Raw genomic sequence first — 57,671 nt, forward strand, 5'->3', positions numbered from 1 at the left:
TCAATATCTTTTTTGCCCTGCTTTAAATCTCAACTTCCATTCCTAAACGATTTTTAACCATGATCCTAATGCCTTATTCCTAAACACCAGAATCATCCCTCGCTCAAGTCCGCGGCAAACTACTTGAACCGGAGAAGCTTGTCAACAAGAAAAGATGGCCAGCGAAAATAAGTATTGAGTTCTTTCCCAATAGTCTATTATGTACGGCAACTCATTTGAAATGCAAGTCAACTACTAATATTCTTTCAAGTATCTATAAAATCAATCATCCTATAGAAAACCAACAACGATATGGAAATTGATAAAAACAGGTTACTTAGGTCCCTTCCGAAGGTCGATGAGTGCATAGGTCTTTTAATCAATAATCCTGATATTACAGGTCCTCCAAATGTGATTAAAGCAGTCGTCCAGGAGGCAATTGATGTCGAAAGAGAAGCGATACTGGCTGGACAGATTAGTGGTGGTATACGGGGTTGGCCTGAATGGCTCGATGTCTTTAAATTTAAAATTGCCCAAAGAATGCGGCCCAAATTGCGAAGGGTTATCAATGGCACTGGTGTGGTAATTCACACCAATCTTGGTCGCTCTATTCTGACGCAGCATGCCACAGATAGCCTTGCCCAGGCCGGTGGGTACTATTCAAACCTTGAGTTTGACCTTGAGACAGGCAAACGTGGAAGCCGTTATAGCTTGGTAGAAGAATTGCTTTGCTATTTGACCGGTGCAGAATCGGCACTGGTTGTCAACAATAACGCCGCTGCAGTCCTCATTGCCCTTGATACCTTGACGAAAAATAAGGAAGCTATTGTTTCCCGAGGGCAACTTGTTGAAATCGGAGGTTCTTTCCGAATCCCCGATATCATGGTCAAGAGCGGTGCCCGGCTTGTCGAGGTTGGCGCCACAAACAGAACCCATCTCTACGATTATGAGAGGGCTATTTCCGAAGAAACTGCGTTACTGCTTCGAGTACATACCTCAAATTTCCGCATCATTGGCTTTACCTCAGAGGTATCTGCAGAAGATATGGTGGCCCTCGCCAGGAAGAACAACCTGACCACCATGGAAGATCTAGGGAGCGGCAGTTTGGTGGATTTTTCCCGGTTTGGTTTTCCCAAGGAACCCACAGTTCAACAGATTGTTCATGCGGGCGTCGATGTTGTAACCTTCAGTGGCGACAAACTTCTCGGCGGGCCGCAGGCTGGAATCATTGTTGGGAAAAGGGATGTCATTGACCGCATAAAGAAAAATCCGCTCAATCGGGCTCTGCGTATCGATAAGTTTACCTTAGCCGCCTTAGAAAGCATCCTCCGAGAATACCTTGACCTTGATAAGGCCCTGAAAAACGTGCCAACACTGGCGATGCTCACCGCCTCTGCCGCCGAGTTGAAAAAACGGGCGCAGCGAGTCGCTCGCCGGTTAACGAAAAAACTTGGGGAGAAGTGCCGGGTAGCTACCATTCCGACAGTGTCCCGAGTCGGCGGCGGGGCCTTGCCGGAATTTAGTATCGGCAGCTGGGCAATCGCTTTGGAGCCGGCAGCGATGACCCTCAATACCTTTGAGGCAATGCTTCGAAGGCTGACCATCCCGATTATTGGGCGTATTGAAAATGATCGATTTCTTCTTGATGTTCGAACTATTCAGGAGCGGGAGATTGGCGATCTGGTGACCTTACTTGATGAATTATTTAACACTGAGGCAAGCGGTGACTGATTCCTTTCCTATTCTGGCCAATTATCGGGGCTTGATAGCCGAGGATTTTTCTCGGTTTTCGCAAAGCTTTGCGGAGATTCTGAAGAAACGGCTCCCTACGGCCAAAACCATTTATTTTGCTGATGTCGATGATCTTCGAACCGAGCATGCAACGGCTACTTCTTCTCCAGATGGGAATGGCGACATTTTCGAGGCACTTAAAAATGGAGGGAAATTCTTTGCTATCCACGAGCAGAATCTGCTGCTGTCCTTTCCACTCAGGGACGGCCGGCAGTTTATCGCCACTGTACGTGGGGCTGATCCCTTATTCTTAGGGAAGGTGAGGGAAGATTGGCTGGAAGAAACAAGGTCGGCTGTTGAACGGGAGTTTATTCTTTTAAAAGAAGCCCGAGTGGATGTCCATACCGGTCTCCTCAACCTGTGGAACCTGTGTTCTCTTCTGGAGGGTGTCGGGCAAGCGAAAGGTCTGCATCTTGTTCTCATTGAACTTCCCCCTAAAAGGACGTCTTTTCAGTATGTTGTCAGATATGCTCAAAAGTGTGCGACCTCGATTCGCAACTTTATCCAGGGCGACTCCGTCCTGCATGCCATTGGGCAGTCGACATTTGCCCTAGTTTTGCCCTGCAAGGAAGGTGTAGAAAAGTCGGAAGTGGAGAGTGCTCTGGTCTCTTATTTAAAACGCGAGGGTTGTCATAAAGTCCATGTTGGATCGAGTTGTTCGATCTTTCAGGCAGGTGAGAACGAAAACGTGCCGGCGCAAAATCTTCTCGATGAGGCTTGGACTGCCCTCGGCCATGCACAAAAACGCGGACCCTTCAGTTTTTGTGATTATAACCGTCTGACCCATCCGGAGCAGCATGCCTTGGTTGCGCCGGATCCCAATCTCGTCCGTCGGTTAGGGAGATTGGTCCGGCATTGCCAGTCTTTTAGTGTCGTCCATCTTCGGGATCTTTCCGGAGTGGGGGAAGCGAAGGACGTCGTACTGCCTTTTATTGATCAAGGGGTAGTCCTGGTATCGAACAGCGATGTTCTGGTATTTTTTGAAGGCGCTGAAGCTGTCACGACCTTGACCTGGGCAAAGAGAATTCTTGACCAAGCCAGAGCTGCAGCCCAGGGGAATAGGGTTTCTGCCGGATTGGCGTATTATCCCTGCAGCGATTTTAAGAAATCCGAGACACTTCTCAATTGTCAAAAAGCCCTCCTGCATGCCTCATTTTTCGGTGAGCCGACTGCCGTGGTCTTTGATTCGGTGAGTCTGAATATCAGTGGTGACAGCTATTTTGGCGATGGCGATTTGGCGAGGGCTGTTCGGGAGTATAAAAGAGGGCTGAAATTTGATTGGCAAAATGTCAATCTGCATAACAGCTTAGGGGTTGCTTTGGTGATGATGGACAAGTTTGTCCCAGCTATGCAGAGCTTTGAAAATGCTTTAGCCATCGACAGCCGCAATTTCATGGCCCTTTATAATTTAGGCCTTGCGGAACAAGGGAAGGGGCGTAAGAAAGAGGCGTATCAATATCTTGAAAAGGCTGTGCAACACTACGACGCCGAAGACGCCGAAGTTAGCATGCTCGACGATTTGAAGTTGCAGCTGGGAGGACTTGCCTGCGATCTGGGTGAACATCGCCAGGCCCTCGAATATCTGCTGCCTTGGCAGGAAAAAAACCAAAGGACGGCAAGAGCGGGGAGGGTACATTTTTTCATCGGTAAAGCCTGTCATGGTTTAGGTGATAATCGCCGGGCCATGGTCGAACTGCAGCGGGCGCTACAATTTAATGAATTCGATGACCGGGCCATGGATCTTCTTGGCAAGGTATATTTTCAGGAAGGCGAGGGTGATGAGATTGCCCTTGCCTTGTGCCAGAAGAGCGTCGAACTGGAGCCTGGCAATCTCCTCTATAGATGCAATCTTGCCGAGGTGCAACTCCGCTGCGGTAAGGTAAGGCAGGCACGAGAAAATCTCTACCGGTGTTTGAAAAGTAAAAAAAGCAGGATGAAGGCCCAACTTTTACTTGGTAGGAGCTTTGCGCAAGAGGGTCTACATAACAGGGCAGGAAACTGGTTTGAAAAGGCCCTGAGACAGGACGATGGCCAGCCGGAAATGTATGCTGAAGCAAAACGAGGCTTACGTGAAAAGTAACCGCCAGCCGGTTGCCAGGAAAACCCAGGAATAAGTTAATTTCCCCTTGAATTTTCAGGAAATATTTGTCAGAAACTAGGTGGTAAACCGATTGTCACAAGGCTGGTGGGTTGCAGGCGGCTTTTGCCGGCTTTCTGAGGAGGTTTAGAGAAAAATCCTTTTTAAGGTGGAAGTCATTCTGTCCTCGTCGGCACCTTGTCCGGGTGGAGATTTTTAGCCTGGACTTGTTGTCTTGATCCAAGATACACTGCTGGCAGATGGCCTTCACATGGTCGATGCTTGCACCGGCGGTCGTTTGGCTTCCTATTGAAAGGAAAAGTTCGGCGCCGCACTGGAATTATCGATGGTTTAATTGAAATTCGGAGAATGATATGGCTCAGATAGATGGTTTTTTTAAGCTGATGAATGACGAAGGGGCCTCCGATCTGCATATGGTATCAGGGCAGCAACCACTTCTCCGGATTCGCGGGGATATGGAGCGGGTCAAGTTTAAGAAAATGGGCAACGATGAGCTTCGCGCCATGTTGTATGAGATCTGTCCGGAAGAAAAAATCAAACTCTTTGAAGAAACCGGGGATATCGATTTTGGTTATGAGATTCCCGGTCTTGCCCGTTATCGCTGCAATTACTTTCAGCAAAAATACGGTATTGGCGCAGTCTTTCGGGAAATCCCCAGCGAGATCATGACGGTTGAGCAGCTTGGTCTGCCGCCAGTCATTGCCCGTCTCGGCCATTTACCGAAGGGAATGGTACTGGTCACCGGACCTACCGGTTCCGGTAAATCGACGACCCTTGCGGCCATTGTCGATGAATGCAACAAGAACCGTAAAGACCATATCCTGACCATCGAAGACCCGATCGAATTTGTTCATAAAAGTCAGAAATGTATCATAAATCACCGTGAGGTTGGGTCCCACACCAAGAGTTTTGCCGCGGCACTTCGCGGGGCGTTGCGTGAAGACCCGGATATCATCATGGTCGGCGAGATGCGCGATCTGGAAACGATCTCTCTAGCCATGGAGGCGGCCATGACCGGCCATCTGGTGTTCGGGACCCTGCATACCATCAACGCTATGAAAACGGTGGATCGTATCATTGAGATCTTTCCGGCAAACCAGCAGGGGCAGGTGCGTTCGACCCTGGCCGACGCCCTGAAGGCAGTCGTATCACAAACGCTCTTTAAAAGGATCGATGTCAAAGGTCGCTGCGCCGCCCTGGAGATCCTCATTGCCACACCGGCCGTGCGCAATCTTATTCGTGAAGGCAAGACTTATCAAATCCTGTCTACCATGCAGACCGGCAAGAAATACGGCATGCAAACCCTCGACGATGCGATCATGTATCTCCTTGAAAAGAAAATGATCGATCCAAATGATGCCTACTCGAACTCTGTCGAGAAGGCGAAGTTCTTGAAATACCTGAAGAGAGCGCCGTCCGATTTCACAGAGGTCTAAGCTTCGTCTGCCAAGAAGAATTGCGGGGCGGGAGTGGTTTCCCGCTCCGACAGGTTTCTGTCTCCTCCATCTTAAATCACCGATTTAGCGTTTTTCACGTATTATAACCGGTTCATAGGGGTTAATGGGGTTGTCCTGCCTTTTGGCGTAGCCAAGGATCCGTGGGCCTCCGCTGCCAAGCTGTGTTTCCAGAGTGCCCCGTTGTGAGGTTGTCAGGAGGGAAATTCCTTTTTCGCGGCAATCATCTTGCAGGTGGCTGTGGGGAAAGTGGCCTTGACTGTTTGCTCCGGCAGATACCAATAGATGACTTGGCGCCACGGCCGCAAGAAACTCCGGCGAGTTAGAGGTAATCGATCCGTGGTGCGGGGCTTGGAGGATGTCGGCTTTCAGGTTATACCCCTGATCGATCAGGGAACGTTCTTCGGCCCGTCCGATGTCGCCGGGAAAAAGCGCGCAATATTGTCCAGAACAGGCTTTGATAATAAGACCTGTATTACCCTCGCCACGAGATTTTTTGGGAGCTGCGGTTGTATCGGCAATTGAAAGATTGGCAACGCATTCGACCCGTTCGGTAAAAGGGCCATTTCCCAGCAATGCACCATCTCCAGGGATGACGACAGGTATTTCCAGCTCCTCCGCCAGGGCGATCAGGTTTCTGAAATTGTCATCATGACCGTGTTTGTCCCTGACCCAGAGTTGCCCTGGTGAAAAGTGTTTGAGGATGAAATCGATGCCGTTGTAATGATCGGCGTCGGGGTGGGTGACAATCACCGCAGCAAGGTGTTGAATACCTCTGCGCCACAAGTAGGGAGCGATTATGCGTTCACCGACGCTGCGGGTCGCCATGGAAGATCCTCCACCATCAATGAGAATCTTCATTCCCGATGGAAATTCGACGAGGCTGGCACTGCCCTGGCCGACATCGAGAAGGCTTACCCGTAAAGAGTCGCTGACCTTGTTCCGCAACAAGGCATGGGGGTAGAGCATCAAGGCCAAACAAGCAGATGTTAGTAGGGCTGAAAACCACGACCACCGCCTGTTCATGTTTCCCGGAAGCAAACAGAACAGCAGTCCTGCGTAGTATCCGGCCATCAGCCAGATGGGCGGTGACGGCAGCCACAGGGTCGACAAGGGGAGGTCGGCGAAAAAGGTCGTTCCCTGCACCGCGGCACGCAATCCCAGAGCACCGACCTGCAGCAACCAGGCGCTTACCTCCGCGTGGAAATACATGAAGGGCAGAGCGAGAAAGCCGCAGGGCAGGCTCCATAGGCAGATCAGCGGCTCGACAAAGGGATTGGCGACAATGCCAATGGGGGAAAAGCGGTTAAAAGCGTACAGGGTGATGGGGGCGGTTGCCAGTGTCGCGGCAACGGAGATCAGCAGGCCGGCGATCAGCCAATTCCATGTGCGCTGTTTGAAGGTTTTGGGAGGTGAGGCCGGTTCGTTAGGGAAGAGGAGCTTTTTCAACACCGGGAAGAGAAAAAGAATGGCCATGGTCGCGACAAAGGACAGCTGAAAAGAGGCACCGAACAGGGCCAGTGGATCAACTGCGAGAATAATCAAGGCCGCAAAGGCCAGAAGGGCGGACGGGGATTTCGGTCGGTCGGTGCAGATGGCGACAATAACTATGCAACTCATTATAACTGCGCGGAAAACCGGGGCGTTCAGGCCGGCAAGCAGGCCATAGCCGAGCAATACCGGCAGGCAGAGAAAAGCCGCCCATTTGCGGACGGGATAGCAAAAGAGAAGCCGCTCCGAACGGCTGAGGAGCCAGTACAGGGCGGCGTAGAGAAGGGTACCGATGATGGTCATGTGCAGGCCGGAAATACTCAGGATATGAAAGGTCCCGCTGCCCTTGAACGCTTCGAGGGTGGTCTCGTCGATCCGCGATGCGTCACCGATCAGGATGGCCCGGTATATCCCGCTTAATTCGGGCGGTACGGCCTTATCAATATGTTCGCCGATGCGGCTGCGCACTCGCTCCGGCAGATAGTACAGGGTATGGAGGAGGCCGTGTTCTTCGTCGAGGGTCTCGACAAAGAAGGGGGAGCGGACAAAACCGCTTATCCAGATATCGTTACGAGCCAGGTGCTGAGCATAGTCAAAGGCCCCCGGTGTCTTAAAGCTGTCAGGGCGTTTGAGGTCGGTGCGGACCACCAGGGAGTCTCCCGGCATCAGGGGCTTGGGAATAGGCCCTGGAAAATTCAGGATGATTTTTCCGGCGGTGGGCTGGAGCTCGGGCGACTCGCGAAAGCGGATATATTCGGCATCAAGGAGCATCTGGCTGGTTTTTCCATCGAATTCAATCAGGCCGGCCAGGGTTCCGGTCACTACCGCCTCGGTCTTTTCGGTTATGCGGTGGTATATATGGGTGTCTTCTCGGGGAAGTTGCAGGGCGGTCTGGGCGTGGAGAAAACCGAGGGCGGCAAGCAACAGCGGCAGGGAACAGAGGACAGTTTGCTGTTTGTGGAAATAATGCAGCACAGCGAGCAATACCAGAAAACAAAACAGACCGGCAGCCAGGAAGGAAATGGCCCCAGCCGTCATACTGAAGTGTGCGGCCACGGCAATGCCTGAGATGAAGGCCAGGGTCAGGTACACCAGGAGATGGTCAGAAATATGCGAGGCCGGATGTCTCAAAGAATTTTCTTAATCAGTTCAATGTGTTTGTCGATTATATCGTGATTAGAGACGATGCAATCTTGCGCGGCCCTGCCCATGCGGATACGAAGCTCCTGATCGGCGAGGATTTCTCCGAGACACTTCTGCAAGTTTTTTTCATCGCGGATCTCCCTGGCTCCGCCGGTCTGTATCAGCGAGGCGGCGATTTCGCAGAAGTCCTCCATATACGGCCCGAAAAGCACCGGAATGGCCATGGATGCCGGTTCGACCGGGTTGTGGCCGCCCTTTGCCACCAGGCTGCCGCCGACAAAGGCAAGATCGGCAAGGGCGTAGAACTCGATGAGTTCGCCGATGCTGTCGAGGATAAACATGTCGGACGGGCGGAAATGATCCGTGGATCGCAGAGATACCTGCAGTCCGTGATTTGCTGCCAGGCCGGCAATCTCCACAGCCCGGTTGGGATCGCGCGGAGCGATTATCAGGAAAAGCTTGGGATAAGTGGCGCGCAGCCTTACATAGCAGCGGATGAGGATTTCCTCTTCTCCCAGGTGGGTGGAGCCCGCGAGAAACAGGATACGGTTATCCGGCATGAGGTGGCGGTGTTCACCGGGCATCGCCCCGGGTTTTTCCTCCGGCCGGGTGGCGTACTTCAGATTGCCGAGTATCGGTAGTTTTTCCGGGGCAAGACCGAGTTGCTGCATTTTCTCCCGGTCACGCTGCGTTTGCATGCCGAGGAAGGCAAAGCAGCGAAACATCGGGGCAAAAAAGAAATGCAGCCGCTGATAGCGAGCCATGGATTTCGCCGACATCCGGCCGTTGACAAGAATGCAGGGGGTTCCACGGTCGTGCAGGCAGGCGAGGATGTTCGGCCAGAAGTCGGTTTCGACGAGGATGAAGAGATCGGGGCGGATATGCCGGATAAAGAGGTGCACCACCGGCAGCAGGTCGAGGGGGCTGTCGAGGATGTAATCGGCGAGCTGGCCGAGCAGGTTGTCGGCAACCTGCTTGCCGGTACGGGTGGTTGCTGTCACGACAATGCGATGATCAGGATACGTGGCACGAAGACCACGAATCAAGGGCACCGCCGAGGTTACCTCGCCCACCGACAGGGCGTGCACCCAGATTGTCCTGCCCCCGCCCTGACCACGTGTGAGTTTTTTGCCAAGTCCGGCACCGAGCCGGGCCGGAACGCGATCGCGGTATTTGTTGCTGCACAGGACAAAGAGGATGAGAAGTGGTGAAAAAACCAGTAGAAAGGCGAACTGGACAATATTATAGAGTAGGAACATAGGAAAAAGGCCTCAAGGTTGATTGGCTTTTCACCTTAAAGGAATTCCTCCTGCAAATGCAAGAAATTCAACCGGTAATAGCAAAAAATGGGAATCCTGCAAAGTTGGGGTAGGCAATGAATATAATTCTGGCTGAGGCGGCGGAGGTGGAGGGCGATCTGCTGACCCTCGCTGATGGCCGCGCTGAACATATCGTTAAGGTATTACGCTCGGAGGTCGGTGACAGACTGCGGGTCGGTGTCATCAATGGCCTGAAGGGCTACGGTACCTTGCTTGCCCTGGAGAAAAAATTTCCCTTCCAGGCGACCCTGCGCCTCGAATTGAACGAACCCCCAGGACAACTGCCGCCCCTTGACCTCATCCTCGCCCTGCCCCGGCCGATCATGTTGAAACGGGTGCTCAGCCAGGTCACCGCCCTGGGTGTTGGAAGCATTCACCTGGTCAATGCCAATCGGGTGGAAAAAAGTTTCTGGGAGGCGGGCCTGCTGGCTCCGGAGGAATATCGGCCCCATCTCCTGCATGGCCTGGAACAGGCGGTCGATACTCGCCTGCCGGAAATTCGCCTGCACCCGAAATTCAAGCCATTTATCGAGGATTTCTGCCCGGCCCTGACTGGGAATTATGGTGATCGCCTTGTTGCCGACCCAGGCGGTGAACACCGGCTGGTCGATATGGCCGGCAGGCATTCAGGACGGGTTCTCCTGGCCGTTGGTCCGGAGGGCGGCTGGGTCGATTTCGAGATAGGCAAGTTTCGCGAGCAGGGCTTTTCCTGCTGTACCCTCGGCGAGAGGATTCTCAAGGTGGATACGGCAATCATTGCCCTGCATGCCAGCATTACCGCGGTGCGGGAAAGCCGCAGGCTAGACACCGCCGGGTGCTAGCGATAGGCGGCGATCCCGGTGACTTTCTCGCCGATGATCAGGGTATGCATATCATGGGTGCCCTCGTATGTATACACCGATTCGAGGTTGTTCATATGCCGCATGATCGGATATTCGCCCATGATGCCGTTGGCGCCGAGCATGGTCCTGGCGGTCCTGGCAATCTCCATGGCGATCTGCACATTGTTCATCTTGGCCATGGACACCTGGGCCGGGCTGTAGGTACCGGCATCCTTTAACCTTCCGAGCTGCAGAGCCAGCAGTTGACCCTTGGTCAGCTCCGTCACCATCTCCGCCAGTTTCTTCTGCTGCAACTGAAAGCCGGCAATAGGTTTGTCAAATTGGATACGCTGCAGGGCGTAGGCCAGAGCGGTCTGGTAGCAGTTGTCGGCCGCGCCCAGAGCCCCCCAGGCGATGCCGTAGCGGGCCTGGGTCAGGCAACTGAGCGGCCCCTTCAGTCCTTTCGCTTCCGGCAACAGCGATTCTTGCTCGTCGACGACGACATTGTCGAGAATTAGCTCGGAGGTCACCGAGGCCCGGAGGCTCCATTTACCCTTCATGCGCACGGTGGTAAAGCCGGGGGTGTCCTTCGGCACGAGAAAGCCGCGCACCCCTGCATCGGTTGCCGCCCAGATTATGGCAACATCGGCGATGCTGCCGTTGGTGATCCACATCTTGGTGCCGTTGATGGTCCAGGTGCCGTTATCGTTGCGGATGGCGCGGGTCCGCATGCCGGATGGGTTTGAGCCGAAATCGGGTTCGGTCAGCCCGAAACAGCCGATTGCCTCGCCTGCCGCCATCTTCGGCAGCCAGTAGCTTCTTTGCTCGGGACTGCCGTAGGTATAGATCGGATACATGACCAGCGAACCCTGCACCGAGGCGAAACTGCGGATCGCTGAATCGCCGCGTTCCAGTTCGTACATAAGGATGCCGTAGGCAACGTTGGAGAGTCCGGCGCAACCATACTCCTCCGGCAGGGTCGGGCCGAGAAAGCCCAGGCCGCCCATGATCTTCACCAGGTGGGCGGGGAATTTCTCCTCCTGGGCATAGCTATCGATAATGGGGATGACCTCCCGGTTGACGAATTCCCTGGCGGTTTGTTGCACCAGTTTTTCCTCGTCGCTGAGGAGCCCGGCCATGCCCATGAAGTCGGTCATTTCTGTTGGTACTGTCATTTATTTGCCCTTTGCGGTTTTCATCGTTGCGGGTTTATGGTGCATTTTCAGGAGAATGGACCGGATGATCTGCAGGACCATCGCAACCTCCTCCCTGGTGATGATCAGATGTGGCCGGAACCTGATACTGCTTGAGCCACAGCCGATGACGATCAGTTTCTCCCGCAACATCTTGGCTCGGAAGGTGTTGCGTTTTTGCGCGTCGGCGAGATCAAAGGCGCACATCAGTCCGAGGCCCCTAGCATTGCTGATGATATCCGGGAATTCACTGCATAAATTCTCCAGACCCTGCAGCAGTTCCCGGCCGCGCAGCCGGGCATTGTCAACGAGCCGTTCCTTGTCAATAATTTTCAGGATGGCCGAACAGCGCGCCATATCGACGAGGTTGCCGCCGAAGGTCGAGTTGATCCGGCTCGGTTCGGTGAAGACGTTGTCCCTCACCTCGTCGAGACGCGATGAGGCGAGGATGCCGCACACCTGGGTTTTCTTGCCGAAGGAGATGATATCCGGTCTGCAGCTAAAGTGCTCGTGGGCCCAGAATTTGCCGGTAAGGCCGATACCGGTTTGCACCTCGTCCATGATGAAGAGGATCTCGTTTTCATCGCATATCCGGCGCAGTGCCGTAAAAAATTCGTCGCGGAAGTGGTTGTCGCCCCCCTCGCCTTGAATCGGTTCGATGATCAGTCCGGCGATGTCGCTGCCCTCCCGGTCGATATGCTCCTCGATCATGGCGAGGGCACGCTCTTCCAGAGCGCGGACTGCCGCCAGGTTTGTCTCGGTCAGGGGAAAGGTCAGTTTCGGGTTGATGATCCGCGGCCAGGGAAACTTCGGGAAGTACTTGGTTTTACGCGGGTCGGCGGTATTGGTCAGCGATAGGGTATAACCGGACCGGCCATGGAAGGCCTGCTGGAAGTGAATGATTTTGCTGCCGATCTCTCCCTGAAAGCCGTGCCCGAAGTTTTTCTTTACCTTCCAGTCAAAGGCCGCCTTGAGGGCGTTTTCAACCGCCAGGGTGCCGCCCTCAATGAAGAAGACATGGGGCAGATAGGCAGGCATGGCGTATTTTTCAAAGGTCTGCAGAAATTCCGCCATCGGTGCCGAGTAGGAATCGGAATTGGCCGGTTTTTGGATGGCGACGGCGCCAAGCCTGTCCTGAATGGCCAGCAGATCGTCATGGTTGTAACCGACCGCCATGGAGGCGAACATCGAAAAGCAATCGAGGTAGCGGTCGCCGTTGCGTTGGTCGACCAGCCAGCTGCCTTTTGATTTTTCAAGATCGACGATGATATCCATGCCGTCGGCCAGGAGATGCCTGCCGATTACCTTTTTTACATCCTGAGCTTTGATCACCATCTACAGGTCCTCCTCTATCGCGAATTTGATGCCCTGGGCGAGAGGCAAGCCGCTGCCGTAGTTGACGGTCACCGTTTGCCGGCGCATATAGGCCTTCCAGGCATCCGAGCCGGATTCGCGGCCGCCGCCGGTGTCTTTTTCGCCACCAAAGGCCCCGCCGATCTCGGCCCCGGAGGTGCCGATGTTGACATTGGCGATGCCGCAGTCGGAGCCGCGCGCCGAAAGAAATGTCTCGACCTCCTGGAGATTGGTGCTGAAGATTGCCGAAGAGAGGCCCTGATCAACCTCATTGTTCAGGGCGATGGCATTTTCCACGCCACCCCCGTAGCGGAGAAGGTAGAGGATCGGGGCGAAGGTCTCCTTGCAGACGATGGGCAGATGGCCGGGAACCTCGGCAAGGGTCGGTTCGACATAGCAGCCGGAGGAAAATTCCGGGCCCTTCAGGACATTGCCGCCGAAAAGAATCGTGCCGCCCTGACCGGTTATCGCCTTGATGGCCTTCTGAAAGGCCTTGATTGCATCCTTGTCGATGAGGGGGCCGAGGTGGTTTGCCTCAAGGAGGGGATTGCCGATTTTCAGCGAACCGTAGGCCCGGCACAGCTGGGCCTTGACCTCTTCATAGCGCGATTCATGGACGAGCAGACGTCTGGTGGTGGTGCAGCGCTGCCCGGCGGTGCCGACTGCCCCGAAAACCACCGCCGGCACCGCTAGACGCAGGTCGGCGTGCTCGGTGATGATGATGGCATTGTTGCCGCCCAGTTCGAGGATGGTTCTGCCGAGGCGCTGGCCGACCTTTGCCGCGACACCCCGGCCCGAATCCACCGAGCCGGTAAAGGAAACCAGGGGAATGCGCCGGTCGCTGACAATCTTGTCACCGATGCTGCCCCGGTCGCCGATGACCAGGGAGAAGATGCCCTCCGGCAGACCGTTCTGTTCCAGAACCCTGGCGATGATCTTTTGTACGGCAATGGCCGAAACGCAGGCCTTCGACGACGGTTTCCATACCGTGACGTCGCCGCAGATGGCGGCAATCATCGCGTTCCAGCCCCAGACCGCCACCGGAAAGTTAAAGGCGGTGATAATCGCTACAACTCCAAGGGGATGATATTGTTCAAAGAGACGGTGGTCTGGCCGCTCGGAGACGGTTGTCATGCCGTAGAGCATGCGTGATTGGCCGATGCAGTAATCGCAGATATCGATTACCTCCTGCACCTCGCCGAGACCTTCCTGCAGGGACTTGCCGGTTTCATGGGAGATGAGGGTACCGAGCGGCAGTTTGAAATCGCGCAGCCGCAGGCCGATCTGCCGGACGATCTCACCCCGCTTTGGTGCCGGTGTGGCTCGCCAGAGGGGAAAAACCTTGGCCGCTTCGGCCATGACCTGCTCGTAATCGCTGGGGGTGGCCTTGATGATGTTGGCGAAGGCCTCGCCGTCAACCGGGGAGATGGCGGTAATCTTCTTTCTGCCCTTATTGGTCAGCCATTGTGTGCCGGTCGAACTGCCGGGCATGGTTTTTTCGAGGTAGAGTGCGTCGAGAAAGTTCATGCTGCCTCCGCGAAGTGAGAGAAGTGTGTTTTCATGCTATCTTCCCGAGGTGCAGGGAAAGGTACCTGAGAAAGGTATCGCATGTCCCGAGCGGAGAGTCAAGACCCTGAAAACAAAGCGCATCGACTTCCGGCAATGGCCGGAGCACCTGCCACTATTCTCAGTGTGCCCCCCGTCCCAAGACTGCCGGGATTTCTGCCGTTCCGGCCAGCCGCGGATATTTGAGATAGGGGGCGATGATCTCGTTCTTGCATCCGCCAGTTCCGTCATAGGTTACCGAGACGACGGGAATTCCTGTGTGTTTTTCTATCCGCGCCTTCATCGCCTCGGTGATGAGTGAGGCGCAGCACAGGGCAGGGCTTGCCTGAACGAGCAGCGACAGATCCGGATAATGTTTGGTAAGGTAATGGATTTTCAGGATGTTGTCCATTGACTCCCCGGTATTTTCAACGGAAATATGGTACCTGGCCAGGATTTCCTCCGGCTCGTCGGTATAGCTGGGCTCCGGGCCGTCAAGTATCCGGCCGAGAATTTTTGCGCAGCTTTTTTCCATGGCACCCATGGTGGTGAGGAGGGCCTTGCCGGTCAGATAATCGAGATATTTCCCCTCGTTAAACCACTTACGGAAGTAACTGCGAGCAATCATCTTGCAGAATTCGCTGTAGGGGGTGGTGACCACCTCGCCGCCGTTCGCCTCGATAAAGCGGATCAGGTCTTGATTCATGACCTGGTTGTCGCGGGAATAGAGGTCGCCGAAGATTGCCACCTTCGGACGGGGCCGGCCGGCGGTTTCAATCCACTCGAACTGGCAGACGATCTCGTCGAGGGTCTTTTCGATGGGCCGTTTGCCCATAAAGGCATCGGCGAGGACCTTGATACTTTTACTCAGGATTTTGTCGGTTCGGCCTTTTTCGGTTTCGTAGGGGCGGACCTTGCAGACGACCTTCTGCAGCATTCCGCCGAGCATGTAGGCAAAATAGGCATTTTTCGCTGCCCTGATGGAGATGTCCGAAAATGATATATCGCCTTGATAAACGGTGATATGCTCCATGCCGCTGCCCTGGTCGATAAAGATCTGCTTGATATGGTGCGGGTACAAACGGATGTTGCAGGCCATGGTCGAATAGTTCAGCCACAGGACGCAATCCCCCGGATTGAGCCGATTTTTCCTGATAAAGGCCATGCAGTCCTCGGCGATGGCGTTGAGCGGGATACACTGACCGGAATTGTGGCGCAGACTCTCGCGGATCGTCTGCTCCGTCTCCTCAAGGAGATAGGTGTCGAAACCTTCGCGTTTTAGGGTGGCGGTGAGGAGACTGCAGGTAATGTGGTCCCAGTTGGGGAAGAGAACATGTTTACCGGTAAGCGCACCGGCCGGCTGCGGGTTGAGGCTGTGGTAGGTGACCGGCAGCGGCTCCGTTCCGGTTCCCTGGTCGCGGTGGTTGCGGAAGGCGCGGATGGCGGCCTCGATGCGCGTTTCATAGCCGACGCTCGAATCGTGGCCATCAAGCGACAGGATGAGATAGGGTTTACCGTGCCGGTCCATGATCTTCTTGAAATACTCGACGGTAAAGGAGTCGGGTGAGCATTTGAAGGAGGTGACAAATACCGGATACACACCCGGGGTTGATGCGATAACCGTCGCTGCCTCAAGGATCTTCGCCGCATATTCCCAATGGATCTCTTCGAGCAGGGGCTGCAGGGTGGTGAGGTCGTCAGCGTTGTAACTGAGCATGTCCTGGAAATAGCTGTCAATGCCGAGATTATTGAAAAGTTCCGGGATGTTATTGTTCAGTGAAGGGGACAGCAGGGTGTACGGGCGGCCGACGAAGACGACGCTGATATCTGAGCCTTCCTTGCTTGCCAGTCGCGCCGTATACAGGTCTTTCAGACCTTGCCGGTACTGCTGGTCGGCCTCTATGGCGCGGTCGTAGGCGGAGGAAACCTCGAAGAAGTTCCATTGCCCCGGGGCAATGCCCTGCAGCATTCTGTACAGCTGCATCTTGGTATGAAACGGCGTGTACAGGTATTTTATTACCGGCCGGAGAAACCGCCCATCGTCCTCCGCCTGCAAACCGGCGGTCAGAGAGGGTAGAAACTGGCTGTAATAACAGTATTGCCGACGGCCGCTTTTCACCTTGTTTTCCAGATAAATGGGCATAAAAACGTAATCGGCTCGGTCGAGAAGCCACTTGGCATGGCCGTGCATGGCGGCGATGGGGGCACAGAATTCCGCCTGACTGAGTTTTTTGCCCTCTTTTGCAGCCTTTTCGGAGGACTCCGAGGAGATGGTGGCGATGCCTAAGAGGGCAAAAAACCGCTGCCACAGGTGCATGTCTTCCACCATATATACGGCGGCAGGTAGGCCGATAACGAAGCTGCTGCCCTTGGCCGGGGTTTGCCTGGACGTGCGACCCAGGCGCTTTCGCTCGCGCAGGAGATCGAAGGCCGTCGATGGTCTGGCGACATAGGCCTGGTCTTCATAATCCCGGCCGCAGAGAAAACCGTAGGCGGTTTTCTGGCCATCGACCTCGGCAACGCTGATTTTGCAGTGGTTGGTGCACAGCTCGCAGACCGTGTTGCTGAGGCTGATTGACTTCTGATGCAGGCCGATGCCGGCAAAGGTGGTTTTTGTTTGCCCTTCGTCGCGGAGGATCAGAGCGGTCCCGAGTGCGCCGGTCAGGTGGCAAAATTTGGAGACGAGGATCGGCTGCTGCAGGCCTTGCTCAAAGGCGGCAACCAGAGCCCGGTTTTTGGCGGTGGCGCCTTGGAACAGCACGGTTTTGCCGATGTGTTTTTCCGTTGCCACCTTCTGCAGGTAGTTCTCCCGCACTGAATGGAGGGCGGCGGCGAGGACCTCATCGACTTTATAGCCTTCGCTCAACAGGTGGTTGATATCCCGCTCCATAAAGACCGTGCAGCGGTCGCTGGTCAGCGGGGCGCTGAGGTTTTCGGCGCGGGCCGAGTACTGGTCGACCGGGCAGCCGAGTTTGGCGGCCTGTTCCTCGATAAAGGAGCCGGTCCCGGCGGCGCAGACGCTGTTCATGGTCGAAAAGGTTACCCGGCCATTCTTCATGGTGGTAAATTTGGCGTCCTGGCCGCCGATCTCGATGATCGTATCCACCTCCGGGCACAATTGGTAGGCCGCCCGGGCATGGGCGGTGATTTCATCGATAATCTGATCGGCACCGATCAATTTGCCGATGAATTTCCGTCCGGAACCGGTGGTACCGCTTTGTTTGATAGCAAAACGGAGACCCTTTTTCTCCTCAATCTCAGCAATGGCAAAGAAGATATCCTGTACGGCGCTGAGAGGCCGGCCAGCGGTCCGGGTGTAAAAACCGGCAAGAACCTCGCAGTCGCTGTCGACCAGTACCGCCTTGGTACTGGTCGAACCGATATCGATGCCGAGATAGGCATCAATTTCCACCCTTCCGGCAAGGTCTTGATAGATATCGACCTCCACTTCCAGGCCATCCTTGCCACGACGGCTGTGATATTGGTCAAGGCTTGTGAAATCGGGGTATTGGGAAAGCTGCAGCTGCAGAGGTGGATGGTAGTATTGGCGTGGCTGGATCGAGGCGGCATTGAACAGATCGTCGAGGCTTTCGAGATGAAGGCGCTTACCGTCGATTTGCCCGTTTTGCAGTTCGGTTAAATGGAGCAGGCAGGCCCCAAGGGCGCCATACAGATGGCCGTTTTCGGGTACGGTCAAGGAAAGGCCGGTAAGTTCGGCGATATGCTTGGTCACCGCCCGGTTTTTGGCAACCCCGCCGCAGAAGACGATTTCCCCAGAAACGGCAGTCCCGCTGGAAAACAGGGTGTCGACAATATTCTTGGCTAGGCCGTGGCATAGACCGTTGCTGATTTCGTCAAGCTGATAGCCCTCTTGCTGGGCATGAATGAGATCGGTCTTGGCAAAGACGGCGCAGCGCGAGGCGATTTGCGGGCAGCCGCCGGTGCAGTTGCAGGCGATTTCCGTGAGTTTTGCGCTGTCGGCAAGCTGTAGCCGCCCGGCCTGCTGGTCGAGAAAGCTGCCGGTCCCGGCGGCGCAGGAGGTGTTGGTGGTACTGCCGAGATAATTACCGAAGGCATTGAAGGTCGACAGGTTGAATTTTTCCCCGCCGACAACGAGCAGGCCGCGCATCTGCGGATGGTGTTTTTTGGCGGCGGTGATGAAGGCGATCTGGTTGTTGTATCTGGCCTGGGCAAAGAGAGAGGATGGTGTTGAGGCGGTTGCCGCGACAAAGCCTATCTCGCCAAGATCCACGACCTCCAGGAGCCGGCGGAGGGTGGCGGAGACATTTCCGTGGTGGGCGGCATAGCCCTTGTGAAGAATGCGTCTCTGGCTGTCAACCACAACAAAGCCTGCGCTGACCGACCCAACGTCAATTCCTAAAATATACTGTTCCGCTGTCATCTACTTGTTTCTCCCTTGCCCTTCAATACATCGAACTGAGGCGGCACCTTCAATGCCCCTAGAGTTTTTCCTTGATCTCCGCCCAGAAATAGTCAATGCCCTGCTTCCAGCCTTTAAGGTAATTGAGGACGTATTCCGAACTCGAATACGTATCGCCCTCCTTAAAGTGGTTCAGGGTGAAGACTTCAGTGAAATAATGGCCGAGAATTCCGTCTTTGGCGGCATTGTCGAGATTCGTCCAGTGCAAGGCGTACTGGAGGTGGTCGTAATGGGCGGTCTTCGCCCAGAGGATTCCGTCTTTTTTGCCGGTCTCCAGATAGTTGCCCTGGGATTGCATCTTTTCCCGGCGTAATCGTTCGATAATTTGCCCGAGATCGAGATCCTCGCGGATGCGTTTTTGAAAATCCTCCTTTCGTTGGATCGCCTCACTCACCGCATCTTGAAACATTTTCGAGAGGTTGAACGATTCTCGCCACTTTTCCAGCTGTTCATGCAGCATATCGGGGATGCTGATAGTCACCTTTTTGGCCATAATAGACTCCTTGAATTAGCAATACGTATTTGATGTTTCAATACGTATATCATATTGCTGTCCGTGTCAATATCGGCATAAAGGGGATGAGAAGGAATGAGCTGGGGATGGTGGGGGCACGATCGGAAAGAAGGCCTGGCAGCAATTTTTTACTGAAAACCCTTGAGGCAGGGCGCAATCTGATAGGTCGCCGTATACTTAGGAGCCTGGCAATTTCTCTCTGAGCCGACCGGATACCATGTCTTCGCCGCTTTTCAGATGCTCCAAAACCCTATTTACAGCATCAAGGAGTCCTTCCTGGCGCAAGGGTTTAATGAGGTAATCGAAGGCATTGAGACGGAAGCTGCTTTCCACTGTTTCCACGGTCGGGTAAGCGGTCATAATGATAACCTGGGTCTTGAGGATTCTCCTTTGGACTTCCTGGAGAATATCAATGCCGTAGCCATCTCCAAGAATGATGTCGGCAACTATCAAATCAAATTGTACCTCATCCATCCTCGCCAGAGCCTCTGCATATCCTGCAACTGTGGTGACCTGGTGTCCTTTGGCAGTGAGAAAGCGGTGAAAACTGAATCGAATCGATTCCTCATCGTCAAGGACGAGTATTTTAGCCTTCATCTTTATCCTTGAGAGGTTGCCTTTTAAGGGTCTTTAAAAAACGTACTTGAATGTGCAAGTGGCCAACGCCGACTAACGGCGGCATACCTTTTTTCAAGCAAGGTTCGTGCCTATAGCTTATGGGCGTGAATTCGATAATTTCCTCTGAATATAGGGGTGGTTGGCACTGACAAGGCCTGCGCCCGCGGTGGTCGCTTGCCATAATAAAGTGTGACATGCAACAGAAGTGTTGATTTTTTCTGTGTTGCATGTCGTCATTGCTTTCCAGCAGGTTCTTCGGTGATACCGTATCGCTTTAGTTTACGGTACAGGGTAACGCGGTCTATCCCAAGTAATCGGGCTGCTTTGGCTTTGTTCCATGCGGTTTTCTCCAAGGCTTGTTGAATTCCTTGAGCGTCGGCATCGTGGTTTAGATCGCCGGAGTGGCGTGGCGGTGGCGACTGAGATATGAAGTCAGGTGGCAGATTGTCAAAGGTAATGATATTGCGGGTGCATAGGACGAAGGCGTGCTCCATGGTATGTTCAAGCTCCCGGACATTGCCCGGCCAGGGATATTTAATAAATGCCCTCAGGACATCGGCCGAAATTGCCTCGATGTTTTTCTTGAATTTGCGGTTGAAGCCGTTGCGAAAATGTTCAACGAGCAATGGCAGATCGTCTCGTCGGTCGCGAAGTGACGGTAACCTGATCTCGATGACCTTAAGCCGGTAATAGAGGTCTTCACGGAGTTCGCCCTGTTTCACTTTTTGCAGCAGGTTTTTATTGGTTGCTGCGATCAGTCGGACATCGACCTTGGTTGTCGCCGAGCTGCCGACCCGCTCAAATTCCCGCTCTTCCAAAACGCGCAGGAGTTTTAGCTGGACCTTCGGTGAGATATCGCCAATCTCATCAAAAAAGATCGTGCCGCCGTCGGCGCGGTGGAACCGGCCGATATTGTCCCTGATTGCCCCGGTAAAGGCTCCTTTGACATGACCGAAAAGTTCGCTTTCCAGAAGGCTTTCCGGCAGGGCGGAGCAGTTGACCTTGACCATCGGCTTATGGCTGCGGTCACCGGAAAGATGGAGAGCCTCGGCGACTAATTCTTTGCCGGTACCGCTCTCGCCGGTGATGAGGACAGTCGTTTGCACCGCCGCAAGGGCCTTTATCAGGGCGTATACCTTCTGCATCGGCTCGCTTCTGCCAACGATACGATGAAACTGCCGGTGTTCGTGCAGTGCCATTTCCAGATCGGCGACGTGGGTATCGTCTCTCAACACCATAACGACACCGGAAGGCGAACCTTGGGGGGTGAGCAGGGGGTAGGTTCTGACACTGACCAGTCGGCGGATATTGTTTGCCGAGCGACACTCGATCCGGTCTACCTCCACCGGCTTGCCGCTGGCCATGGCATCGGTCAGAATTTCCACGCATTTTCCACTGCATATTTTGGTGAGGGCACCGAAGGGCTCGCCAAGATTGTCTTGGGTAAGCCCGCACATGGTCATGGCGGCGTCGTTCAGTTCGATGACCCGTAAGTCGCCATCCACGGTAACAATGGCATCCTTGACACTTCGGAAGATTGCCTCAAGATTGCTGCGATACCGTTCCTTTTCTGCAACGATTATCTTGTACTTCAAGGCAGTTCGGGCGACATGTAGTAAGGTCTCCTGATTTATCGGCTTAGGAATATAATCGAAGGCCCCAAGGCGCATGGCATCGGTGGCGGTTTCAACCCCCGGGTCGCCGGTGACCATGATTACCGGACAACTCAGCCCTTTAGACTTGATCTCGCGAAGGATCTCGATACCCGTGCCGTCTTCGAGAATGATGTCGGCAAAGATCACATCAAACGTGCTGTCGTTTATCCGGTCGTAGGCCTCCTTGCAGCTCCCGGCGGTCGTCACGACATGACCTGCAGCCCGGAGAAATCGTTCAAAGGTAAACCTGATTGATCCTTCATCGTCGATGACCAAAATTCTCGCGCTCATTGTTCGCCTCCATTCTCACGGCAACATGCCGGAAATACAATAATAACTTTGGTAAACTGACCAGTGTTGCTCTCGAAACTGAGTTGTCCACCGTGATCTTTGATTATCTTGTCGGTGATGTGCAAACCGAGGCCGGTCCCTTTGCCGAACGGCTTGGTAGAAAAAAATTGCTTAGTGACCATCGGCATCTCCTGGGCGGCAATTCCCCCTCCGTGATCATGAAAGACGATGCGCACGGAGGGGCAGGTGCTGCCGACAGTCATTTTTTCGCCGGTGATTGACAGGCATTTATTTTCATGTCTTCCTGGGTATTTTTCGTTGAGAGCGTAGCGGGCATTGTTGATTATATTGATAAAACTCTGTTGGATTTGCTGGAGATTGGCATGGATAACTGGAAGGTCGTCGGGAAGGTGTATCTGCAGATTGATGCCTTCCTTACGGATTTGCGCCTGGGTGAGAATGATCGACTCTTCAAGGATGGCAGCGACAGAGATCGGAATTTTCTCTTCTCGACCGTCACGGGCATAAGAGAGTAGGGTCCTGACGATCCGACCAATGCGGTCGCCCTCTTTGACGATGCGTTCGCCAATGTCTCTCTCGATGCTCCCCTGGGCGCACTCATTGATAAGTATCTGGCCATAGTTGATTATGCCGGTGATGGGATTGTTGATCTCATGGGCGACTCCGGAGGCCAGCTCTCCCAGGGATGCCATATGTCCGGCCTGCATTGCCTCCGCCTGCATCGCCATTTTCTCGGTAATATCACTGACCAGCAGGAGGACACTATTGACGCGATTCGTTTCTTTGATGGGGAAGGCCCGCAGGTCGAGCACCGCCCCATGATACGTTGCGATTGCCACTTCCTTTTCCCCGGTTTTAAAACACCTTTTAATCGGGCTGTCGAGAGCATGGCTTGGACGATCATGGATCAGCTGATAACAGTACTGCGCTGCCTCGTCCGGTTCCGTTTCATGCAACTGACCGGCATTTTCGCTGTTTGTCCACAACACCTTCATTTCCGGCGAGAAGAGGATCAAGGTATCGGTGATGGCGTTCAATAGCGCCTGAAATTCTTGGGAGAGTACTCTGAATTTTCTTTCGTTCACAAAGAGCTCAGCTGTGCGCTCTTCTACCCTTCTTTCCAGTTCTTCATGGATCTTGACCAGCTCGGACTCGATATCCCTTCTCACCGATATATCGGTAACCGAGGTTCTGCACAATTCGGCACCATCATTACTTGTCGCCGGGATGCTGTCTAATTGCGCATAGAATTTTCGCCCGTGTCTCGTTTCGAGGAGAAGTTCACAGCTTTGCCGGGCATTGGCGGTGAAAACCTGTTCGAGGTGTGCTTGCAGCCTGTCGCAATCCTCCGGCGAGGTATAGACACGGAGCTGAGTGTTGATCAGCTGGGCTCTTTCAGTGTCAAGCTGAGTGGTAAAAGTGATATTTGTCTCCAGAATGAGTCCGTCTCTGTTTGAAGTGATATAGCCGACCGGTGCAAAATCGTAGAGATCTGAATACTTAGCTAAGGATTTTTTGAGCTGTTCGTTGGTCGCGCGGAGCGCATCATTCTGTGTCTCCAATTCGATCTGTTGGATGTGGAGATCGTGATTCAGCCTTTCGTCACCGGTGAATGTGTGCTGAGCGCGTTTTTTCACCAGATGTTTCTCGGTCGATATCTTTTTGATCATGGGTGCCTCGTTTCCAGTGGGTTCTGGTGTTGGCATTTATCGAAGGGAAGTGCTCTTTGCAGCGCAGGGCACAGCAAGACATTCTCCCAACATTTTATTGAAGTGTAACATGCAACAGGGATTAATGTAACGTTTCTGTTGCGAGCAACGTTCTTTTCATCGGGAGAGCAAGGGGACAATGCTTTAAGATAGTATCTATCATAATGAAATAATTAAAATAGATGTCGAGAAGAGGGGGCGTTGGGCGCATGGGCACGGTACTTGCTCTACCAATACCAGTGGCAGGAACAGATCACTGGACAAGCAACCGATAGGAGTACGTTTTGAATAACACATTAAAAATTGGGGGAACAATCATGATGGTAAAAGAGTTATTTGATCGAGTGCGCCATGCGCGAAGTGACCGCGAGAAAATTTTGCGACGGAACAAGGCCGGAATGCTGGCGCTCGGTGTTTCTATCGGTTGTACCGTTGGGGCGGTGGCTGGGCTCCTTCTCGCTCCTAAATCGGGAAAAGAGACGCGGGAGGATGTGAGCCGGCGCAGCAGCGAGGTCTGGCAAAAAGTTAAAGACAGTGCTTCAACGAACGGGCATCGCATGGCAAATGCCATTGAGGAGCTTGGTACGAGTGTCTGCACAGCTGGTGCCAAGGGTGTTCAGTCCATCAAGGAAAACATTCAGGATATTCCCGACAAAGCCGAAAAAGCCGGTCCAAAGAAAATAGCCGAAATCAAAGAGTAGAGGAATCTTATGGAAGGATACATCACCTACAATCAATTGGGGATGCTCATCATGTTTTTGCTGCTCTGTGTGGCGGGCGGCTATGCGATTATAACGATGAGAAACGTCAATGTCGCGGTCAAAAATATCGGGGCAATTCTGCGGGAAAACCAGCAGGCCCTGGGCCAAGCAATTCCCAATATTGCCATAGCTTCGGAAAATGCGGCAGCGATAACTCAAGATCTCCGGGCGGGCTTTAGCGAAACAAGCAAGGCCATGGAAACCGCCGACCAGATTGCCTCCTATGCTTTGGTTATCGGGGAGACGGCCAAAGCCATCGCCAATATCTTTTCCTCCAGCAAAAAAGGCTAGGTATCGTTCCGAGGGCTTCGGGCGAGTGTTCATTTACAGCCGCCCTGTGCCCGAAGCTGCTGTTTCCGATTGAACCGGCTGGGCTCCGTACCGGTGGTGATCGGGTAAGCTATGTATCCTCACGTTTTATCAGCGAATGAGAGTTCAAAGAGTCACCATCCACCAGTAAGTATTGCGAGGGCAGAACTATGGTCACAGAGTATTCAAATCCCAGTAAACGTAATGAATTTACGGCACAAAATTCTTTTCCAAAGGCAATACCACGGGTGGTTCTTTTGGCTGTGGTATTGTCGTTCTGTACCCTGACTTTTTCCCATTCCTCTGCGGCTGCCAATCCGCTGAATGATGAATACATCCGAGGGTATGCAGCGGCAATACTGCAACGCGACTATCAAATTACCGCCGAATCGTTAAAGGTGCAGCAGGGGGTCATCTCTATCAAAAGATTGGAGGCTTCGGATGTTGTTGACGATAGGATAAAGACCTCTCTTGCTGCCATAGAAGGGGTGAGAGAGGTTGTGGTCACTAGGGAAGGGGATGTGGTAGAAATCCATCCGAAACCGACGGAAATTACTCCTGAAGTCAACGTCTTCCTGCCGCGCGATCTGCTCTTTGCTTCATTGCTGGCCGACCCCCGCTGGCCACACTTTTCAGCCTCCTATCAGCATCACCTCAATAATGACCGGTTGGAGAAAGTTGGTTCGGCAACCTTTGGTGAAACCTTCAGTATCTATCGCATTGGAGGGCCTTGGGGTTCTCTTATGGAAGTGGGGCTTCATGCTGGGGTGTTTTCGATTTTTGATTTGGCCTCCGATTCCCATGATCTCGTTAATGCCGATTATTTTGTCGCTCTGCCAGTATCATTGAAGAAAAACAATTTTTCGGCAATGGCCAAAATCTTTCACCAAAGCTCGCATCTCGGCGATGAGTACTTGCTTGGTGACCTAACTCAAGAGCGCATCAATTTGAGTTATGAGGGGGTCGATGTCCTCCTCTCCTATCATCTCCCCCTTGGCTTTCGTCTTTACGGTGGCGGTGGGTATCTGTTTGATCGGGAACCATCTGATATGCAGCCGTGGATTGCCCAAGGCGGGTTGGAATTCAATAGCCCCGATGCGTGGTGGGATGGAGCTTTGAGGCCGGTTGCCGCGGTCGATATCCAAAGCCGGGAAGAAAGCGATTGGGACATGGACGTGTCGCTTAGAGCCGGTGTGCAATTTGAGAATCCGGAGTTTCTCAGCCGCAAGCTGAAGCTTTTGGTCGAATACTACAAGGGGCGATCGCCAAATGGTCAGTTTTATCTGCACGAGGAGGAGGAGTTTTTTGGTATCGGCCTCCACTTTTTTCTGTAATCAAAACCGCACCATTGCCCCAAGGGGGACCAGGTGTGACATGTCTCAAGGTTGAATGTAGCGTTTCTGTTGCATGCAACACATTGCTCGTCTGGGCGGTCAGCCTTTCTGTTCTACTGAAATCAGGTATCTATTTAAAATATTAGTCTAAAAGAGAACATCCGTTGCCTTGTGGTGGATAGGCACAAACCTTGCTTTAACTTAAAGAGAGAGCATTGCTCACCGCGTCATGGAAGGCGATGCTTATGCCGACTGATCAAGTCAGAAAAGGCAAACAGAGCATCTGTAAAAGGCAGAGCGATCGCATCGTGGGGAAAAGCATCAACGCATAAGTAAGATTTATCAACGGACACAAGATACGGAGTTTTCCTGTCTGCGTGCCGGTGGATAACAACAATCTACCAAACAGAGGTATTACTAATGAGAACCAGGACAAGTTGGGCAGTAAGTTTTTGTATGAGTCTGTTGTTTGCAGCGATGATCAGCAGCTGCGCTTCAACCGCTACTCGGGAAAGTACGGGGGAATTTATTGATGATAGCGCCATCACCGCAAACGTTAAAACAGCGATTTATGACCATCCGGATCTGAAGGTAGGCCAGATCAGCGTCGAGACCTACAAAGGGGTGGTGCAGCTGAGCGGCTTCGTCAATTCCCCAGCGGCCGTTACCAAGGCTGGGCAAATAGCCGCAGCGGCGAAGGGAGTCGTTTCCGTTAAAAACAGTCTGGTTTTAAAATAATCCGGGGCGGGTGTCTGGGTGCCTCGGCACGTCCGGACCTGCCTCGCCATCGCAATAAGGGAGAAAGCTATGTCACTTACTTCAATTATACTCATTGTCCTGATCCTCATGCTCGTGGGGGTTATCCCGTCCTGGCCCCATAGCCGCTCATGGGGCTATGCACCCAGCGGCGTCCTCGGGACCGTGTTGGTAGTCGTTGTTATTCTGTTCTTGATTGGAAAAATTTAGGAGCCGCCGGAAAATAACAAGACCATTTGCAACCATTTCCTTGCGGCTCCTTATGCCGTTTTAGGCATACTTTCGGCCATGTTGTTTTTTACAACGGTTTAACTATAAAAAAGGAGACTTCGCATGAAGCTGTCACATAAACGTTTGTTAGCCGTAATTTCTTTGGGTTTTGTTTTAATATTAACAGGTTGTCAACAGGAAGGAGCTGGCGAAAAAGCTGGGAAAAAGGTCGATCAGGCAATCGAAAAGATGGGTACGAAGATTGAACAAACCGGCGATACGATAGGTAGCAAAGTCGAAATCGTCACTGGGAAAATGGATGACATGGCAATTACCGCCAAGATAAAGGCAGAAATTTTCAACGACTCTTTGCTGCGGGGAATGCAGATTGAGGTGAGCACCGTGCGCGGCGTGGTGACGCTGAGCGGCGTTGTGAACTCGCAGATGGGTATCGACAGAGCATTGGAAATAGCCCGCGGTGTCGAGGATGTCAAAGCGGTGGAAACCAGCTTGATTGTTCAGGGTTAAGAGTGCCTTGTCCCGGTTTATGGGGCGACGACGAGGAACCGGTTGCGGGGCGCTTCTTGATATGGAGGCCGGGAATCATTGCCTTTTGTCAAAGCATCGGAGGCAATCAACCGTCAGTCGGTTTTTTAAGAGTATTCTACAATTTCTCAGGAGAGAAGAAATGATAAAAAGATCAATACAAAAAGTCATGTTTTTAGTCGTTCTATTGCTAGTCGGTACTTCCGGCATAGCTCGGGCGGAAACCCAATTAAAGGAATTAGGGCTGCATTCCTTCTATGGACCTGAGTTGAAGTCGAGCAATGCCTTCCGACAGATGATCAAAGAAACCTTGCCGAACCTCAAAATCGGATTTACCAAGGCCGGTGCCGCACATTTGTTTGATGATTTCGTTGCCCAAGCTGGGACGTCAAATGTTACGGCAGTTGAAGTTAATCCTGGTGAAAAATTGCAGTGGATGATCTTTCGCAAGGGAGAAACGGTCAAGGTTGTCAAGGACGTGGTTTGGGCCGGTAAAGTACCTTTTAGCGCCTTTCTGGTTCAGGTCGATCAGGCAGGAACCCGCTATGTCTTCGTCGTGCCGACTAGGTGTGGTAATGTGTCGCTGGCTTTTACCGGCCCGGTGCCTGTTGCCGTTGCCCCCGTGGAAAACGTACCCCCTTTTTGTATGGTCACCGTTACTCCGGTTAATGTTCAACCCGGTGGCTATGTGACTATCGATGCCTCAAAGTCGAGTGACCAGGATGGAGCCATAGCATTGGTGTCGATGCAGGTAGTCGATGGAAAAAACCAGGTTGTTATGGATAAGAAGATTGCTCAGCCACCATACGTGCAACAGATTACTATTGCCGATCCCGGAAATTATGCAGTTCGGGTGAGTGTAATCGACGATAAGGGCCGGGAATCGGTTTCTCCAGGATGCGCCGAAACAGTGGTAACAGTTGCACCGGCAATGGTCACCGCGACCGCCCTCTTTGGGAATTTTGTCGCTGATATAGGCTATATGTATCAGGCCGATCCGGCGCACTATCTCCTTATGCGTCTTGGTTATGACTATTATTTCACTGACAATTTTTCCCTTCTCGGGATGGTCGGTGGTGCTCCGGTCCTTGATGGCATTGACGACACCGATTCTTTGATGGTCGATCTTACCGCTCATTTGCACCATCAGCGCATGTCCTACGGTGCCGGTGTCGGTTTCTGGCGCTCCAGCATGGATGAACGCGCGGACTTTATTGTAAACGTCGCCTACCGCTTTTATGGCGAGCCTGATGCTTTTAACATCGCTGCCTTTGTTGAAGGAAGAGCAGCTTTCGATCAATTCGACGAACTGGCCGATTATGGCCGTATCGGTGCTGGACTCCGCTTCGAGTTCTAATGGCCAAAACACCGTGTCTTGGCTCCGTTCACCCCTTTTTTATCAGAAGGCCAGGAAACTACCTGTCGTGAGAAAAGGTCGTTGCAAAGCACCCTGGGCTGTGAATGAGGTGAAGATTCGGTGGTGGTTGTTGTTAAACACACCAAGACATAGGCATGGAGCGTTCGGTCTTGTTCGGTTGCAGATGATTGGCTGGCTGATTCGATCTTGATGGGAAAAAGGAATTACAAAAAGGAACACGTATATGGACGATGCAGCATCATTAGACCTGGTACCGGAAGAGTGTACCAACAGTATCCTTGATCTCAGCGGTGTGGAGATTGAACCGGATATCGCCGTTGGTTTATGGACCAAGATATTGAAACATAAGTGGCTGCTTTCGGAAAAACTGCACCGGGATGTCGGCTTGCGGACCGCCTGCATCGACTTTCTCGAAAACAAGGATCCGGTTACCGGTCAAAATGACAGCCACGAAAGGGGCAGTCTGCTCCGGGAGATGGGTGCCCAGGTTATCAACCGGGATATGTGGGATACCATCTCCGACTCGCAGCCCCCTAAACAATTGGTGCAACGGCGGATCATTCTGCCGCTGATTGAGGAGGATCTTTCGCGAAAGCATGGGGTCGTCCCGGCCAAGGCTATCCTTTTCTTCGGCCCACCCGGCACCGGGAAAACCCATTTTGCCAAGGCCATCGCCGGTGTCTTGTCATGGTGGTACATCGAGATTGTCCCGAGCATGCTGATGGTCGATGGCGTCGAAAGTATCGGCGCCAATCTGCGGGAGATTATGGAGAAGGCAAGCAGCCTTGATGAGGTTGTGCTGTTTATCGACGAGTTTGAAGAGATCGCCGGCAGTCGGGATATGGCCGATCGGATCGATAAGTCCATCACCAACGAGTTTCTAAAGCAGATACCGCTGCTGAAGAGCAAGCAAAATAAAATTCTTCTGGTATGTGCCACCAATTTTATCCGGCAACTGGATGCTGCAATGCTTCGTCCTGGGCGGTTTGACTGCATTATTCCGGTCGGGGGATTGGACACGGAGGGACGGACCACCATTCTTCAATACTATCTCACCAAGCTCAATACCGGTGATATCGATATTGCGAAAATTGTCAAAATGACCTCCGGCTTTACCCCTGCCGACATTCAGTATCTGTTCCAGCAGGTGGCGCATTTTGCCTTTCTGGAGGAATTGACCGGCAAAAAGAACTACCTGGTAACTGCCGAAACCTTCGCCGGCATTTTGCCAAAAGTCCTGCCATCGCTGAGCGATGCGGTGATTGAGGAGTTTGAAAAGGACAGTATCAACTATTCTCGGGTGTAGTGCCTTGCGGGGTTAAAACAAGAATAATAGTCTGCGAAAGGCACGTATTCCCCTTTATGGGGGTTTAGTGCTTATGGTGTAAATCGTTCCTTTGTGGCTGCTTCTTTTTAGCAACATTGAGAGATTGTTGAGGAGCCGTTAGGAAATAACGAGACCGTGTACATCCGTTTCCTTACGGCTCCTTATCCCGGTTATCGGGGTAGGAAATTAGCAGAAGGAGATAGCCACAAATGAGGTTCACCGTTCCGGAATTTCTCACATCGTTGCTGCCTGTATTTGGATTTCATTGGGGGAAAAGCCATACCAATGTGGGCAATGTAGAGGAACCCCCCTTACGTTCGGAGCTTTTCAACAGCGACCAGATGAAGCAGTACGGCAAGACCCTGGCCAATGCCCATGAGCTGAGCCGGCGCCGTCTGCCTGACCAGCTTCTTTCCCGATTGGCTGATAATGAGGTCGTGCTGATCGGTGTTTGCAACCTGCTGACCGAGGCGATCACCGCCAACCGCCTGATTGCCCCGGCCGGAGAATGGCTGCTTGACAACTTTTACCTGATCGAAGAGCAGATCCGCACCGCTAAGCGCCACCTGCCAAAAGGCTATAGCCGTGAGCTGCCGCGCCTGCAGAATGGACCGTCGGCCGGTCTGCCTCGGGTCTATGACATTGCCCTGGAAACCATCTCGCACAGCGATGGCCGGGTGGACCCGGAAAGCCTCGTCAATTTTGTTGCCGCTTACCAAACGGTTACCCCTCTGAAACTGGGCGAACTTTGGGCCATTCCCATCATGCTGCGCCTGGCCTTGATTGAAAATCTCCGGAGGATCACCGTCCGCGTCGCCATCGACAGAACCAATCGCAACTCCGCCGACTATTGGGCGGATCAGATGATTGATATCGTCGCCAAGGATCCAAATAACCTGATTCTGGTGATTTCCGACATGGCCCGGTCAAGCCCACCGATGGTCAGTTCTTTTGTTGCTGAGCTGACCCGCAAGTTGCAAGGACAGGGGCCGGCCTTGGCCCTGCCGCTAACCTGGATGGAGCAGCGACTCTCCGAGTCCAGTCTGACCATAGAACAGATGGTCCGCCTGGAGACCCAGCAGCAGGCCGCCGATCAGTTGTCGGTAAGCAACAGTATCGGCAGTTTGAGGTTTCTCGGCACCATGGACTGGCGCACCTTCGTCGAGTCGATGAGTGTTGTTGAGCAGATTCTTGCTGAAGATCCTGCCGATGTCTACGACCGGATGGACTTCATCACCCGTGACTGCTACCGGCATGTGGTTGAAAGAATTGCCAGGAATTGTTCCGGCTCCGAGGGCGCAGTAGCTCGGCAGGCGATCATATTGGCGGAAAAGGCGGCTGTTGAATGGGGTAGCGACGACCGGTCAGCCCATGTCGGTTTCTATCTGATCGACGAGGGCTTGGGCAAGCTGGAACGCCTCGCCAGTGTGCAGGTTTCCATGGCCCGGATGCTTGCCAGGGGCGTTCGCCGCCTGCCACTTCTGGTATATGGTGGGGCCATTGTCGTGCTGACGCTGGTCTTTGCCGGAGGTATGGCAGCCAAGGCGTATACTGATGGTCTGCAGTCCTGGCACCTCGTTGTGCTTGGTGTGCTTTTTCTTCTTGCCGCCAGTCAACTGGCGCAGGCCTTGATAAGCTGGCTGACTACTCTTTTTGCTGAACCCCGGCCCCTGCCGCGTATGGATTTTTCCAAAGGAATTCCCGCCGAACTCCGCACCCTGGTGGTGGTTCCGACGATGCTTGCCAGCACAAGCGGTATCGATAGCCTGATTGAAGCCCTGGAAGTCCGTTTTCTTGCCAATCGGGATACCCATCTCCACTTCGCCCTGCTCACCGATTATTGTGACGCCGATACGGCAAGCCTTGCTGAAGACGAACCATTACTCCAACTTGCCCGCCGGAAAATTGAGGGTCTCAACGAAAAATACCGGATTGTCGAAGGTGATATCTTTTTCCTCTTCCACCGCCCGCGCTGTTTCAATCCGGCCGACAAAAAATGGATGGGCTACGAGCGCAAACGCGGCAAATTGGCCGATCTGAATGGGCTGCTGCGCAGTACCCCAATGGATCGCTTTCAACTCGTCGTAGGCGACACCGCCGTCTTAACCGGGGTAAAGTATGTCATCACCCTTGATACCGACACGCTTTTGGCTCGGGATTCTGCCCGACAATTTGTCGGCGCCATGGCCCATCCGCTCAATCGGCCCCTTTATGATGAAAAGAAACAGCGGGTGGTTGCTGGTTACGGGATTCTCCAGCCGCGGGTGGCGGTCAGTCTTTCCGGCATCAGTCTGTCACCCTATGCCCGGCTCTATGGCAGTGACTCCGGGATCGATCCATATACCCGTGCTGTCTCCGATGTCTATCAGGATCTCTTTGGAGAAGGTTCGTTCATCGGTAAGGGCATCTACGAGGTAGATGCCTTCGAACGGGCACTGTCCGGGCGCTTTCCCGATAATCTCATCCTCAGCCATGATCTTCTCGAAGGCTGCTATGCCAGGGCAGGATTGCTCAGCGATGTCCAGTTATACGAAGAATATCCCTCGCGTTACAGTGCCGATGTCAACCGCCGCTGCCGCTGGATTCGCGGCGATTGGCAGATTGTTCGCTGGTTGTTGCCGGGGGTTCCGGGCCCAGGTGGCCAGCGGCTGAAAAATCCCCTGTCGCTGTTGTCCCGCTGGAAGATCTTCGACAACCTGCGGCGCAGCCTGACGGCGGCGGCCCTGACACTCCTCCTTGTCCTCGGCTGGACTGTCTTGCCCTCGCCGTGGTTTTGGACCTTGGCGGTGGTTGGGGTAATCCTTATCCCGTCGCTGCTGGCCTCGCTGCTCAGCGTCCTGCAAAAACCGACGGATGTGACCCTGCAGCAACATCTTTTCACCACCCTGCAATCGGCTGGAGAGCATTGCCTGACGGCAGTATTCACCATCGTCTGTCTGCCCTATGAGGCCTATTTCAGTCTTGATGCTGTGCTGCGGACGATCTGGCGGATGACCATTTCGCACCGGGGTTTGCTCGAATGGAACCCGTCGGGTGATGCCGATCGCCGAGATGACGGCAGCCTTGCCGCCGCCTGGCAGGCGATGTGGATCGCGCCGATCGTGGCCCTTGCGGTAGCCATCGGCCTCGTTTTGACTCGACCGTTCTCGTTGCTGATGGCCGGCCCGATCCTGGTTTTTTGGTTTGTCTCACCTGTTGTAACCTGGTGGTTGAGCAAGGCGGCTGTCCATCGCCCGGAAAGATTGACAGTTGATCAAAACCATTTCCTCCACCAGCTTTCCCGAAAGACCTGGGCCTTCTTTGAGACCTTTCTCGGTCCGGAAGATCATTGGCTGCCGCCGGATAATTTTCAGGAACATCCTGTTGGCGTCATTGCCCACCGTACCTCGCCGACCAATATGGGCCTGGCCTTGCTGGCCAATGTATCGGCCAATGATTTCGGCTATATCTCCGCCGGAAGACTGATCGAACGCACCGCCAACACCCTGGAAACCATGGACGGTCTGGAGCGGTATCACGGTCATTTTTATAACTGGTATGACACCCTGTCCCTGGCGCCCCTGTTGCCGCTGTATGTTTCGGCGGTGGACAGCGGCAATCTTGCCGGGCATCTCCTGGTTTTGCGGGCGGCCCTTTTGGGACTAGCCGACGAGCCCATTGTCGGCCGACGATTATTTCATGGGCTGGGCGTCACCTTGCAGGTTTTTACCGACCTGGCCCGGGACACCGTCCATGCCAAAGTTGCGACGGAACTTCAGGAAATTATAGGAAAAGCGCTGGCAACCCCACCGGCCACCCTGACGGATGTCCAGGAGTATCTGCGGCAATTGGCAGATTGCGAGGCGCGCATGGTTGGCCAAATCGAAGCAACTGATGATCAGCCCGGCAGTCAGCTGCACTGGTGGGCTGCGGCCTTCAGCCGGCAATGCGATGATGCCCTGGCCGAGTTGACACTTCTTGCTCCGTGGCTTGCGAGTATCACCGAGCCTTATTTCAAAGACGACCTTGCCGCTCTCAATGATATCCCGACACTTCGCCAGGTTCTGACAATTGCCGACAGGTTTCTGCCGGTACTTGCCCATCGCCAAAGCGTGGAAATATCCAGCGACGAAGAGCTGTGGCTGGGGAACCTGCAGACGCTCATCACCACAGCCAGTGGCAATGCCGCAAGCCGGATGCACGGTATCGAGCGATTGTCCCGACTGAGCAATAAACTTGCCCAAATGGAATACGGTTTCCTGTTCGATACCGCAAGCCGTCTCTTGGTCATCGGCTACAATGTCGGCGAGCGCAGGCAGGACGCAAGTTTTTATGATCTCCTGGCATCGGAAGCGAGATTTGCCGCCTTTGTGGCGATTGCCCAGGGGCAACTGCCACAGGAGAGTTGGTTTGCCCTGGGACGGCTGCTTACCACCACCGGTGGAGAGCCTATTCTTCTGTCGTGGAGCGGCTCGATGTTCGAATACCTGATGCCGCTTCTGGTCATGCCGACCTTCGATAACACCTTGCTGTACCAGACCTGCAAGGCAGCGGTTGCCAGTCAGATTGACTACGGCAAGAAACGCGGGGTGCCATGGGGTGTTTCGGAAAGCGGCTATAATGCCATCGATGTCCACCAAAACTACCAATACCGAGCCTTTGGTGTCCCCGGCCTGGGACTGAAACGGGGGCTTGCCGAAGATCTGGTCATCGCTCCCTACGCCACGGCGCTGGCCTTGATGGTCGCCCCCGAGAAGGCCTGTGTCAATCTGCAGCGTTTAGCGGCGGACGGCTTTGCCGGAAAATACGGTTTCTATGAAGCCATCGATTATACCCAGTCACGCCTGCCGCCAGGCCATTCCAAGGTGGTGGTGCGCTCCTATATGGCCCATCACCAGGGCATGAGCTTTCTTGCCTTAGCCTACCTGCTCCTTGATCGGCCGATGCAGAGACGTTTTACCGCCGAACCTCTGTTTCAGGCAACCATGCTGCTGTTGCAGGAACGTATCCCCAAGGCGACCGCCTTCTTTGCCCATACCACCGAGTTGTCCGAGCAGCAACTGGCGGTCAGCACGCAGGAGACTCCGATACGGGTCTTGACCGATCCCAACACGCCCTACCCGGAGGTGCAATTACTCTCCAATGGCCGGTATCATGTGATGATCACCGCCGCCGGTGGCGGCTACAGTCGCTGGAACGAGCTGGCCATCACCCGCTGGCGGGAAGACAGTACCTGCGATAACTGGGGAACCTTCTGCTATGTGCGCGATGTCACCAGCGACAGGTTCTGGTCAACAACCTATCAACCAGTGCGGCAGAGTTCCAAGCATTTTGAGGCGGTCTTTTCCGAGGGCCGGGCGGAATTTCGCTGCCGGCATGACGACCTTGATGCCTACACCGAGGTCGTCGTCTCCTCCGAGGATGATATCGAGCTGCGGCGGATCACCCTCACCAACCGCACCCGTCGTAAGCGTTTTGTCGAGGTAACCAGCTATGCCGAGGTGGTCTTGGCCCCGGCCATCGCCGATACCCTGCATCCGGCCTTCAGCAATCTCTTTGTGCAGACTGAGATAGTTAATGACCAGCGGGCCATCCTTTGTACACGGCGGCCGCGTTCCGAGAACGAGCAGTCGCCGTGGATGCTCCACCAGATGGCCCTGCATGGCGGCAAGACCGGGGAGGTAAGCTACGAAACCGATCGCCTGCAGTTTATCGGCCGCGGCAACACAGTGGCAAACCCGCGGGCCATGCAGCCCTCGGTCGATTCTCCGGGGGCGCTTTCCGGCAGTCAGGGTTCGGTTCTTGATCCGATTGTCGCTATCCGTTATCGGATGAGTCTGGAACCGGGGGAATCGGTGACGATCCATATGGTTACCGGCATTGCCGCCACCCGTGATGCCGCCGTCAGCCTGGTCGAAAAATACCAGGACCGCCACCTTGCTGACCGGGTCTTCGACTTGGCCTGGACCCACGGTCAGGTACTCCTCCGGCAGATTAACGCCACCGAGGCCGATGCCCAACTGTATGGGCGTTTGGCAAGCAATGTGATCTATGCCAATCCCGCTTTGCGCGCCGATGCGAGTATCCTTAAAAAGAACAGTCGCGGCCAATCCGGCCTCTGGGGATATGCCATTTCCGGTGATGTGCCGATTGTTCTGTTGCAGATTGCCGATATGGCCAATATCGATCTGGTGCGGCAACTGGTGCAGGCCCATGCTTACTGGCGCTTGAAGGGTCTGGCGGTGGATCTGGTGATCTGGAACGAGGATCATGCCGGATACCGGCAGCTTCTCCATGATCAAATTGTCGGTCTTATCGCCGCCGGCATTGAGGCGAACGTCACCGACCGACCGGGTGGCATCTTTGTCCGGCCGGCCGATCAGATAGCCGAAGAGGACCGTATTTTGTTCCAGGCGGTGGCCCGGGTTATTGTCAGCGATAGTCAAGGAACCCTTGCCGACCAGATCAATGGCCGCAGTTTCGCGGGTGTTGCCATTCCCCAACTGGTGCCCAGCCGAACCCTCCGGCCTGAACCATTGGCTATTGCTCCCCAGCCGCGACCTGATCTGCTCTTTTTCAACGGACTCGGTGGCTTTACACCGGACGGCAGAGAATATGTCGTTACCACCGCCAAAGGGCAGAAAACGCCGGCCCCCTGGGTGAATGTCCTGGCAAATCCGGTTTTTGGCACAGTGGTTTCGGAAAGCGGCTCTTCCTACACCTGGACCGAAAACGCCCATGAGTTTCGGCTTACACCCTGGGCTAACGATCCAGTCAGCGACGGCAGCGGCGAGGCCTTTTACCTGCGCGATGAGGAGCGGGGCCATTTCTGGTCACCGACACCCTTGCCGGCAGGTGGAACCACGCCCTACGTTACCCGTCATGGTTTCGGCTACAGTGTCTTCGAACATACGGAGCGCGGTATTCGTACTGAGCTGTGGGTGTATGTGGCCCTCGATGCGGCAATCAAGTTTGCGGTCCTGAAAGTCATCAACGAGTCGGGGCGGTCGCGGAAGCTGTCTGCTACCGGCTTTGTCGAATGGGTGCTTGGTGATCTGCGGTCGAAATCGCTGATGCATGTAATTACCGCAATCGATGCCAAGAGCGGCGCGCTCTTGGCCCGCAACTCCTATAATACCGAGTTTAACGGCCGGACGGCCTTCTTTGATGTTGACGAAAGAAGCTGCAGTGTCACCGGCGACCGCACCGAATTCATCGGCCGCAACGGATCGTTGGCAAGGCCTGCGGCAATGACCCGCACCCGCCTTTCCGGCAGAGTTGGCGCAGGCTTTGACCCGTGCGCTGCGATCCGGGTGAACTTTGACCTGGCTGTCGAGCAGGAACGGGAGATTATCTTCAAGCTGGGCGTTGGCCGAGACCGGGACGATGCCGAAAGCCTAGTGGGTCGTTTTCGTGGGGCGACCGCTGCGCGCAGCGCCCTTGATGCGGTCTGGCAACACTGGAGTCATACCCTCGGCGCCGTCAATGTGCAAACGCCCGATTCGGCGCTGAATGTGCTGGCCAACGGCTGGCTGCTCTACCAGACGCTTGCCTGTAGGCTTTGGGCGCGCAGTGCGACCTACCAATCCGGCGGGGCCTTTGGCTTCCGTGATCAGTTGCAGGATGTCATGGCGCTGATCTACGCCCGGCCGCACCTGGTGCGCGAACACCTGCTGCTGGCGGCATCCCGGCAATTCGAAGAAGGGGATGTGCAGCATTGGTGGCATCCGCCCTTTGGCCGGGGGGTGCGAACCCACTGCTCCGACGACTATCTCTGGCTGCCCTTGGCAACCTGCCGCTATGTCACTGCCACTGGCGACAGAGGGGTGTTGGATGAGCCCTTATATTTTCTTCAGGGGCGCCCGGTAAATCCCGACGAGGATTCGTATTACGATCTACCGATCCGTTCCGAAGAAGTGGCGAGTCTCTACGACCACTGCGTGCGCGCCATTCTGAACGGCCTCACCTTTGGCGTCCACGGCCTGCCGCTCATTGGCTCCTGCGATTGGAACGACGGGATGAATCTGGTCGGTGAACATGGCAGGGGTGAAAGTGTCTGGCTGGGCTTCTTCCTCTATGAGGTGCTCCTCCGTTTTGCCGAGGTTGCGGCCGAGCGCGGCGATACCGTCTTCGTCGAAAGATGCCAAACGGAAGCAGCGACACTGCGCCGAAACATTGAAAAGCATGGCTGGGATGGAGAATGGTACCGCCGGGCCTATTTCGATGACGGCACGCCGCTTGGTTCGTCGGAGAGCCCAGAGTGTCGGATCGATTCGATTGCCCAGAGTTGGTCTGTGCTGTCCGGTGCCGGTGATCCCCAGCGGTCGCAGATCGCCATGGAGGCAGTCGATGCCCACCTGGTGCGTCGTGAACACGGGCTGATCCAGCTGCTTGATCCTCCCTTTGACAAGTCGGCGCTTAATCCCGGCTATATCAAGGGGTATGTTCCCGGGGTTCGGGAAAATGGCGGACAATACACCCATGCGGCGATCTGGACGGCCATGGCTTTTGCCCACCAGGGAGACAATCGACGGGCCTGGGAGCTCTTCTCCATGATCAACCCGGTCAATCACAGCAGGACAGCCGCCGAGGCTGCTGTGTACAAAGTTGAACCCTATGTCGTTGCCGCCGATGTCTATGCGGTTGCTCCGCATACCGGATGCGGTGGCTGGACATGGTATACCGGCTCAGCCGCCTGGATGTACCGGCTGATTGTCGAGTCGCTGCTCGGGCTTCGGCTTGAAGTCGATACATTGCATTTCACCCCGTGTCTGCCGGATGATTGGCAGGGGTTTACCATGCACTATCGCTACCGCGATACAGTCTATCATATCAATATTCTAAAAAAAGATGAGAGCATGCAAGATGCCAGGGTGAGCGTCGATGGCATTGTCCAGAGGGAGAAAACCATCCGTCTCGTTGACGATCACAAGGAACACCAAGTAGAGGTGCGGCTCGCCGGTAACGGGCAATAAGCACATTACAAAGGCGTAACAACGACCGGCCAATAGCACAGGACCTCCCAGGAGGTTGAACAGCGGGAGAAAACGGAGAATGTCTCAGCACTATCCAATTATCGAAGATGCCTTGGCTGGGTTCTCTTCGCTCCGCGGTTTTATCTTGATACTTCGGGGTCTTGTCTTAATCGTATGCCTGTTTATTCCCTGGGTTACATGTGCTGCAACCCTCGAGCCGATCTCCGCCGAGCAGGTCCTGGCGGAGATCAATCTGGCCCGCACCAACCCCGTCAAATATGCCGAATTTCTCCGCGAACTTCGCCGGCAGTTCCAGGGGGATTCCTATTATATTCCAGGATACAGCGTAGCCATCCGAACCATCGAGGGGCCTGCTGCGGTTGATGAGGCGATCGATTTTCTCACCCGTCAAAAGCCACTTCCACCGCTTATATGGTCAGCAAAACTTGCAGCTGTCGCGGCAGAGCTGGCCCAAGAGCAGAGTAAATCCGGCGCTGTCGGCCATGAGGGCGGGAGTAGCGGCGGACTTTTAAAGAGAATCAAACGAAGCGGAATCAGAGAAAAAAGGATTGGTGAAAACGTCGCCTATGGGGCTATCACTCCACGGGGAATAGTCATTGATCTGCTTATCGACGATGGGGTGCCGGGTCGTGGGCACCGGAAAAACCAGTTCGATCGGAATTTTGCCAAGGCCGGAGTTTCCTGTGGTATTCATCCCCGCTACCAGACCATGTGTGTTATCGATTTTGCGGGAGCGTTCAAGGAATGAGGGGGCGTTGGCGAAAGCATTTAGTCAACAAATGGGCGAGGTTACATCATAAATCGAAGGAGTTTTTAACTGAGAACGGAGAGCACACTTCCCCGCCAAGTTTCCAGAATTAATTACCATAGCCATGGGGAGGTGGCACCTTTTGGCCATCTGGAGCCGTTTCGAAGATCTTGCTCAGCAACGGTTCGTGAAGATCGTCGCGATACACCAACATTTCCAGCCAATCAGCTTAAATCAGGTGGAAATGGCGTTCTGAGTTTTTACAGGTCCATCAAGATTAATAATAACTCTGAATCAAATACAAATGTAAGCGTAACTACTGAGAATAACGAGTTTAAAAATCCATACGTTGGATGTCTTTTGCTTAGCGTCTGCGGGTCGCATTCCTCAGATCACAGACTGTTACCGGATCGTGAAGATTATGGTAAAACAGGTTAATTTTTTCACTGGTGCCGTTAGACAGGATGGATTTACAAATCAATCCGAATCATGGGCTTAATATCGTCGCTCCCAAACCGTTTGGTGTAAACGGCACGAGGCATGAATTCGCAAAGCAAGAAAAGGTGACAGAACATGCAAGAATTTCAAGGCAAGGTTGCGGTGATTACCGGCGCAGCGAGCGGCATAGGGCGTGGGATTGCGGAGAAATGTGGCAATGAGGGAATGAAAGTAGTCCTCGCCGACATTAACGAAGATGCTCTCACCAAGGCAGAAGCTGAACTGAGCGCCTTGGGCGGAACGGTGATTGCTGTGAAGACAGATGTTTCGAAAAGGTGTGACGTTGAACTGCTTGCTGACCGGGCGATTACTGCATTTGGCCAGGTGCATTTGCTCTTCAATAACGCCGGCGTTACTGCGGGAGGTGTGCCATGGGAGGCCACCTGGAATGATTGGGAATGGGTGATCGGCGTAAACCTATGGAGTGTAATTCATGGGATCAAGGTGTTTACGCCGCTGATGCTTGCACAGAATACCGAAAGTCACATCATCAATACCTCATCTTTGGCCGGGCTCATTGTCGGTTCGGGTTCCGCTCCGTATGCAGCGACGAAGCATGCAGTGGTAGCCCTCTCTGAGAGCCTGTGCCTGTCGCTCCAAGAACAAAACTCGCTGGTCAAAGTCTCGGTTCTCTGTCCAGGGCTGGTTAGGACAAATATCGTCGACGCGGAGCGGAACAGGCCTGAGGATTTGTGTGATGAACCGGTAATGAGGACCCCTGAAATGCTGGCTCGCCAGGCCGCATTCAAGGCTGCAATCGAGGCAAGCATGTCACCTCGCCAAGTCGCGGATATCGTGTTCGATGCAATCAGGGCAGAGCAGTTCTATATTCTTCCCCACCCCGAATATGCCGAAGTCATCCAACTCAGAACGGATAAACTGCTCCGCCTGGAGAATCCGGTAAGTCCTTATGCGGCGATTGCGAGACTTATGAAACCTATCAACACATAACCTGCGTTCAACCTGAACCGCTGCGGTTTTCAGATTAGACGACTTCGGAGGTGTGGCAGCACCGTCAGCCCAAGTCGCAACTACTAGAGCTCAAGTGTTGATATGTTTACGAAACGTTTGTTTGCGGTGCGCTGCACATTTTAACCAGCAAGACCCATTCAGGACTTGCTATGCCTTGCTGGCTCTGAACCACTTGCCTAGGCCTTAAGGTATTTATCGAGGAAGGTCAGAGTCATACGGAGGGTCCCGGCCGCCGTAGCATCATTCTTGTCGGCCTTGAAGCCGAATGCGTCCTCGATAAGCACCAACAGTTCCACCATGGCCAGGGAGTCCAGACCCAAGTCCTTGCGCAGATCTGCGTCCAAGGTGATCATGTCCTCCTTGATCCTGCCCATGCTCACCTTCACGATCAATGCCTTTACTTTTTCTTCCCTCGTCATTCCTGTCTCCTTTAAGATTGTATGTTTGTCCTTCACGGGTTGCTTGTTTGCATCGCCGAACCCCATCGTAATAAAACTGATCCCCAACAAACTCCGGCACCGAATCCGGTCATCACCAGCCGGTCCCTTGGCTTGATCCGCCCCTGGACCACGGCTTGGTGCAGGGCAATGGGCAGGGCGGCGGCAGAGGTGTTGCCCCAGTCCTCCATGGCCATCACGAAGCGATCCAAGGGCAGTTCCAGACGCCTGGCCGCAGCCTCGATGATCCGCCGGTTGGCCTGATGGGGAATGAACAGGTCAATATCCTCCACGCCCAGTCCGGCCTTGCGGATGACCCGCAGAGCCGAGTCCCCGAGGACCCGCATGGCGAACATGAAGATACGCCCTCCGTCCATGCGGACCAATTGCTGCTCCAGCTCCAGGGTTTGCGGTGTGGAGGGCAGACGGCTCCCGCCGGCCTCAACGATCAGGGCGTCGTATTCCTCGCCGTTGGAGCCAGCCTCGCCGGCCAAAAGCCCGTATCCATCTGGTACCGGTCCGATCACCACCGCCCCGGCACCGTCGCCAAACAACAGCAGGCTGTCCAGGTCCGTAGGTTTGATGGAACGCGACAGCACCTCGGAGCCCACCAGCAGTACCTTGGGGGCTAGTCCATTGCTGACAAGGGAACACCCAGCCATAAGACCGTAGACGAACCCAGCGCAGTTGGCCCTGAGGTCGAAGCAGCCGGCGGCCGGAATCCCAAGCCCATTCTGGACCAGGACCGCCGTGGACGGTGTGGGATAGTCCCCGGTGCTGGTGGCCACGATCACCATCCCGATTTCCTCAGGGGTCGTGCCCGAATTCTCCATGGCCTGCCGGGCAGCAGCTATGGCCAGGTCTGAACAGGCCTGTTCCGGCGCGGCGATGCGGCGCTTCCGGATGCCGGAAAGGGTGTAGAGTTCCTCCGGGGCCATGCCGAAACGCTCGGCCAGATCCTCGTTGGTCAGCTCCCCTTCGGGCAGATTGATTCCGGTCCCTAAAATACCCGCCTGCATACCTTACCTCGCTTGCCCGCGCTTGGCCGCTTCCCGGTCATCACGGATGAACCCCAGCAGGGCACGGGCTTCCTGTGAGTAGAGTTTGATACCTTCGTAGTCCGGCTCTTTCCCCAAAACCTGCTGAAGCATTATCCCGTCTGCTCCGAACCAGCGGGGGAACAGCCCCCCAAGGAAAAACCCGCGTTGCCACATTGCCTCAACAGCCGCACTCATGCAAGGGGTGGCGGTGGAGAGGATCACCTGGAGGCTCACTACCTGCCGTTGGCGTGCCTCGGCCAGCAGTTTGTCCAGCCAGGCCTCCCAGTCGCCCCCAATCTCGCTGACTGACAGCTTCCAGGTGCGAGCGGAATCGTAATAGTTGCTGGTGGTTGCCGTGGCTCCGCCCTCTGGCAGGGGCAGGCTTGAGGGCAGAAATTCTCTGGGATGCAGCGGTTGGGCAAGACGACGGAGTAGGTCGGCATACCGATTCGGCAGGTAGACCGGTTCCGGCTGGTCGGTCTGTTCATAGAACTGCAGTACGCAGGCAACCCGGTCGGTGTTCGGCCGGTGCTCGGTGAAACTGGCCCCGTCCAGCTGGTCCAGCTCGATGGCGCAGTCGTGTAAGCCGAGCTTGGCGCATCCAACCTGGGTAAAATAGTGGTGGCAGACAGATTCGCTGTAGTACCCTTCGGCCGGAGGCCCGGGCAACCTGCCGGGTTGTTTGAAGTACTCCATGAGGGACCATCCCAGCTGGTCGTCTCCGCGTCCCGGGATCAGCACCAGGTTGCCCCCTTCCCAAAGCAGGGGGTTGGGAGCGTTTCTATAGACGGAGGCATAACCGATGGCCTCCTGGCCCTGGTCAAAGGCCAAGGCCGCACACAGACGCCCGCCCTCAATCTCGGCCATGAGCAAGTCGGCGTGATAGACGTAGCGCATGGGAAAGGACTCGCCGTAGATTGCCCGGAACACCTTGGCCGCCTCCGATGCCGTGTCCGCAGTTACCGTGACGATGGTGTACGGTGAATCCGTCTGGTCCATTTTCGCGCCTCCTGTCCGTCAGCAAGATGTTGTCGGATTGCGCCAACGCAGCAGGCACGATCCCCAACTGAGCCCCGCACCGAAACCGGCCAGGAGGATCAGACCTCCCGGGAGTATTCTTCCCCGCTCCACTGCGTGATGCAGGGCGATGGGGATGGATGCGGCCGAGGTGTTGCCGCACTCCTCCAGGTCCAGGAACACTTTTGCCATGGGAAAGTTGAACCTGCCAACCGCAGCTTCCACGATGCGCCGATTGGCTTGGTGCGGGATCAGCAGGTCGATGTCGGCCGTGGTCAGGCCGGTGCGGTCCAGCACGCGCTCGACCGAATCCCCGATCACCCGCATCGCGAATTTGAAGACTTGGTGGCCATCCATATGCACAAAAGGACCGGGCTTGACCGTGCTCCCGGCGGGGACTGGTCGGCTGCCCTCCGCCCCGGGCAGCCAAACTGCCTCGAACCCGGAACCGTCGCAGCCCATGTCGCTGGCCAGCAGACCGCACCCGTCGGCCACCTGACCCACCACCACGGCCCCGGCGCCGTCGCCGAACAGGATTGCGGTTGCCGTATCGGCTGGGTCAACTATTCGGGAGAGCTTTTCCGCGCCTATTACCAGTGCCTTGGCGCAGAATCCGGAGGACACCAGATGGCAGGCCGTCGCAAGGGCGTAGACAAAGCCGGAGCAGCCCGCGGAGAGGTCGAAGCACATGGCCTGGGGAATGTGCAAGGCCTGCTGGATCAGGGCGGCCGTGGCCGGGCTGCTGGCATCGGGGGTGGAACTGGCCATGATGAGCAAGCCGATTTCCTCGGCAGCGGTTCCGGCCTGTTCCAAGGCCTGCCGCCCCGCTTCCACGGCCATTCCCGAAGACAACATCCCGTTCGGGGCAATGCGCCGGACGGCTATCCCGGTCTGCTGGAAAATCCATTCCGGGGTCACCCCCAGCCGCCTGGAGAGTTCCTCGTTGGTTAAGGCCCCCTCCGGCAGGTATGCGCCTGTGCCAAGTATTCCGACTGCCGTAAACATATTGTCCCCTTGGAAATCTGAGCAACCGTCTCAGAGAAGGTGAGGGTGAGGGATGATAAGTCATCGCTTTCTTCGTGCTTCCCAAAAAACCCTTTCCAACGAAGGACTCTCTGAATTGATACGTTGGTACTACCCTTTCAAAAAAGGTTTTGCAATATTTTTGAGTCTAAAGGAAATGCTCGGTAGAAACAAGGCAGACCAAGACTTTTTCCATCGACAACAGGGCGTTGACAAACAGTTTTTTGGAGGTGTTGGTCGACCACGTTTCTGCAGATATAGATTTGCCTTGGCAATCCTTGGTGTGAAAGCGTGCCTCGAAATTTGGGACTATTCCTGATTGTGATCGAGCACCGGCTTGAATAGCCTGGACGACAAGGCCAAAATTGTCCATGGATAAAGACTGAGCTTTTTCCACATATTCCTGATCGATAACCTTCATCCACTTCACCCTTCCAAGTACTCGTTTGCCGGATGAACTAGAAATTTGTCGGCGCAAAAATTTTACACTACAATTCACCGATAGGGTATTCTGTTTGAATCCTATTTTAGGAGAAGAGTGGGTAGCTGACGATTTTGTTATATTTCGAGCAGCTTTTCGAGCCTTTATTTATCTGGTTTTCCTCAGCTATTTGCAAGAAAGCAGGGATGCGAAAGGAAGAATGCTATGACCTCAAAGAAGGAAAAATTCCCAAAGCATATAGATAGCAGTTCACCCTCAACCTCCGAGAATGACAAGATATCAACAGAGCAATATCCCACGGGTGAATACCTTCCTTTTTTCACCATATTTGAAAATATTGCAGAGGGAGTTGCTTGCTGCAGGATCATCTTAGATAACAACGATAAACCTGTCGATTTTAAATATCTTTATGTGAACGCCGCTTTTAAACGATTACCTGGTTTGACCGAATTATTTGGCAAGAGATCTGCTGAAGTAATCCCTGGGATTGAAGAAGCACCTTCTCGGTTCTTTGAAGCCTGTAACCGTGTAGCGCTTTCAGGCGGGGCGGAGAAATTTAAATTTGAATGTAAGCCTTCTGAGACAATTTTTTCGGTCTCCGTTTTCAGTGATAAAAAAAGATATTTCACAGCCGTCTTTGAGGATATCACCGCCAGCCGTCATTTGGCAAAAGACCTGAATATTATTAAAGATAAACGTCACCAAAAACACGTAGAGCAGGATGTGCTGGAAAGCGAAGAGCGATATCGCCTGCTCTTTGATTCCTCCCTTGATGCAATTCTTCTCACCGCCCCGGATGGCAGTATTTATGGTGCAAATCCGTCCACCTGTCGCATGTTTCAGCGATCGGAAGAAGAAATTAAACAGATCGGCAGAAGTGGACTTGTGGACACATCCGACCCCCGATTAGCACGGGCCCTTGCAGAACGTCAGCAAACGGGGAACTTTGCCGGTGAACTCGTATGTATTCGCAAAGATGGTACAAAATTCCCAGGAGAGGTATTCACCTCTGTTTTCAAAGATAGAAAGGGCAACGCTCGAACCAGTATGATTATTCGCGACATAACGAAGCGCAAGCTCGTGGAAGAAGAGGTTCGGTTAAGCGAAGAAACTCTGAGAAAGGCGCAGCGTGTTGGGAAGATGAGTAGCTGGCGATACATTCCCGCCGGAATATCCGGAGACTGGACGAAAGAAAAATTTCTTTTTTTAAAGCAGGAAGGAGCACCTTCCTACGAAAGGTACGCTGATATCTTTTGCTCTGTCCATCCCGATGACAGTCAAATGCTCTACAAAGCCATGGAAAAGGCAATATTCCAAGGGATAGACTTTGAATTGCAATTGCGTATCATCCGGCCCACCGGAGGTATTGGCTACATCCATACGGTGTGTGATGTGAGTAAGGATGAGCAGGGCAATGCGACAGAGTTGATAGGAACAACCCAGGATATAAGTGCAATAAAAACCATCCAACAAAAACTTGAAAACGCGGAAGAGAGATACCGGACGGTTGTTGAGGACCAAACGGAACTTATCTCCCGCTTTTCCAGTGAGGGATTTTTAAATTATGCAAATCCGGCATATTGTAAGTTTTTTAACATTAAGTTTGAAGAATTAAGTGGCAGGAGATGGCAGCCGGTTGCCTTTGAAGATGACCGCCAGATGATCGAGCAACAAATCTTGCACCTCACACCGGCCAATCCGGTTGTAACTGTTGAAAACAGGGTTTACAAGGGGGATGGCAGTATACGCTGGATTCAGTTTATTAACCGGGGAATATTCAATAAAGCTGATAAATTGGTTGAAATACAATCGGTGGGGCGCGATATATCGGATCTCAAGGAAATTCAATTGTCGCTTCAGCAAAAGGACCAGGAGCTGTCCGAGAAAAACAGGAAACTTGAGAAACTTAATATCGCACTTGAAGTTGTTATTGAACAGAAAAACGAACAGTTAGATAGTCTTCGATCGGACATAGTCAAACAGTATTCAAGTTTTGTCAAACCGCACCTTGAAGAGTTAAAAGACATCTCGGAAAATTGGCGGGGAAATCAATATCTGAAACTGATTGAGCAAGGGATGCAGCATATCCTCACTCCTTTTGCGCAGCACATAATGTCTCTCAACAACCAACTCTCACCGATGGAAATACAGGTCGCGACTCTCATAACCAGAGGAGAAACTATTAACGGAGTTGCAAAAGAACTGAAAATATCAGCACATACAGTTAAATACCACCGCAAAAATATTCGATTCAAGTTGGGGATCAAGAATAAGAAAATCAATCTCCGGTCCTATCTCCTTCGAGACGATACCCGATAAAGTGGGGGGACAGCCCCCCCACTTTACTCCCCATATTTCCCTTCTTTCTTTTCCGCCCATACAGCATAGAGTTGAATTGTAATTCTACGAAAAATACAGGGAGCTCAGCCCAAGCGTAATATCGTAAAAAGTTGCCACAGTGATAGCCGATTGTTGCCTTAAGAAAAGGAACCACTTTTATGGATGGGAAAATACTGATTGTTGATGATGAACCGGCGCTAAGAAAGCTTTTAGTCAGATTTCTGACAGACGCAGGCTATGAGTGTTACACCGCGGAAGATGCAGTGCTGGCTAAAGAAATCCTCAGCGCAAATGTTTTCGATCTCCTTCTCTGTGATTTGAAACTACCGGGGGAATCAGGTTTAGACCTTCTCCGATACACGAAGAAGCACTACCCGCATATAGGAAGGGTTATGATCACTGGCACGAGTTCCCCAGAAATTGCCAGTGAAATCATGTCAGTTGGAGTTTATGGATACATTATCAAGCCGGCAACCCAAAATGTAGTTCTGATAACAGTAGAGAATGCCTTACGTCATTTGCGTCTCGATCTTCATCTGCAAGCCTGTAAAGTCGAACTAGAAAAAAACTCTTTGCTTCGCACGGAGAAACTCACGGCCATCATGAACAATCTCAACGTGGGCGTGGTGATGTTCGATTTGAATATGAAGATACTGGAAATAAATAAGCAAATGCGGCACTGGTTCCCGGACCTCTCCTTGGAAACCACAATCCCCTATTATAATGCCCTAATAAATCCATCATATGAAGATGTCTGCCATGTTTGTCCCATAACAGAAACCTTTCAAAAAGCCAGCACCTGTGAAGTGACAATAAATCTCATCACAGCCAAGGGAGAAAGGGAGTTCAGGATCGTGACGTCTCCAATCATCGATAAATCCGGCAGTGTATATGCGAGAATTAGCTTATACGAAGACGTTACAGAAAAAATGCTTCTCGAAAGGGATTTAACCCAGGCCCAGAAATTTGAGGCAGTTGGTCAATTAGCCGCAGGAATCGCTCACGAGATCAACACTCCCATTCAATATATTGGTGATAATATAAGCTTTTTGAGAGATTCATTTGATGGGATATTCGGGGTTTTGAATACATACAACCACCTCTGGCAGAACTTGAAAGAGAGAAATTCCATCCCAACGGCAATGGATCGCCAACTGACCGAAGAGATAGAAAATGCCGATATTGGGTTTCTTTGGGAAGAAATACCCAAAACGGTCAGTCAAACCCTTGAGGGAGTTCAGCGAGTTGAAAAGATTGTCCGGGCCATGAAGGAGTTTTCACATCCGGGCAGCGACGAGAAAACGGCAGTGGATATCAATAAAACTTTGGAGAGTGCGATCACGGTTTGTAGAAATGAGTGGAAGTATGTCGCAGAGATGGAAACGAATTTTGCGCTGAATATGCCATTGATACCGTGCTTTGCCGGTGAGATCAGCCAGGTCTTCTTGAATATCCTTGTAAATGGCGCCCATGCCATAGCCGAGCACACACAGGGGGATAGTAAAGGAAAAGGTAAAATTACCATTCGAACGATTCGAATGGATAATAGTGTGCAGATACGAATCAGCGATACGGGTGGAGGTATTCCGAAGGAAATTCAAGGCCGGGTCTTCGATCAGTTTTTTACAACCAAAGCGAAGGGGAAAGGAACAGGACAGGGTTTAGCAATCGCCCGTAGGGTAATAGTCGATAAGCATAAAGGTGCGCTGTATTTTGAAACAGAAATCGGTCAAGGCACAACATTTATCATTGATCTCCCATACCAGTGAAATAACAACCGCCGCAATGCGCGTCTTTCCCAAGGCGCCGACCGGTAGGGCGCTAATGGAATCATAGAGACACCGGTCACAACAATTCGATTACCTGCCTCTAGTTTTTAAGAGGTTTTGTGTGTTTTCCGGAAGTTTAAATAGAAGTTGAAAAGATCCGATACTTCAACAAGAGCATTTGGTAATCGGCGCAACGATTTATCGATTTCATAGGGAGAGGCAACGATGACCGAGAAGGTGCTTTTCGTCGATGATGAAGAAAATATCCTGCATTCAATAAAACGGGACCTTCGAAAACGATTCGAAATTCACACTGCTGTTAGTGGTGCAGAAGCTCTCGAGATTATGAGAAAAGATGGGCCATTTGCGGTCGTTGTGTCGGATATGCGGATGCCGGTTATGGATGGAATTCAGCTCCTTAGTACAGTCAAAGACCAGTATCCCGAAACAGTGCGACTGATGCTCACAGGCAATGCCGACCAGGAAACCGCCATCGAAGCTGTCAATAAAGGACAAATTTTTCGTTTCTTGAACAAACCCTGTCCAACCTCCTCCTTGGTTATGGCTATCGCCTTGGCCCAACGCCAGTATAGGTTAATAACTGCGGAAAAAGAACTCCTCGACAAGACGCTCAAGGGGAGTATCACGGTACTTTCCGAAGTGCTCAGTCTCGCAAGTCCAACGGCTTTCAGCAGTGGTTTGCGGGTGAAAACCGTGGTCGGCGAAATTGTCCAAAAAATGCAATTGTACAATATCTGGCAATATGAGATTGCTGCCCTGATGTCACGGATAGGTTGTATTACCTTACCTCCGAATACACTTGCCAAGTTGTATTCGGGGCAGGAACTAGATGCAGAAGAAGAAGCAATGTACCGGGAACATCCTGTGATCGGCGCCAAACTTTTGGAAAAAATTCCCCGACTCGAAACGGTTGCGGCAATCATTGCCCATCAGCTTCAACCTTATGAATCCTTTGCTGAATGCCATGAGATGAAGGAAGAGGTTGCCTTGGGAGCGCAGATTTTGAAGGTTGCAACTGACTTTGAATCTTTGCTGCATCGTGGTTTGAAACGTTCTGAAGCGCTTAAGTATCTCCACAATGAGCCCGCTCAATATAATCCGGAAATACTTAGAATACTTGATGAAATTAAAATTGCTCCAGAAAGCGAAAAAATTGTCGCCCTTGAAATCCGTGATATGGCGGCAGGGATGTTTGTTGAACAGGATATTATGGCATTAAGTGGTGTTGTTATTGCATCAAAGGGTCAGGAGGTGACGTGGTCGCTAATCCGGGGGCTGAAAAATTTTTCTCAGCAAGTGGGTGTTAAGGAACCGATTTTAGTGAGGATCAAACAATAATATTGGTGTTTTAGGGTTACCAGCTTGATACTTCTTTAATCGCATAGGGTGCTAAGGTCGCAATGGCAAAGAAATCAATACTATTCGTCGATGATGAGCTCAATATCCTTGAAGGCCTCCGTCGGATGCTGAGAGCTCTGCGCAATGAATACGATATGCATTTTGCAAATGGAAGCAGTGAGGCCCTGCAGATTATGGAAGGGGGGAGGTTCGATGTAATTGTCTCTGACATGCGTATGCCTGGTATGGATGGTGCGGAGTTGTTGGAAATCATTAAAGATAAATACCCACACACCATACGCATCATGCTGACCGGACAAGCTGACGAGCTTTCTATTCTCCGAACTGTTGGGGTTGTTCATCAGTTTTTGGCTAAACCCTGCGATCCTGAGAAGCTTAAAATGATCCTTCTGCAAACCAGTTCCCTGCAGGACATGTTGTCGGATGGTCGATTGAAAGATCTCATCTCGCAATTAGGCGCATTGCCCAGTTTGCCATCAACCTATGCCCGATTGCAGAAAGCTCTTGCCACTCCTGATGTTGCAATTAGTGAACTAGGTAATATTATCGCGCAGGACATAGCTATGACGGCTAAAGTTCTCCAGCTTGTTAATTCCTCGTTTTTTGGAGTTTATTCAAGGGTCGACAATCCTGGTCGTGCAGTCGCCCTGCTTGGTATTGACACCATCAAAGTGCTCGTCCTTGGCCTGGAGCTTTTTTCCAAAATCAAAATCTCAGATGAAATCTTCCCGATTGATCGACTTTGGCGGCACAGTCTTTTGGTTGGTAAGATATCGAAGGCTATCGCCGTCGGGCAGTCTGATGAAAAGACTTTGATTAGTAATACCCTCCTTGCCGGCACCTTGCATGATCTGGGCAAACTGGTTCTGATCTCTTCCCTTCCAGAGCTATATCGACAGACTATTGATATGGCGCGAGAAAAAAATATCACCATGCGGGAGGCGGAAGTAGCCGTCTTTGGCGCAACACAGAGTGCGGTTGGATCATATCTTGTTGGTCTTTGGGGCTTTTCCGGTCCGATAATAGAAGCAATCGGTTTTCAAAACAATCTGGAAAATATTCCGTCAGATGCTTTCAGCCCAACCCTTGCTGTTCATGTGGCAAATGTTCTGTACTATCGCAACCGTCCGGAAGAGATAATCGGCAGACCGGCCAATATAAACATACCAGTCATCGAACGACTTGGCCTGTTGGATAAGTTGGGAGAATGGGAGAAGCTTTGTTCAGAGATACTGCAAAATGAAGACTGAAATTCTTTGATGGAGGGAGGAAATCATTCTGCATTGGCCACATAAGCCGTTGTCAAACAATAACATGGCCGATCTGGAACCCGGAACGGCATAAGGAGCCGTAAGGAAATGGATTTAAATGACCATGTTATTTCCTAACGGCTCCTAAGCACAGAGAGTCATATCCTCCGGGATTTGACGAACCTCAGAAAAAAAAGGATACTCAATTACATATACACTGGTGGATCTTTTTTGCAGCCGGTTTTCGAGGAAAGGGCGAGATCCCAAACAGATAAAATCACAACATCAATTAAAATCCCGAAATGATTGAGCAAAAAAATTCAAGCCATGGCGAGGGCAGCATCCCATTACGATTGCAGGTGCGACAAGGTTCATCTCACAATCCGGATGTGGATGAGGCGGTTCGTGAGTTGGCGGCCCAAATTAGCCAGCCGAACGCTCAGATCTATATGGTTTTTTTTTCTGACGAGTTCGATCCGCAACAAATTGGTAAAGCATTAAAAAAACATTTCCCCGGACCTGTTATTGGTTGCACGACGGCCGGACAGCTTTCGGAAACAGGGTTTCAGCGTGGTGGTCTCTCAGGCGCCTCACTGGCCAGCGCCGAGTTGTCAGTCATTCCTTACCTGATCCACCCTCTCTCCTCATATACCGAACAGATAGCTGAAATGGGCAGGGATATTCAAAAGCAGTTATCTCCTTCTGGGTTGCAAGCGTTCGGCTTCTTGTTGGTGGATGGACTTTCGATGAAAGAAGAGCAGTTGATTTCCGCATTGTATATGGCACTCGGTAATGTTCCGATTGTTGGCGGATCAGCTGGGGATAGTTTGAAATTCAAACGAACTTTTGTGTATTACGACGGTGTTTTGTTACAGGATGCTGCAGTATTCACCTTGTTTTTAACTTCTCTGCCATTTTATGTTTTTAAACACCAACATTTCCTTCCGTCATCCACTAGGCTTGTTGTAACAGAGGCAGATCCTGAGCAACGTATTGTCAGGGAGATCAACGGCGAACCAGCAGCCGAGGTCTATGCGCAACTGATTGGAACAACCGTCGATCGACTGACGGCGGATGAATTTTCTCGACACCCTCTGATGCTGCGTCTTGGTACCGAGTATTATGTGCGGTCAATTTCCAATGCACTGCCTGACGGAAGTCTGAAATTTTTCTGCGGTATCGATACCGGCCTTGTACTCACCATTGGTAAGGGTGATTCTGCGATTGATGCCTTAAAGAGAGAGATGCAGAAAGTCAAAGAAGTTGTGGGCGAACCGACAATCATCATTGGCTGTGACTGTATCCTTCGAAGGCTGGAAATGGAGGCGCACAATTTAGATGATAGTGTTGGTGACCTGATGGCCAAGAGTAAAGTTGTCGGGTTCAGTACCTATGGAGAACAGATCAATTCAGTTCATGTCAACCAAACCTTCACGGGAGTAGCAATTGCAGGGGGAAAAATTGAGTGAACGTAAAGATATAGAAATCATTACAAAGCTTGAAGCCAAGCTGAAGGCACAACAAAAAACCATTGAAGTGCTTATGAATGCAGCAGAACAGCGGGCCTCCGATGGATTGTCCTCAATGGAAATCCTTTCCCAGAATCTTGCACTTGAGCGTGTTGTTCAGCAGAAAACCAGCAATTTGCAGCGACAGGGAGAGGAGTTAAAGAAGGCATTACATGAGCTGCAACTCTCCCAGACGCAGCTCCTCCAAGCCCAGAAACTGGAGTCGGTGGGCCAGCTTGCCGCTGGTATCGCTCACGAAATTAACACGCCAACCCAGTACATAAGCTCAAATTTGGACTTTCTTGCTGATTCATTTACCGATGTAAAGCGCCTCGTTGATAACTTGAAAGGATTACTGCAACAGATTGACCAGGGGACTCCGATTGCCGAACCATGTAAGATGGTCGAGAACCTTTTAGAGGAACTTGACTGGAAATATCTGGAAACCGAGATTCCTACGGCAATTGAGCAGTCCCGGGAGGGGGTTAAACGGGTGACAACCATTGTTGGGGCGATGAAAGAATTTTCACACCCGGGCAGTAGAGAAAAGGATTATTATGATCTCAATAGAATTCTTGAAACTACAATTACCGTTACCAGCAATGAATGGAAATATTGCGCTGAAATTGAGACCCATCTTGCTGCAAATCTCCCGAAAGTTTATTGTCTTTCAGACGAGATAGGCCAGGTTTTTCTAAATATCCTCATCAACGCTAGCCATGCCATTGCCAGTAAGAATATGGCAAATAACGAAAAAGGGAGAATTACAATCTCCAGTCGCCACACCCAGGACTATGTTGAGATTTGTATCGAAGACACCGGAATTGGTATTCCGGAGAATATCCGGGAAAGGGTGTTTGATCCCTTTTTCACCACAAAAGAAGTCGGGAAAGGGTCTGGTCAGGGTTTGGCAATTGCACATGATGTCATTGAGAATAAGCATGACGGCACACTGAGGCTTACTTCCGTGGTTGGCGTTGGAACAACTTTTACTATCCAGTTGCCCATCAAAGGAAAGTAAGTGCACGGATCCAGTCACTCATATGGAAAATACATGAAATAACAATACAAAGAGGAGGTAGTACGGCAATGAAAAAGTTGTTTTTGGGAACAATGCTGCTGGCGTCGGCCATGGTTTTCCCTGTACCAACAATGGCTGAGGTAAACGTCACCATCGGTATTCCTGTGCCGCATATCCGAATACCCATGCCCCCGCGTATTGTGGTTGCTGAGCCGCCGCGACTGGTGGTGATTCCCGAGACCTATGTCTATGCCGCTCCCGACATAGACGAAGACATCTTCTTCGTTGACGGCTGGTGGTGGCGGCCGTGGGAAGGACGGTGGTATCGGTCCCGGCATCATAGCTCTGGCTGGCATCGATACAAGGGGGAACCCACTTTCTATCGCCATGTCCCAAGAAGTTGGAGGAACGATTATCGGGAGGGTATTTGGCGAGGACATCGGTGGCACGCGGAACCACTGCCTCATGATCGGGTCCAACGGAACTGGAGAAGCTGGAAATCGGACAGGCACTGGGAAAGGAACCACCGGTGGAACGTCCAGGATTTACCAAGGCGGGATAATCACCGATATCCGGTCAGGGATTCGCACCGGGGGCATTCCCGTAACTATTGAGAAGGGCTGAGAAAGGACGGTCGCCTGGCCCTCAGGGGATCAGCGCCAGACCCGTTGTAGAGATTCGACAACCAGGCCGTACAGGTTGGGCCGGGTGGTGCTGAGCACCACCTGGCCGCCGAAACCGACTTCGTTTTTGAATTTGATGGTTGTATTGCCGGCGGTAAAGCTGGGTTTGCCTATGTCTCCGACGCGGTAGACGATTCGGGAAAATGGCCGCCGGAGTCCGGTCGTCGTGAAGGGGCCGCCGGTGTGGTAGAAATCGTCGACCTCTTCCGGGGCTATGCGCATCGGCGGCAGGCCGCGCGGGTCGGCGAAGGTCACTGCCGTCTGCACGAGTAGGCCTTTTTCGGCAATAAAATCTTCTGTAACATCCAGATCAAAGAGGGAATTGTGCCAGGTCAGAGCGGCACTTTCCCCGTCAGCCAGGATAACCGACAACAGCTGCCGCCCGGTTGCGCCGTCTTTTAGCAGCAGCCGGGTATACCATGGAACGGTGATCTGCAGACCAAGCCAGGCCGCCAGGATCGTGCCGGCCAGAACGGCCGGCACGAGGAGTTTTTTGCGACTGAACTCCATTGACCTCTATTTAATGACGCCTTGCTCTTTGAAAAACTTGGCGGCACCATTGTGAATGAATTTTTGCGACTCGGCATTGGCCTGTTTAACGGCCATCTCAGGAGTCAGCTTGGCAACTTCCTTGGCAACGGCCGCCAGGTCCTTCTGGTTGGCAAAGATGGCGCTGACGATCTGGTACATCCTGTCTTCCGGGAACTTGTCCATGGCCATCAGCACGGCGGTGATCGCCAGGGTATTGACGTCGGCCTCGACGCTTGCGTAGCTGCCTTTGGCAAAGACGGTTTTATGAAATACCCCGGGGTTTTCCTTCTGGATCTTCTCGGCATTGTCGCCATCGATGGGCAGAAGGACCATCTTCAGGCCGGAGGTGGAGGCCAGGTCGATTATCGAGCCGGTGGGCACCGCCCCGCTCCAGAAGAAGGCGTCAAGTTTGCCGTCTTTCAGGCCGGCAACACATTCGGTTGCACCAAGTTTCTCACGTTTGAGATCCTTATCCATGTCGATGCCGAGTGACTTAAGCACATAGGCTGCCTGTTCTTCCGTGCCGCTGTTGGGGGCGCCGGTGGAGACCCGCTTGCCTTTGAGGTCGGCCAGGCTCTTGATGCCGGTGCCGTCCTTGGTGACCACATGCAGCGGTTGCTCGTAAAAGCCCATGACGATACGAACGTTGAATTTACCGTTCAATCCCGGCATCTTGCCTTCATTGACCCAGGGTACGTGATAGTCATAGGCAAAGGCCATACCCGCCTTGCCGGCGGTGAGCAGTTTGAGATTGTCCAGGGCCGCGGTGGTGGCCTCGGCGGTGGCCTCGGTACCGGCAACCTTCTGGGTGACCAGACCGCCAATGGCGCCGCCGAGCGGATACCAGACGCCGCCCGTTCCACCGGTGACAATACTAAATGACAGCTTGTCCTGAGCCTTTACTGGCTGGGCGTACGAGGCTACCAGGAATACCAGGGCGATGGCCAGGTACATCATGCTTCTTGCCTTCATCTTCTTCCTCCCCATAAATGATTTTGGTAACGGAGAAATTCGTTTCTTTTTATAGAAAGAATTTCGTGGAGCTGCGCATCCCCGAAAAGGGGCACTCATACCGCAAGGGCAAACGTTTCGTTTGAGCAGACAAGCTACTCAACTCAGCTTTAGGCGGTAACGCTGCCTGCGACAGTCCTATGAACCATCCAGTTGCGGATGACAACAACCATGCCTATGCCAACAGGCACTAAGCCAACCAGCGAAAAATCAATAACCTTGATCACCATGAATACGGCGATGATAATGAGGATCGCCCGTTCAAAGACATTGAGTGGCCCGCGAAAGTAGGCGACGATGCCCAGCGACAGGAAAAATAAGGAGAAACTGCTGTTGAGCACCGCCTGGATAAATCCCGGCAGCGTCGCGCCGATGATCAACAGATTGGCGCCTTCTTGGGTTGCCGCAAACAAAAACGGCACGAGAAAAGCTGGCAGAGAATACTTCCAGGCCTGCATCATCGATCCGAACGGATTGCCCCCGGTTACCGCGGCGGCGGCCGACGGCGACAGCCCAACCGGCGGGGAGACCTCCGATAACACGGCGAAATAAAAGGCCAGGAGATGCGCCACATAATCGGGAACGCCCACCTTGACGAGGGCGGGGGCGACCATCACCACCGTCATGATATAGGTGGCGGTAATCGGCAGGCTGAGGCCGATGACAAAAGAGGTGAACAAGGCTAGAAACAGGGCGATGATGATCGATCCGCCGCTCAGCGACATGATGATCGTCGAGATCTTCAGGCCGAGGCCGGTGAGCGAGAAGACGCCGACAATGAGCCCGGCGGCGGCCAGCAGGACAGCGACAGGCAGCATGTTCCGGGCACCGTCGATGGTTGCCAGGACGATCTTCTTCGGCAGCAGCCATTCTTCGCGGTCCTTGCTGAGAAAGCTTGCGGCAATGGTCGTGGCTATGGCGCCGAGAGCCGCCATTTCCGGGGAAAGGTTCCAGCCGACGAGGAGGGCG

At 53.0% G+C, this 57,671-nt stretch carries 39 protein-coding genes (1 of these 39 running past the window's edge); 21 read left to right on the forward strand and 18 right to left on the reverse strand.

Annotation, left to right across the window (positions count from 1 at the left end; all coding sequences use genetic code 11):
- The first annotated feature begins 291 nt into the window (after positions 1–291).
- From selA to OEL83_09650, 3 genes are all read left to right on the forward strand, one after another.
- Positions 292–1,710 (forward strand): L-seryl-tRNA(Sec) selenium transferase, encoded by a 1,419-nt coding sequence (gene selA, locus OEL83_09640; protein MDK9707301.1) that lies wholly within the window; start codon positions 292–294, stop codon positions 1,708–1,710.
- The gene (locus OEL83_09645) at positions 1,676–3,850 is read left to right on the forward strand and encodes a tetratricopeptide repeat protein (GenBank protein MDK9707302.1); all 2,175 of its coding nucleotides are present in this window, start codon (positions 1,676–1,678) and stop codon (positions 3,848–3,850) included. The genes selA and OEL83_09645 overlap by 35 nt, the downstream gene beginning before the upstream one ends.
- Positions 3,851–4,221: 371 nt before the next feature.
- Positions 4,222–5,304, forward strand: coding sequence for a type IV pilus twitching motility protein PilT (locus OEL83_09650; GenBank protein MDK9707303.1), 1,083 nt, complete (start codon positions 4,222–4,224; stop codon positions 5,302–5,304).
- An 84-nt stretch (positions 5,305–5,388) separates the two neighbouring features.
- On the opposite strand, the gene OEL83_09655 is transcribed toward OEL83_09650, so the two are convergent.
- Positions 5,389–7,944 (reverse strand): DNA internalization-related competence protein ComEC/Rec2, encoded by a 2,556-nt coding sequence (locus tag OEL83_09655; GenBank protein MDK9707304.1) that lies wholly within the window; start codon positions 7,942–7,944, stop codon positions 5,389–5,391.
- Positions 7,941–9,215: a 3-deoxy-D-manno-octulosonic acid transferase gene (locus OEL83_09660; protein MDK9707305.1), complete on the reverse strand. Its 1,275-nt coding sequence runs from the start codon at positions 9,213–9,215 to the stop codon at positions 7,941–7,943. The genes OEL83_09655 and OEL83_09660 overlap by 4 nt, the downstream gene beginning before the upstream one ends.
- 116 nt (positions 9,216–9,331) lie before the next feature.
- Here OEL83_09660 and OEL83_09665 point away from each other — a divergent pair, with 116 nt between their 5' ends.
- Entirely contained in the window at positions 9,332–10,096 is a 765-nt protein-coding gene (locus OEL83_09665; GenBank protein MDK9707306.1) for a 16S rRNA (uracil(1498)-N(3))-methyltransferase, read from the forward strand.
- On the opposite strand, the gene OEL83_09670 is transcribed toward OEL83_09665, so the two are convergent.
- The 8 genes from OEL83_09670 to OEL83_09705 all read right to left on the reverse strand — a co-directional run bounded on the left by OEL83_09670 (position 10,093) and on the right by OEL83_09705 (position 23,397).
- Positions 10,093–11,271 (reverse strand): acyl-CoA dehydrogenase family protein, encoded by a 1,179-nt coding sequence (locus OEL83_09670; protein MDK9707307.1) that lies wholly within the window; start codon positions 11,269–11,271, stop codon positions 10,093–10,095. The two genes, OEL83_09665 and OEL83_09670, sit on opposite strands and share 4 nt — an antisense overlap.
- Positions 11,272–12,624, reverse strand: coding sequence for an L-lysine 6-transaminase (gene lat / locus OEL83_09675; GenBank protein MDK9707308.1), 1,353 nt, complete (start codon positions 12,622–12,624; stop codon positions 11,272–11,274).
- Entirely contained in the window at positions 12,625–14,169 is a 1,545-nt protein-coding gene (locus OEL83_09680) for an aldehyde dehydrogenase family protein (GenBank protein ID MDK9707309.1), read from the reverse strand. It lies immediately after the preceding gene.
- 160 nt (positions 14,170–14,329) lie between these two features.
- Positions 14,330–18,589: an acyl-CoA dehydratase activase gene (locus tag OEL83_09685; GenBank protein ID MDK9707310.1), complete on the reverse strand. Its 4,260-nt coding sequence runs from the start codon at positions 18,587–18,589 to the stop codon at positions 14,330–14,332.
- 58 nt (positions 18,590–18,647) lie between these two features.
- Complete coding sequence (locus OEL83_09690) at positions 18,648–19,121, reverse strand: hypothetical protein (protein MDK9707311.1); 474 nt, start codon at positions 19,119–19,121, stop codon at positions 18,648–18,650.
- 198 nt (positions 19,122–19,319) lie between these two features.
- Positions 19,320–19,739, reverse strand: coding sequence for a response regulator (locus tag OEL83_09695; protein MDK9707312.1), 420 nt, complete (start codon positions 19,737–19,739; stop codon positions 19,320–19,322).
- A gap of 254 nt (positions 19,740–19,993) precedes the next feature.
- Positions 19,994–21,706 carry a sigma 54-interacting transcriptional regulator gene (locus tag OEL83_09700; GenBank protein MDK9707313.1) on the reverse strand — a complete coding sequence of 571 codons (1,713 nt, stop codon included), beginning with the start codon at positions 21,704–21,706 and terminating at the stop codon, positions 19,994–19,996.
- Complete coding sequence (locus tag OEL83_09705; GenBank protein MDK9707314.1) at positions 21,703–23,397, reverse strand: ATP-binding protein; 1,695 nt, start codon at positions 23,395–23,397, stop codon at positions 21,703–21,705. Before OEL83_09705 ends, OEL83_09700 begins: the two co-directional genes overlap by 4 nt.
- A gap of 323 nt (positions 23,398–23,720) precedes the next feature.
- Between OEL83_09705 and OEL83_09710 the strand changes: the two genes are divergently transcribed.
- The 11 genes from OEL83_09710 (at position 23,721) to OEL83_09760 (ending at position 41,229) form a co-directional block, all read left to right on the forward strand.
- Positions 23,721–24,137 carry a YtxH domain-containing protein gene (locus tag OEL83_09710; protein MDK9707315.1) on the forward strand — a complete coding sequence of 139 codons (417 nt, stop codon included), beginning with the start codon at positions 23,721–23,723 and terminating at the stop codon, positions 24,135–24,137.
- Between the two features lie 9 nt (positions 24,138–24,146).
- Positions 24,147–24,488: a hypothetical protein gene (locus OEL83_09715; GenBank protein MDK9707316.1), complete on the forward strand. Its 342-nt coding sequence runs from the start codon at positions 24,147–24,149 to the stop codon at positions 24,486–24,488.
- A 281-nt stretch (positions 24,489–24,769) separates the two neighbouring features.
- Entirely contained in the window at positions 24,770–25,840 is a 1,071-nt protein-coding gene (locus tag OEL83_09720; protein ID MDK9707317.1) for a DUF1207 domain-containing protein, read from the forward strand.
- A gap of 456 nt (positions 25,841–26,296) precedes the next feature.
- On the forward strand, positions 26,297–26,578 hold the full coding sequence (locus tag OEL83_09725) for a BON domain-containing protein (protein ID MDK9707318.1): 282 nt from the start codon (positions 26,297–26,299) through the stop codon (positions 26,576–26,578).
- A 69-nt stretch (positions 26,579–26,647) separates the two neighbouring features.
- Positions 26,648–26,806, forward strand: a complete 159-nt coding sequence (locus tag OEL83_09730; protein MDK9707319.1) for a DUF3309 domain-containing protein — start codon at positions 26,648–26,650, stop codon at positions 26,804–26,806.
- Positions 26,807–26,929: 123 nt separating this feature from the next.
- Complete coding sequence (locus OEL83_09735; protein ID MDK9707320.1) at positions 26,930–27,334, forward strand: BON domain-containing protein; 405 nt, start codon at positions 26,930–26,932, stop codon at positions 27,332–27,334.
- A gap of 160 nt (positions 27,335–27,494) precedes the next feature.
- Positions 27,495–28,709, forward strand: coding sequence for a hypothetical protein (locus OEL83_09740; GenBank protein MDK9707321.1), 1,215 nt, complete (start codon positions 27,495–27,497; stop codon positions 28,707–28,709).
- Positions 28,710–28,953: 244 nt separating this feature from the next.
- Positions 28,954–30,036: an AAA family ATPase gene (locus tag OEL83_09745; protein ID MDK9707322.1), complete on the forward strand. Its 1,083-nt coding sequence runs from the start codon at positions 28,954–28,956 to the stop codon at positions 30,034–30,036.
- A gap of 230 nt (positions 30,037–30,266) precedes the next feature.
- Entirely contained in the window at positions 30,267–39,011 is an 8,745-nt protein-coding gene (locus OEL83_09750; GenBank protein MDK9707323.1) for a cyclic beta 1-2 glucan synthetase, read from the forward strand.
- A gap of 79 nt (positions 39,012–39,090) precedes the next feature.
- Positions 39,091–39,780, forward strand: a complete 690-nt coding sequence (locus OEL83_09755) for a CAP domain-containing protein (protein MDK9707324.1) — start codon at positions 39,091–39,093, stop codon at positions 39,778–39,780.
- A gap of 573 nt (positions 39,781–40,353) precedes the next feature.
- Positions 40,354–41,229, forward strand: a complete 876-nt coding sequence (locus tag OEL83_09760; GenBank protein MDK9707325.1) for an SDR family NAD(P)-dependent oxidoreductase — start codon at positions 40,354–40,356, stop codon at positions 41,227–41,229.
- Positions 41,230–41,426: 197 nt separating this feature from the next.
- On the opposite strand, the gene OEL83_09765 is transcribed toward OEL83_09760, so the two are convergent.
- The 5 genes from OEL83_09765 to OEL83_09785 form a co-directional block, all read right to left on the reverse strand.
- Positions 41,427–41,669, reverse strand: a complete 243-nt coding sequence (locus tag OEL83_09765; protein MDK9707326.1) for a phosphopantetheine-binding protein — start codon at positions 41,667–41,669, stop codon at positions 41,427–41,429.
- A 32-nt stretch (positions 41,670–41,701) separates the two neighbouring features.
- Complete coding sequence (locus OEL83_09770; protein ID MDK9707327.1) at positions 41,702–42,706, reverse strand: ketoacyl-ACP synthase III; 1,005 nt, start codon at positions 42,704–42,706, stop codon at positions 41,702–41,704.
- Positions 42,707–42,709: 3 nt separating this feature from the next.
- Positions 42,710–43,726: a hypothetical protein gene (locus tag OEL83_09775; protein ID MDK9707328.1), complete on the reverse strand. Its 1,017-nt coding sequence runs from the start codon at positions 43,724–43,726 to the stop codon at positions 42,710–42,712.
- A gap of 18 nt (positions 43,727–43,744) precedes the next feature.
- A complete protein-coding gene (locus tag OEL83_09780; protein MDK9707329.1) occupies positions 43,745–44,749 on the reverse strand; it encodes a ketoacyl-ACP synthase III in 1,005 nt (334 codons plus the stop codon).
- Positions 44,750–44,915: 166 nt separating this feature from the next.
- Positions 44,916–45,188: a hypothetical protein gene (locus OEL83_09785; GenBank protein MDK9707330.1), complete on the reverse strand. Its 273-nt coding sequence runs from the start codon at positions 45,186–45,188 to the stop codon at positions 44,916–44,918.
- 225 nt (positions 45,189–45,413) lie between these two features.
- Here OEL83_09785 and OEL83_09790 point away from each other — a divergent pair, with 225 nt between their 5' ends.
- The 6 genes from OEL83_09790 (at position 45,414) to OEL83_09815 (ending at position 54,477) form a co-directional block, all read left to right on the forward strand.
- Positions 45,414–47,528: a PAS domain S-box protein gene (locus tag OEL83_09790; GenBank protein ID MDK9707331.1), complete on the forward strand. Its 2,115-nt coding sequence runs from the start codon at positions 45,414–45,416 to the stop codon at positions 47,526–47,528.
- A 179-nt stretch (positions 47,529–47,707) separates the two neighbouring features.
- Positions 47,708–49,318 carry a response regulator gene (locus OEL83_09795; protein ID MDK9707332.1) on the forward strand — a complete coding sequence of 537 codons (1,611 nt, stop codon included), beginning with the start codon at positions 47,708–47,710 and terminating at the stop codon, positions 49,316–49,318.
- Positions 49,319–49,543: 225 nt separating this feature from the next.
- The gene (locus tag OEL83_09800; protein MDK9707333.1) at positions 49,544–50,677 is read left to right on the forward strand and encodes a response regulator; all 1,134 of its coding nucleotides are present in this window, start codon (positions 49,544–49,546) and stop codon (positions 50,675–50,677) included.
- 62 nt (positions 50,678–50,739) lie between these two features.
- Entirely contained in the window at positions 50,740–51,948 is a 1,209-nt protein-coding gene (locus OEL83_09805) for a response regulator (GenBank protein MDK9707334.1), read from the forward strand.
- Between the two features lie 302 nt (positions 51,949–52,250).
- Positions 52,251–53,417: an FIST C-terminal domain-containing protein gene (locus OEL83_09810; GenBank protein ID MDK9707335.1), complete on the forward strand. Its 1,167-nt coding sequence runs from the start codon at positions 52,251–52,253 to the stop codon at positions 53,415–53,417.
- Positions 53,410–54,477, forward strand: a complete 1,068-nt coding sequence (locus OEL83_09815; protein ID MDK9707336.1) for an ATP-binding protein — start codon at positions 53,410–53,412, stop codon at positions 54,475–54,477. The genes OEL83_09810 and OEL83_09815 overlap by 8 nt, the downstream gene beginning before the upstream one ends.
- Before the next feature lie 653 nt (positions 54,478–55,130).
- On the opposite strand, the gene OEL83_09820 is transcribed toward OEL83_09815, so the two are convergent.
- The 3 genes from OEL83_09820 to OEL83_09830 all read right to left on the reverse strand — a co-directional run.
- Positions 55,131–55,670, reverse strand: a complete 540-nt coding sequence (locus OEL83_09820; protein MDK9707337.1) for a hypothetical protein — start codon at positions 55,668–55,670, stop codon at positions 55,131–55,133.
- Between the two features lie 6 nt (positions 55,671–55,676).
- The gene (locus tag OEL83_09825; protein MDK9707338.1) at positions 55,677–56,663 is read right to left on the reverse strand and encodes a TAXI family TRAP transporter solute-binding subunit; all 987 of its coding nucleotides are present in this window, start codon (positions 56,661–56,663) and stop codon (positions 55,677–55,679) included.
- Between the two features lie 149 nt (positions 56,664–56,812).
- Positions 56,813–57,671, reverse strand: partial view of a TRAP transporter fused permease subunit gene (locus OEL83_09830; GenBank protein ID MDK9707339.1) — the end only. It continues 1,031 nt past the right edge of the window; only the last 859 of its 1,890 coding nucleotides appear in the window; the start codon falls outside the window, past its right edge; its stop codon occupies positions 56,813–56,815.

Origin of the sequence: Desulforhopalus sp., from assembly GCA_030247675.1 — a bacterium.
Classification (GTDB): Bacteria; Desulfobacterota; Desulfobulbia; order Desulfobulbales; family Desulfocapsaceae; genus Desulforhopalus_A.

Coding starts and splice junctions, on each gene's coding strand:
- OEL83_09660 (MDK9707305.1), bottom strand. CDS start 9,215: ATGTTCCTACTCTATAATATTGTCCAGTTCGCCTTTCTACTGGTTTTT.
- OEL83_09800 (MDK9707333.1), top strand. CDS start 49,544: ATGACCGAGAAGGTGCTTTTCGTCGATGATGAAGAAAATATCCTGCAT.
- OEL83_09645 (MDK9707302.1), top strand. CDS start 1,676: ATGAATTATTTAACACTGAGGCAAGCGGTGACTGATTCCTTTCCTATT.
- OEL83_09730 (MDK9707319.1), top strand. CDS start 26,648: ATGTCACTTACTTCAATTATACTCATTGTCCTGATCCTCATGCTCGTG.
- OEL83_09700 (MDK9707313.1), bottom strand. CDS start 21,706: ATGAGCGCGAGAATTTTGGTCATCGACGATGAAGGATCAATCAGGTTT.
- OEL83_09785 (MDK9707330.1), bottom strand. CDS start 45,188: ATGAAGGTTATCGATCAGGAATATGTGGAAAAAGCTCAGTCTTTATCC.
- OEL83_09805 (MDK9707334.1), top strand. CDS start 50,740: ATGGCAAAGAAATCAATACTATTCGTCGATGATGAGCTCAATATCCTT.
- OEL83_09825 (MDK9707338.1), bottom strand. CDS start 56,663: ATGAAGGCAAGAAGCATGATGTACCTGGCCATCGCCCTGGTATTCCTG.
- OEL83_09735 (MDK9707320.1), top strand. CDS start 26,930: ATGAAGCTGTCACATAAACGTTTGTTAGCCGTAATTTCTTTGGGTTTT.
- selA (MDK9707301.1), top strand. CDS start 292: ATGGAAATTGATAAAAACAGGTTACTTAGGTCCCTTCCGAAGGTCGAT.
- OEL83_09755 (MDK9707324.1), top strand. CDS start 39,091: ATGTCTCAGCACTATCCAATTATCGAAGATGCCTTGGCTGGGTTCTCT.
- OEL83_09705 (MDK9707314.1), bottom strand. CDS start 23,397: ATGATCAAAAAGATATCGACCGAGAAACATCTGGTGAAAAAACGCGCT.
- OEL83_09680 (MDK9707309.1), bottom strand. CDS start 14,169: ATGAACTTTCTCGACGCACTCTACCTCGAAAAAACCATGCCCGGCAGT.
- OEL83_09760 (MDK9707325.1), top strand. CDS start 40,354: ATGCAAGAATTTCAAGGCAAGGTTGCGGTGATTACCGGCGCAGCGAGC.
- OEL83_09780 (MDK9707329.1), bottom strand. CDS start 44,749: ATGTTTACGGCAGTCGGAATACTTGGCACAGGCGCATACCTGCCGGAG.
- OEL83_09695 (MDK9707312.1), bottom strand. CDS start 19,739: ATGAAGGCTAAAATACTCGTCCTTGACGATGAGGAATCGATTCGATTC.
- OEL83_09650 (MDK9707303.1), top strand. CDS start 4,222: ATGGCTCAGATAGATGGTTTTTTTAAGCTGATGAATGACGAAGGGGCC.
- OEL83_09795 (MDK9707332.1), top strand. CDS start 47,708: ATGGATGGGAAAATACTGATTGTTGATGATGAACCGGCGCTAAGAAAG.
- OEL83_09670 (MDK9707307.1), bottom strand. CDS start 11,271: ATGACAGTACCAACAGAAATGACCGACTTCATGGGCATGGCCGGGCTC.
- OEL83_09810 (MDK9707335.1), top strand. CDS start 52,251: ATGATTGAGCAAAAAAATTCAAGCCATGGCGAGGGCAGCATCCCATTA.
- OEL83_09740 (MDK9707321.1), top strand. CDS start 27,495: ATGATAAAAAGATCAATACAAAAAGTCATGTTTTTAGTCGTTCTATTG.
- OEL83_09725 (MDK9707318.1), top strand. CDS start 26,297: ATGAGTCTGTTGTTTGCAGCGATGATCAGCAGCTGCGCTTCAACCGCT.
- OEL83_09750 (MDK9707323.1), top strand. CDS start 30,267: ATGAGGTTCACCGTTCCGGAATTTCTCACATCGTTGCTGCCTGTATTT.
- lat (MDK9707308.1), bottom strand. CDS start 12,624: ATGGTGATCAAAGCTCAGGATGTAAAAAAGGTAATCGGCAGGCATCTC.
- OEL83_09745 (MDK9707322.1), top strand. CDS start 28,954: ATGGACGATGCAGCATCATTAGACCTGGTACCGGAAGAGTGTACCAAC.
- OEL83_09790 (MDK9707331.1), top strand. CDS start 45,414: ATGACCTCAAAGAAGGAAAAATTCCCAAAGCATATAGATAGCAGTTCA.
- OEL83_09690 (MDK9707311.1), bottom strand. CDS start 19,121: ATGGCCAAAAAGGTGACTATCAGCATCCCCGATATGCTGCATGAACAG.
- OEL83_09775 (MDK9707328.1), bottom strand. CDS start 43,726: ATGGACCAGACGGATTCACCGTACACCATCGTCACGGTAACTGCGGAC.
- OEL83_09770 (MDK9707327.1), bottom strand. CDS start 42,706: ATGCAGGCGGGTATTTTAGGGACCGGAATCAATCTGCCCGAAGGGGAG.
- OEL83_09665 (MDK9707306.1), top strand. CDS start 9,332: ATGAATATAATTCTGGCTGAGGCGGCGGAGGTGGAGGGCGATCTGCTG.
- OEL83_09820 (MDK9707337.1), bottom strand. CDS start 55,670: ATGGAGTTCAGTCGCAAAAAACTCCTCGTGCCGGCCGTTCTGGCCGGC.
- OEL83_09715 (MDK9707316.1), top strand. CDS start 24,147: ATGGAAGGATACATCACCTACAATCAATTGGGGATGCTCATCATGTTT.
- OEL83_09765 (MDK9707326.1), bottom strand. CDS start 41,669: ATGACGAGGGAAGAAAAAGTAAAGGCATTGATCGTGAAGGTGAGCATG.
- OEL83_09685 (MDK9707310.1), bottom strand. CDS start 18,589: ATGACAGCGGAACAGTATATTTTAGGAATTGACGTTGGGTCGGTCAGC.